Consider the following 57,671-nt stretch of genomic DNA (forward strand, 5'->3'; position numbering starts at 1 on the left):
GAACTTTCGGCAACCGGAAGTGGGATCTTTTCAGAGAACGCACCAGAAACGCTTCGAGTTGAAGTGGCAGGGGTGCCTCAAGGAGCTTCCATATACTATCCAGACGGCACCACGTTGGGCAGCTATGATCCAGTGGCACAGATTTGGACATTAGATGTCCCTACTCAGTCGTTAGATAAGCTCGTATTCAACTCTGGTGAATACAATAGTGATGCCGGTAATGTGTTGGGCATTAATGGTCCATTGCAAATTACGGTTCGCTCTGTGGATACAGACGCTGACAACACCGAATACTTAGGTACGCCAACCAGCTTCGATGTTGATTTAGTGATTGATCCTGTCAACGATCAACCAATTTTTGTGAACGTAACCAATCTTGAAACTGAAGAAGATTCAACGGGTGTAGCAATCGACAACTTTAGTATTTACGATGTTGACGCTATTTTTGACAACCCGGATGCGCCGTATGTTCTGACGTTGCAAGTCGATCAAACGTTACCGGGTGCCCAAGGTGTGTTTGAGTTCACAAGCTCGACTGGCGTAACGTTTGTATTGGAGGCTGATGGTTCGCTTGTGATGACGGGTAAAGAAGCCGACATTAATACTGCGTTGGCGAATGGAAGCGTTATTTTCAAACCCGATCCAGACCAGAATTACCTCAATCAAAATGGGTTAGTTACGATCAACGCTACGTTGGATGACGGCGGTAACAACGGTTTGATTGACCCTGCAGACCCGAATACAGCCCAAACTAACCAAACTACATTTACTATCAAAGTTACAGAGATCAATGATGCTCCGGTAGCCAACGACGTTGATTTAGGCTCGATTGCTGAACAAGGTCAACTTGTGATCGTTGAAGAAGATTTGATTGCAGCCAGTTCTGATCTAGAAAACCATAACCTCACGGTAACGGGCGTGACTCTTACTCAAGGACAAGGTCAGCTAACGCGCTTTGAAAATGCTGGTGGTGCTGATGACCCTGCGATTACAGGACCGTTCTGGATATTCACTGCAGCCAATGATTTTAATGGCGATGTGAAATTTGGGTATTCGATTATTGATGATGGCACCACCAACGGTGTGGATGACTTCCTAACTGATAACGCTGAAATTAGTCTTGTGGTGACTGAAGTTAACGACCAACCAACGGCATCGAATATTGATTTGGGCACCATGCTTGAAGAAGGTCAATTGATCATCAAAGAGGACGACTTAATTGCCGCGACGAGCGACCCGGAAAACGATTCGATTACCGTGACTAATCTGGTGCTCGATGAAGGCCAAGGCCAGTTACAGCGCTTTGAGAACGTGGGTGGTGCTGATGACGCTACGATTACAGGCCCTTACTGGATATTTACCGCTGCTGATGAATACAACGGTGATGTTAAGTTCATTTACACCGTTGAGGACGATGGCACAACCAACGGTGCTGATGATTTCTTAACAGATACCGGCGAAATCAGCGTTATGGTAACGGAAGTGAATGATCAGCCGGTCGCGACCGATATCGATTTAGGAAATATCCTTGAAGAAGGGCAGTTGCTCATCAAAGAGGGCGACTTAATTGCCGCGACGAGCGATCCGGAAAACGATTCGATTACCGTGACTAATCTGGAGCTCGATGAAGGCCAAGGCCAGTTACAGCGCTTTGAGAACGTGGGTGGTGCTGATGACGCTACGATTACAGGCCCTTACTGGATATTTACGGCTGCTGATGAATACAACGGTAACGTTAAGTTCACTTACACCGTTGAAGACGATGGTACAACGAACGGCACTAATGACTTCCTAACGGATACGGCTGAGATTACAGCGATTGTCGATGGAGTGAACGATACACCTGTGATTAACGGTGACAGTGTCACCTCTATGATTGATGAGGATGCAGGTCAGTTATTGAGTGGCATCAATGTCAGTGATCCTGATTATGTTGATTCATATGCCAATGACCTAATGACAGTCACGCTGACGGTCGATTACGGCACATTAAATGTATCACTTCCGGCAATGACGACGGTGATAGTCAGCGGTAATAACACCGATTCAGTCATCTTAGTTGGTACTCTGAGCGATCTGAATGCGCTGATTGATACACCAACCAGCCCAAGTGGGGTTTACCTTGATGCTAGCCTGTCTCCAACCAATAGCATTGGTTTAGAAGTTGTCGCTAAAGACAGTGGAAACCCTTCAGGTATCGCGATAGAGACGGCACCTGTGGTTTACAGCATCGCGGTTACGCCAGTTGCGAACGCACCAACCTTGTCTATCGATACTGCAACTAACTACGTGAGAAATATTACGGCGAGTCAGTCTGTCAGTGCGAGTGGTATTCCTTTGGTTGGGATTATCGCGGCCTTAACGGACATTACAGAAGAGCTCACATTGCATATCAGTGATGTACCTGCTGGCGCTCAAATTACCAGTTCTGCTGGTTCTGTAACGGATCTTGGCGGCGGTGTTTGGGTGGCAACGGCGGACGCAATTGAAAGCTTGCAAGCGGTCGGGCTTACTCAAACTCCAGGTAACTACACGCTTAAAGTTGAAGCGGTTTCTGAAGAGACTGACAACAACGATACGGCGACATCGGCTTCAATAAACCTTAACCTGAACATTGTGTCTGACGCGGCCGATATTAACCTAGCTTCTGAAACCGATGATGTTCAGTTGTTAGCGGGCACAAATGCGACTGACCTAATTGCGGGCTCTGGAAATGACCGACTGGAAGGTGGATCGGGTGATGACACTCTTATTGGTGGTGACGGTAACGACACACTTATTGGGGGAGGTGGTTCCGATATCCTTACGGGTGGCAATGGAATGGATTCGTTCGTATGGCTTAATATCGAAGATGGCGTTGAAGACACCATCACCGATTTCAGCCTATCTGAAGGAGACCAGATTGACTTGCGTGAAGTATTACCAGAGTTGAAGAACACATCTCCAGACATGACGGCGTTACTGCAACAGATCGACGCGAAAGTCGAAGGGGATGATATTGAACTTACGATTAAGTCTGATGATTTAGGCACCACGGAACAAGTGATTGTGGTTGAAGATCTTGCTCCTCAGCTAACCTTAGGTGGCACCATGCCTTCGGATATTTTGGATGCGTTAGTGCAGCAGAACGTTATTACTCATGGGTAGCTTATCAAAACGGGTGAGGTGCTTACTGAGTAAATATGAACTGAATGGTTTCATTGTAACGATGTTACCTAGCTTGTTTGGATATCTTGTTTTTATGTAACTGCACTAGCTAGTATAAGTGTTAATAGTGCGGATCATGATTCGATGAATTAGCTGGAAAAACGAAAACCTCAACAAAATATAATTGTTGAGGTTTTTTGATGAGTACTTTTTAAGCCAGAAGGCAAATGAGAAAGTAACGATTTAAACTAAAATCAACCCCGAAGTTAAGACTTGTATTTATGCAGCAGATCCCAAGGGATATGACATAAGTGATGATCTTCAGGAAAGTGACTCAGGTGATGCTGGTGGATATCATCACTGGCGACGTATTTGGTCAACGGCAAAACCTCTAGAGCGATTTGGCCTGCATCTTCACGTGATGCAATGTAGCGCTTGGCTTCCGCTAAGTGTTGAGCATCGGTGCTGTAAACACCGGTGCGATACTTTTCGCCCACATCGGCACCTTGTTTATTGACGCTGTAAGGGTCTATGATCTCGAACAGATGCTCCATCAGAACCGTGACTGATGTGATGCGTGGGTCAAATTCAATCTGCACACACTCCGCGTAACCATCGTAAGCGTTTTGGGTGCCATCACTTTGTGTTGTCTCGTTTTCTGTGGGCTGGGCGCTACCATTGGCACGACCGGCTTCTGTGCTGATCACGCCGGGTACATACTTGATGAACTCTTGCACGCCCCACAAGCATCCGCCTGCTAAATAAATTTGTTCCATACTTCTCTTTGAGCTCTCTGTGTTTGTTGCTAGCTTCTAATTGATAACTGTAGATTACTGATAGGCAGCCTAAACTGTTGTGGCTTCGAGCATTCAATAGCTTGGAGCATGCTTAAATACGTGATAGAACCGTATATAAAACAGGCTCATAAAAACAAGCGCTTAAGCATTGTACAACAGTGCCAATGAACAAACGCGCCACTGAATAAACGTAAGTTAAATGCGATGATGTGATTATATAAGTCATCGCGCCTTGTCACCAACCCGAATCTCAACATCAAGTGAGCGTTAGTCTAACCATGTTTGATCAAATTAAAGATTTCATTAATCCGAGCAAAAATCCCGATTTGACTCCGGCCCATGAATATCAGCGTAAGCATCTGCCGACATTATGGCTGTTGGGAAAAACGGGTGCTGGCAAATCATCGTTTATTCAAGCGGTCACGGGTGATTCTTCGGTTGAAGTGGGCAATGGCTTTGCACCATGTACCATGACGGCGATGTCTTATGATTTTCCTCAGGACAAACCGGTAATGCGGTTTCTTGATACTAGAGGGCTGGGTGAGGCAGATTACGATCCGAAAGAAGATCTGGAAGAGATAGGTCTGGCTGGTAACGCGCTGGTGGTTGTGATGAAAGCCGATGAGCCAGAACAGTCTGCTGTGTTTGCTGCTTTGAAACAGATTAAGAAGCAAAAGAAAATTAAGCACTTGTTACTTGTTCATACTGCAGTAATGTGTTCCAGTGAAACAGACCGCGCAAGACAAGTTCAATTTAATTCCAATCAAGTGGAAAGGGTTTGGGGGAAGGGCTTTGAATCGATATCGGTCGATTTCGAGACTGATGACTCGAGCAACAACAGTGGCTTAATCTACAATTATGAAGCCTTGATTGAACAGTTAACGAATATCCTGCCTGTTATCGGAATGATGGTGGTTGACAAAGAGCATTCCACGCAAGAAGAGGCCAACTTCGACCACGTAGAAAATGAGGTACTTTGGTACGCGGGAAGTGCTGCGACCAGTGATTTGATTCCGGGTGTTGGCTTAGTGTCCGTGCCTGCGATTCAAGCAAAAATGCTTCATAGTTTGGCGAACCAGTATGGGGTTGAGTGGAACAAGAGAGTATTCAGTGAGTTAATAGGTACGTTGGGAAGTAGCTTTGCTTTGCAATACGGAATGAAACTGGGCTCTCGACAATTGATAAAGCTGATTCCAGTTTATGGTCAGACGGTTGGAGCCGTTGCTGCTGCAGCTATGAGTTTTGGCACCAGTTATGGTTTAGGTCGAGCGGCTTGTTTTTACTTCTATCATAAAAACAAAGGCGAAGAAGTCTCTGAACAAGAGATGCAAAAGATCTACAAAGAATCCCTGAAGAAAGGTAAGGCAGCGTCGGGTTATGAAGAAAATTAGAAACCTATTTCGACTACTGGCCGTTTTATCGAGTGGACGCTGGGGTATTGCTCTGATTTCGGCCGTATTCCCAAGTATTATTATGATGGGCTTTGGTCTTTTCTTGGCGATTAAATACGGTTACTTACTGGAAATGTCGATTGTCATTGCTGTGAGTACTTTGTTTTTTACTATTCCTTTATATGTTTCTAGTCGTTCTTCACGTCAAGCATTGCATAGACAGTCTGTCATTCACAAGTCTCCCTCAAATACTGAGCAAAATAGCACGGGGGATTCTGAATCAGAGATAAAGCATGACAATATTGATATTAACGATGCGTTGGTTAAGGCTTCTCTTGATTGGTCTCAAAAGGAGTTGTCGATCTGGAATGAATCAAAACACTATGTACGCCAACAATTAATGATCGATGTCGAGTGGGGGAATCTCGACCAAACTGGTTTAGAGATACTTGAATTCGTCGCTGAAAAGTTTGATAAAAAATCACTCGATTTTTCAATTCCCGAAGGGCTAAAGCTTTTTGAAGAAGTCAGCCGGAGATACAAATTGGTGGTGCGGGAGCATATACCGGGTATCGAGTACCTGAAGGTCTCCTATATTAAAGCAGGATACGAAGCCTATGATCGATATGGCGAGCTAGGGCTGAAGATCGTCAAAGCGGCTATCTGGGGAAATCACCTTAAAAATCTGTACCTGAACCCTTTGAAAGTCGTTTCTGATTTAGGCCGAGAGCAAGCGACATCGTCAATGACCAAAGGTGTGGTCGATGATATGCAGTATGCTGCAAAACAAGCCTTGTTAGATGAGGTTGCAGCCGTGGCAATTGATCTTTATAGCGGACGCTTCAGCATTGAAGATGAAGCACTAAGAACATCGGAGGTTTCTGAACTGGACGAACAGCGTTTTGCTCCAGAATTAGAACCCGTAAGAATTGTGCTGGTGGGGCAAACAAGCTCGGGGAAATCCTCACTGATTAATGCACTCAAACAAGAGTTGGTCGCTGAAGTTGATGTTCTACCATCAACTGATGCTTCAACCGTCTACAACGCGTTTGTGGACGACAATGATGTTAGAGTTGTTGATCTTCAGGGGTTGGATGGTAACGCCAAAACCGAAGCCTTAATGCTTAAGGAGATGACTCAAGCAGATGTTGTGTTATGGGTGCTTAAGGCCAACCAGTCTGCACGTGAATTGGATAAGCAATTGAAAGATAAATTTGATGCTTTCTATGACGATCCTAAAAACATTTCTCGTAAAAAACCTATTGTAATATCGGTCGTGAATCAAGTGGATAGATTAAAGCCGGTTAATGACTGGCAGCCTCCTTATGATTTAGGTAATCCTACATCGACAAAAGCTAAAACCATCGCTCAAGCACTCGAATATAACCATATGTTGTTGCAAACCGATATCGTATTGCCACTCGCTATCGCGCCAGAAAAGGCGGAGTTTGGATTAGAGGCTCTGAAGCGAACGCTAATCGAAGGCATAGCCGATGCGAACAATGTTCAGAGAAATCGCCAGCGTTTAGAAGCAATCAAAAGAGGGAGATCGGTCAAAGGTCAACTGAATAAAGCGGTAAATGCCGGTAAGAAGGTGGCACCAAGCGCATTGAAAGCAGCGACACCAAAATTGGCTGAAATGGCAATCAAGCAAGCGGTTAAGAAAAAGTAACTAAGGACTGAATTTACAATGACGTTCTAGTGAGATGCTTGCGCTTTATTAATACGCGTTCTTGTTAGAGTTCACTAGCATCCGGAGTCTACTATAGGTTATTGAATGTATAAGGGAGTATATATTATTATTTAGCTCTCCGAACTAGTTTAATAGTATATAACCCGATGGCATTCACAGTTTATATAATGCGTTATCGTATTTTATTACTATTCTAAAGGTTGATCACATTTATACTTTTTTAATCTGTCTTTATAAAATAATCATACTATATTTAACGTTCGGTTCATCTTGATTTCAACGTAGGGATATATTGTGAACATGTACCTGAAATGGCAATCAACAACATGGCTAACCTTGTTAGCTTGGTATACTTTAGATCACCAGCTCTCGTTCCACCTTTCTTCAGAGTAGTATCCTCTAGGCGTCACGCGCCAGCAGAGCCCATGAGCTTTGCCCAATTCTATTAATTTCGTCTTTAAGACATGTCGTAACTCATGCGTTTAGTATTTTTTTTATGCATGGAGATCTTGTCTCTTAGTCATTATTAATTGAAAACTAATCAATACGCCATTGATTAAATAATCTATTTCTAGCTATTAATTTATATCGTAATTATCACGAGCGTGATCGTACGTGAAATAAAATTAATGGTGATTACTCGTGACATCTAAAAATAATGAATTTAGCTTTTTCACCTTAGGCTGAATTTGTGGAAAGGTACTATTATGGAAAATTTCAAACATCTACCAGAACCGTTTCGTATTCGCGTTGTAGAGCCAGTAAAAAGAACAACTCGCGCTTATCGTGAGCAAGCCATTGTCGAAGCGGGTATGAACCCATTTCTGCTCGACAGTGATGATGTGTTCATCGATTTACTGACCGACAGCGGGACCGGTTCAATCACTCAACGTATGCAAGCAGCGATGTTAATGGGTGATGAAGCCTACAGTGGTAGTCGCAGTTACTATGCACTGTCGAATGCGGTGAAAGATATCTTCGGCTATGAGCTGACCATTCCTACTCACCAAGGGCGTGGCGCAGAGCAGATTTACATTCCTGTTCTTATCAAGAAGCGTGAAATGGAAAAGGGACTCGATCGTAGCAAAATGGTCGCTTTGTCGAACTACTTCTTCGATACCACGCAAGGCCACACTCAAGTGAATTGCTGCGTGGCGAAGAACGTTTATACCAAGGAAGCGTTTGACACCTCAGTGAATGCCGACTTTAAAGGCAACTTCGACATCGTCAAATTGGAAGAGGCGATCTTAGAAGCGGGCGCAGCAAACGTTCCATACATTGTAAGCACCATTACCTGTAACTCTGCGGGTGGACAGCCAGTGTCTATCGCCAATCTAAAAGCCGTTTATGAAATCGCTCAAAAGTACGACATTCCTGTGATCATGGACTCTGCGCGCTACGCTGAAAATGCTTACTTTATTCAACAGCGCGAAGCGGGTTATCAAGATTGGACAATTGAACAGATCACACGTGAATCATACAAATATGCAGATGGTTTAGCCATGTCTGCCAAGAAAGATGCCATGGTACAAATGGGCGGCTTGTTGTGCTTTAAAGACGACTCTTTCATGGATGTGTACACAGAATGTCGAACCCTGTGCGTCGTGCAAGAAGGTTTCCCAACCTATGGTGGCTTAGAGGGCGGTGCAATGGAACGCCTTGCTGTTGGGCTATATGACGGCATGCGTCAAGATTGGCTGGAGTACCGCATTGGTCAGGTTCAATACCTCGTCGATGGTTTGGAAGCGATAGGCATCGTGTGTCAGCAAGCGGGCGGTCATGCTGCGTTTGTGGATGCGGGTAAACTGCTTCCTCATATTCCGGCTAATCAGTTCCCAGCTCATGCTTTGGCGTGCGAGTTGTACAAGGTGGCAGGCATAAGAGCGGTTGAAATAGGTTCATTATTGCAAGGACGTGATCCGGCTACTGGAGAGCAACACCCATGTCCAGCTGAGTTACTGCGTCTTACCATTCCTAGAGCGACATACACACAAACCCACATGGATTTCATCATTGAAGCGTTTGAAAAAGTGAAAGGGAATGGCGGGCAAGTAAAAGGCTTAGATTTTACCTATGAGCCAACAGTATTAAGACACTTTACTGCTCGTTTGAAAGAAGTTGAAATCAAAGAGAAGCAAACAGAAGCTAAGGATGAACCAACGCTCGAAGAAGAATTTTAAAATAAAATAATTTAACAGTTAAGAATAGAAAGGCTCTTTTGGGGGCCTTTCTTTGTTGTTTGCCTATTTACTGAGTAAGAAGCGTATATACCAAATGTATATTTACATAGGGCATATACGCTGAAGTGTTAGTTAATCACTCATTAGGGCATCGACAATGAAGCCCTCAACGTGAAAAATATTATTCTGTAGGTGAAATTATTACAGGTGCGAACGACGCGACCGCATTCCCCCCAGCACCAGGATGATCAACATAAGAAGTGTTTTGCATCAAAGTGTAGAATACGTCAACGAAGTCATCGTCATTCACGAGTACACCATCAGGAATCACATCGATAATCTTGCCTGTGATCTGAGGGATGATCGCATACCCTTGAACTTCAGGATCAGGAATCATTTTCAGTATCTCTTCTGCGGCTTCTACCAGCAGTTTGGCTAACGCTTTGTAGTCGGTGCCGTCATCGTGTTCCATCAAAATCATGTCTGCTGCTCCCCAGCGGTAGCGAGGCCAGAAGATCACGGTTTGATTTGGGTAATACGTCTGTTTGTCGTAGTCCAGATAAGGCATCTCAACGAGGTCAATCTGTGGTTCTACACGACTCGAATCGACCCCAGTGACGATAGCATAGATTTCAGCTTTGCCAGAGATCCACGGTTCTTGATCGACAGCCAAACGGATTTTCGTTAACTGTGTGGTGTTCAACGGCTCAGGTTCCGACATCGCCATCGAGCGTTTAGCTTTGCCCATAAACGTTTGTTTCTGGAACTTACTGTTTTTAATCCCTTTACTGTCTTCATTATCGCCAGTGTTTTTGGAGGCAGAATTGATTTGGGTTGCAGTACCTAGCTTGTTCATCTCGGCCCGCATCGCCATTAGGCCTGCTTTGAGCTCTTCAGCACCATTACTATCAACGACAAACACAGGAACGTCTGGCATTTGGTACACGTCTAATTGATGAACTTGTCCGTACACGTCATACGCTTCAATGTATTGCCAATTCGAATCATCGCCTGATGGTTCAAATGCAAACAGCGGGTTTTCGCCATTCTTCCAAGCTTCAATCATCGCTTCATCAGCCATGCGAATCTCTAACACAGAGTCGCTGAAATTATTGATCCCTTTCATCTTGCGATAGCCAAGATCCGCTTTCTGCATCTTGTTAGAGAATGCGGAGTAGGGCTGAGAAGAGTTCAGTTTGTCTATTGGTGTGGATAGACTCTTTTGTGAAATTTGAGCCTTTAAAGAAAGCTCAAGATCGGAATAACGCTCGCTGATTTGCAACGCCAAAGATTGCTTTTGTGCTGAGGAGTTCTCTGAAAGAGAGCGTGCGTCTGTTGTGTCGATATTGTTTGCATAGGACTGGAAGCCAACCACTGTCGTTGCAAGCACCATACTGATAGAAATAGATGGTCTCATAAATAATCCTTATTTTAATTTTTATCATTAATAGAGCATTTGCCCTATAAGGATTAACCTATCAGTAAGGTGAATGTGTTTAAAAGTTAGACAACTTATTTTTATTTCGTTGTGCAGCACAGGATCTCAATTTAAACAATTTATAAAATATTAAGTGAGTGCTGACTTGCTATATCCAAATTTATAAACCGACCATTAGTTAATTAACAAAATTATTAACTGTATAGCCTGGGCTTGTAGGTTTGTAGGGATTTAGAGCGCTTAGGTATGAGGGTATCTGTTGGCTTGTATAAGTCAGATAAGAAAAAGGGCGAGCGCTTGGCTAACCCTTTTATGTTTATAAGCGCACGGCAACGCTTATAAATACTGACTGTTGTTGGTCTTGGATTTAAGTACCAAGTCTCTAGATAAATCTAACTGCTTAATAAGCAATGAAGCCTACTCATGTGAGTAGGCTTTGTTATTGGTTGCGACCTTCAACGGTACGTTCTAACTCAATCTAAACGCAATGTTAGGCCTGAATAGTTCGAGTACCCACGCAATAACACATGATACGTTACATCAGGTTGTGCACTCACATTACACTGTTCTGTGTTTCCTGGACGGTAAGGGCGGCAGTCGTAACTTGAAGTCGTCGGCTTGCTTCCCGATTTAACGTAAAGATCCGCGTCGCCTGTACCACTAGACATTGAAACTGTTACGTTTGATGCTGACTCAACGGTGAAAGTGTAGAAGGTTTGAGAGTTTTGGCTCCCGCTTAGGTTCGCAATCGGAGTGCCTTTGGTTAAGATATTGCCAGTTGGAGGCGTCGTTCCACAACTTGCATTGACACCGACAGTACTAAAAGCGGCTTCAACATCTGAAACGTCGTAACCCATGTCTGCGGCGGCTTTTGCAACACCACAAGCCCCAGCGTCAAAGGTACTGTTTGCCGTCCAGTAAAGTTGGTTTGCAACCGTAAAGACCTCGAAGCCCTTACGCACATCCCAGCCAGATTTGTTCGCTAACAAGTAAAAGGCACGGTTATAAACCCCGCTAGATAAATGAACGTTTAAACCATCGTAGTATTGAGAAGCGTGATCTATAGATCGGCCATCTTTTGACGGTTGATCAAAGTAACGTAGTCCACCTTCTGATTTGAAGATATCGCTACCGACAACCCAGTCAACATTTCCACGCAGATAGTATTCAGCAGCTTCGCCTGCAATGTCTGAGAACGCTTCGTTAATACCTCCCGACATATTCTTATATACCAAGCCAGAGTTCTGTTCAGTAAAGCCGTGACTGACTTCGTGGGCACTCACGTTGATATCGACTAACGGATAGAAGGTATTTTTACCATCCCCAAATGTCATTGATGTACCGTTCCAAAAAGCATTTTCGTAATCAGAGCCGTAGTGCACTCTCATGGTAAGCTGGAAAGTTAAGGGAGATGTGTTCATCCAATCTTTGTACATATCAAATACAACATTACCGAAATAATGAGCGTCGTTAAGAGGCGAGTAGGCGCCGTTAACGTATTTATAGTCATTGTAATTGGTGCTGTCGCTACAGTTGTAACTGAATGCCGAGTTACCAGAGGTTCCGTTATTTAAGTTGACCGTTTTAACCGCGGAGTTTTCCAAAGTACAAGTCGTGCCCGTTTTGTCTATGGAAAATCCAGTAAAGTCGCTTCCATATTCATATCGAGCCGTTTTTATGTTGCCACCTGGACCTGTTCCCAGAGCTTTGGCATGGTTTAATCCGTCCCATTTTTGGAGGACTTCTCCAGTGATAGCGTCAATGAAGTAAAAAGGGCGCTCAGGGTGATCGGAAGCGACGAAGAAGTCGACCAAGTAAACCATCTGAGCGATTTGGTTCTCATCTAGTCTCACCATCAGTTTTGCATTTTTGTTTTCAACAGAAATGTTATCGACTACTAAGGTTTTATGAGCTGAAAGTGCAGCGGCAATAGCTTGCTTTTCATTCAGTTTGGGAGTGATGCTTGATAGGTCACCACTGATTCCTTGCGCCATTGAACCGAAGACTTTAGTAGGCTGGTTTTTAGAGAGTGTTGCCACGACCGAGGTATCAAAAACGGGTAAACCTAAGTGTGTTTGTTGGTAACGGACTTTTGTTTTTCCATTGGGCAACACTACCCGCTTTACTTCAGAAAAACCTAATTCTAGTGGGGCGACACTATTCGATTGAGCGAGGATACTTTGTTGTAGCAATGTATCATTATCCACTTTTACCATTTCTGCAGCATGCGCTGTAAAGCCGAAAGCGGTACCTAGAATAGCTGCTATTTTCCAGCTTAATTGACGTTTTTGGTTCATTTTTCGTTCCTGATATAAATATAAACTCCTTCTTCCCAACGACTTTATAGGAAGCCTATATGCAACACATTAATGCCATGTGTTGCGAATCAAGATTGGGAGAGCGTGTGGAATTATGGCAAGTTTTTCAGGAAAATTAAATTTTATAGTATGTAAACTATAATATACAAAAAACATTATTGATTGTTATGTTGATAATTCTTTAATTTTAAACTTTTATTATAAATACATGAAATTACGATAGTTCCTATAATTTATTCTGTTTTAATTTTATGTATTCGTCTTTCCTATTGAGGAGTGTGTTTTTTCGTTTTTTATTAAATTACAAAGTTAATAATAACGACATTTTCGTAGTGGTGATAGATGTTAATTCTATCAATGTTGAGGTTTGATAGCGGTTGTTAAACACAGCTCCCAGTTTTATGAATTAATTAGTGTTAGAAGAGAATGGTTATATATTTCCCGTCACTAAAAAGAAGTGCGAATTAGACCTGTGAAAGGAGAAACTATGAGCTCAGGAAGCATTAGAAATGTAGTCTTTGATATTGGTAACGTGATTGTCCGTTGGGCTCCTTTGGAAATAGTAAAGCTCACATTTGGTGAGGTTAAAGCTCCTGAGGTATTGGTTAAGGCTATTTTTCAGTCTGGAACTTGGCTCGATTTAAATAAAGGTTTAATTTCAGAATCTGATGCTAAAGCGCAGTATCAGCAGTTTCTTAATTTATCAGACTTGGAATGTGAGCGCTTATTTTACTACGTCAAACAAACACAAATCCTTATTTTCGGCTCTATTGATCTTCTGCAGCGTGTTAAGTTAGCAGGTTACAACGTTTATGCGTTAACAGATAATGTTCACGAAATTGTTTCCCATCTTAAGTCTACATACACGTTTTGGCCTTTATTTGACGGAGCGACAGTGTCTGCGGAGTTGGGGCTACTCAAACCCCAAGCAGAAATCTATCAATCGTTACTTATGCAGTATAGATTAGATGCTTCGGAAACCATATTTATAGACGACATGCCGCGTAATGTGATGGGCGCAAACGCTGTTGGTATTACTGGAGTTCAATTTGAAAATGCAGCTCAATGTGAGGAAGCTTTAAAAGCTTTAGGCCTGTCTTTCTGAATCATTGGATTTCTATATAATAAGAGACTTCACTATTTGCTATACAGTAGAATGACTATGATGGTTTTAGCTAGGTCGATACAGCTGAACTAAGGCTAATCAGACATAGTGTCTCGGTGTTGTTAAATACCACACAAATGTGGAAGGTCCTTAAGAGGGAGAATACATGTTACTCGTTAAATTCAAGGAGGAGATATGGGGTTACTAATTGGTCCAGTAGTGATTTTTTGGATCGTTTCATTCTTTTTTACTTGGCGTATGGGATATTACCTTTTGGTAGATAAACCATTTTTTCCTTATATATTCACCGTGATTATCATAGCTGTCTTCGGTGCGCTAACCTATGTTATGGGTGGTTTGTTTACCTTTAAAGATCGCAGCGAACTTTGGGCATTTGAAATCCCATGGTTTTTCCTCGTGAATAAATATGCTTTTGTATTATTTGTTTGCTCAGTAATGGCTTACCTATTTGGAAGCAATATTTTTACCGGAAATATCTCAAAAGCAGTGATTTTTATTATTGCTTTTTCGATCGCTTTGGGAAATCTAGTAGGGTGTTTGAGCTCTAACACCTTTATGCAAAAGTATAATATTTCAGAAACGTACTAAGCTATCCGTTTTCAGTTATTCGTTTTTGGAGAAGAAGCAAGTTTCAATTACGGATGTATCTGATTTACCCGTTTGGAGTTCTTATTATTCAACCAAGTAATTTTAAAGGGATTCGGAATGTATGGCATTGTCACTGTGTGGTTGCGGTCACCCTATGGTTGCAGTGACTCAGGTATTGCTTGCTCATACTTTAGCAGCGTTATGTTGACAAGTGGAGCATCGGTCTGATATCCATTTATAGTCTTAATCATAGTTCGACCTAAGGAGAGTTTGTGAATCAAGGTGTTGAATTGGATGTAGATATCGGTAAGAAACATATAGTGATTCAGCGCCGTTATGAGGCTTTAGGTGCATTCAATGATTTGTTAATAGCTGTTTGGTTTTTGATCGGTAGTTTTTTCTTTTTAAATGAGTCTCTTATTGAAAGTGGTACTTGGTTATTTATAGTGGGTAGTGCGCAGTTAATCATTAAGCCATTGATCAAGCTAATAAGTTTAGTTCATGTTAGTAGAGCGTCCAAACCATTGACACAATAGTTACGCCATTTGTTAGGATCATCGGAGGTTTCCGTGGACAAGCTAGTCAAAAATCGTTTTGAAGAATATCCGGAGAACGCTCGAATTCGACTAGAAGAGCTGCGCTCTCTCATTTTTGAGCTGTCCTGTGAATTAAAGTTAGGGGAAGTCGAAGAATCTCTTAAGTGGGGAGAGCCTAGTTACAGTGTTAAAGCGGGCAGCCCAATTCGAATTGATTGGAAATTGAAATCGCCGAATAACTGCTCTTTATTTTTCAACTGCCAAACTAAGCTCGTTGATACATTTCGAGAGTTACACGGAGATACACTGCAGTTTCAAGGTAATAGAGCAATTGTATTGCATTTATCTGAGCCCATGCCTGAGGTAGCAATCAAACAGTGCTTGGAGCTTGCTTTAACTTATCAAAAACGAAAGCATCTACCGCTTCTTGGAGCTTAATAAGGCACTAATAACTCTGAAGAAGGTGACTGTTTTCTTCGATAAATGAAGAGCTTGCTAAATAGATAACCGCATCGACATAGACAGTTTCACGTTGTCACGGAGTAAAGTGAAAGTGATGTGTAGGAAAAAGAAAGCCTAAGCGCTGATATGCGGCTTAGGCTGTGATAACTGGTTTAAGCTTCAAGAGCTAGGATTAGACTTCAAGAGTTAGTTTTGGACATACGGATAAAAGGTTACGCTGATAGCTCTTTTCGAACAATCTCTGCACCAGCACTTAACGCATTGAGCTTAGCCGATGCTATTTGACGAGGTAGGGGCGCCATACCACAGTTGGTACATGGGTAGAGTTTATCGGCGTCAATATACTTAAGTGTTTCTCTAAGAGTGCTGGCGACTTCTTCCGGTGTTTCAATCGAATCGGTTGCCACATCAATCGCACCTGGTTCACCTAATATACCGGGTATGCTGTCGATTTTGAGTGAAATGAATATACCCGCTAAGGCTTTAGCCGATTTAGATTTCGATTTTACTGTAGCTAAAACAAAGAAACTTATTGATAAGGATCACCCAGCCTTAGAAGCTTGTTTAGAGATCATTCAAGAATTACAGCCAGAGCATGGTTTCGAACTCAATGGACGAAATCCAACGAAGGGGAATAACTTTAAAGCTTCGGATATTTATGAACTATTAGCTAGCCAAGAAAAATCGAAAGAACCGATTGGAGTTATTCGTGAGTATTTCAAAGAAAACTCAATATGGGTATGGTCGCTAGGAGCAATTGAGCCTCACCTTTCTCTGGACGCAAAAGAAACTGGAGAGTGGTACAAGTTTAAGCAAAAACTCATAGATAGCCCCCTTGAAGATGTAGTCGCTGATCATGAGCATATCAGTGACTTTGTCGCGTGGTGTGTGAGCTAACAAACGACTATGGCACCAATAGTACACTGAGATTAAATGTTCACTCAGAAAATGCATCAGTTTCACGGAGGGAACATGTCAAGCGACCAACTATTAGAAAAGGCACTTTATAGCAGTGCCAGCATCCACCAACCTCATTCTTTAAAAGCTTATTTGGCTGCGAATTATCTGAATGGGTATTTCGCTAAATCAGACAATGTGTGGCTTAAAGCGAGTGAGCTGATAGACCAAACTGAGATAAAAGTTTTAGGCGAGTACTCTGCAACGGTGCAAGCGCCGAAGTTTACGGGTCTCCCACGCAAAGGCGAACGTTTGCTTTTTGGTTCTCGGAATTTAATTGCAACAGTAAATGACACACAAACGTAGAGGTAGCGCACAGAATCGAAAAAGGAGATATCGTGATCACGTAATCATTGATCTAGCCGATAGTGAGATAGTGATAAGAGGTCGATAATTCGTTGTCGAACTAAATTAGAACTCTAAATCTAATTTCTAAGTAGTTGTTATCTCAGGAAGAGTTTTTGTGTTATGCGCCCCTATATTAAATACATTATCCCTATTTTAATTCCTTTCATTATCCTCGTAATGCCGCTATCAGCGTTTCCATTTGAAGGCCTTACGATTATTCAACAACGCGTTATCGCGATCTTTTTATTAGCGGCATTGTGCTGGGTGTTCGAGCCTATCCCGATCTACGCGACGTCTGTTGTTATTATCGTTCTGCAATTGTTGATGTTGTCGGATAAAGGGCTGATCTTTTTGAGGTTTGAGCATGGGGAGGAACATTTTGGTGAGCTGTTAAAATACAGCGATATTATGGCGACATTCGCTAGCCCAATCATCATGCTGTTTTTAGGTGGTTTCTTCTTAGCGATGGCTGCCACTAAATATCGATTAGACGTAAACTTAGCCCGTGTATTATTGAAGCCATTTGGACAAGACCCAAAGTTTGTGATGCTCGGCTTAATGTTGATCACTGGTATCTTTTCGATGTTTATGTCTAACACGGCAACAACGGCAATGATGCTATCTATTTTAACACCGGTACTGGCTGTGTTTGGCCCGAAAGACCCCGGTCGTATAGCGTTTGCGCTTTGTATCCCTGTTGCCGCTAACATCGGTGGCATTGGTACCCCGATCGGCACCCCCCCGAACGCTATCGCACTTAAATATTTAGTTGGCGATAACCTAATTACGTTCGGCGAATGGATGGCATTTGGTGTGCCGTTTGTCGTTATTATGATGGCGTTAGCGTGGTTTTTAATCGGCTTTATGTACAAAGCTGACCAAAAGAAAATCGAGCTAAGCATCAAAGGTAAATTCCTTAAAACGCCCAAAGCCATTGCGGTATACGTCACTTTTGCGCTGACCATCATTCTTTGGTTAATGGGCTCGAGCCATGGCATGAACTCTTATACCGTCGCTCTGATTCCTGTCGCTGTGTTCTCTCTCTCCGGGATCATCAATAAAGAAGACCTGAAGAAAATTTCTTGGGACGTATTGTGGCTTGTATCAGGTGGTATTGCGCTTGGTTTAGCGCTCGATAAAACTGGCTTAGCAAAGCTCGTGGTACACAGTATTCCGTTTGATGCTTACTCACCCTATGTGGTGTTGTTCGGAGCGGCGTTCTTGTGCTTGGTAATGGCAAACTTTATGTCTCATACCGCAACGGCTAACTTGTTAATGCCAATTATGGCTGCATTAGGTTCGTCTATGGCGTCACTCACGCCACTAGGCGGTGAGTTAACGTTAATTCTGGTTGTGACTTTTGCCGCTTCATTAGGTATGTCGCTACCAATCAGTACGCCACCGAATGCGTTGGCTCATGCCACTGGTCATGTGCAAAGTAATCAAATGGCCAGAATCGGTATTATTTTGGGTGTGGTTGGTGTGCTATTGAGCTTTGTTATGGTATGGCTGCTACATTCAATTGGTCACATAGGATAACGATACGTGTATCAACAAAAGCTAGAAGCACTGATCGATCGCTATTTTAACCAGACAGAACGTCGGGTGACGTGCTGTGCCGGTAACACCATTATTGAACAATCAGCGTTAAACACTCGTTTATATTATGTGTTTAGTGGAGAACTGGAAGGGTTTTATACCGATGCGAATACACCGCAAGTACGAGTATTTAGCGCGGGTAGTGGGGCTTTTATAGGCGTTCATAGCTTCTTTTCTGGTAATTGGACAGCATCTTCAACGGTTGTTGCTAAAACCGATGTTGAGTTAGCGTGGATCGATAAAGACACGCCTGCAGAAGATGAACGCAAATTTGGTCCTCTTACCGCACAGTTTACACCTGTGATTGTCAATGAGTTGTCGCGTCGTCAACGCCGTGCAACACAAGAAGCGATAGCGAAAAAAAAAGCGCTAGAGAAGTTACATACTGCTGAGCAAATGACGACCTTGGGTCAATTGGCTGCAGGGATTGCTCATGAACTTAACAACGCTATTGGTGTAGTAAATAGTAAATCTGGTCGACTTGAAACGGTCATCATGGAGCTGCTTGAAGAAGTGCATCCAGAAGCCAGTCAATTTTTCGATTTTGGGTTAATGCATGGTCAGAAAACGTCGTCGTTAGAAGCACGAACACGGGGGCGACAATTTGAAAGAAAATATGGTTTAGACAAAAACATTGCACGCTCTCTTGCAAAGGCGATTCCAATTGACGCTTCATATGCAACAGACGTTATTTCAAAACATTGGCTGAAAAACCCAGAAGAAGCGATTCGTTTTTGGCAGATGGGCTGTGATTTACATGATTTACGTTTGGCATCTAGACACACCGTTGGCATCGTAAAATCGGTTAAACAACTTGGCAGAGTTGATATTGACACCGAAGAAGCGGTTGATATTAACGACTCCATTAACCATGCCTTATCCTTGTTACAAAGTGAGTTACGTAGAGTGTCTGTGCGATTGAGCCCTGCAGATTTGCCGACTTTTAAAGGCTCGAAAACAGAGCTTGTTCAGATTTGGGTCAACATTGTAAAGAATGCTTGTGATGCAATGTCGAATTCAGACGATGCTGCAATAGAGATTCAAACCAGATTAAGTAAGAAAAGAATATTAGTTACGATCGCGAATAACGGCCCTGAGATAGACGAGGCGACTCGTAGAAAGGTATTTCAGCCCAACTTCACCACTAAAAAAGGTGGTTTATCGTTTGGATTGGGCTTGGGTTTATCAATAGTTAAGCGGATTGTGGCGGGTTATGGCGGAAGTATTATTGTGAAAAGTGATGCTTCTAAAACGGTATTTAGAATCAAGTTACCAATAGAGGGTGAACATGGAGAAGCTTAATTTAATCTGTGTCGATGACCAGAGAGAAGTACTGAGCGCAGTGATACAAGATTTAGAGCCGCTGGCGAGTTGGCTGAATATTGAAGATTGTGAATCAGCGCAAGAAGTGCTTGATCTCATTGATGAACTTGACGCAGAAGGCGAACACATTACCGTCATCGTGTCTGATCATGTGATGCCAGGGAAAACGGGTGTGGAGTTACTCACTGAAGTGTTCCATGACAGTCGCTTTCCGAATACAAAGAAAATCCTTCTTACGGGGCAGGCCACTCATACTGATACCATCAATGCGATTAATGCAGCAGGCATCGACCGTTACTTTGAAAAGCCTTGGCAAGCAAGCACATTAGTTGAGTGCATTCGTACTCTTGTCACTGAGTACATATTTGATCAAGGGCTTGATTACACGGACTATCAGAATGAGCTTGACCAGCAGGTTGTGTTGAGACGCTTGCGTTAGTCTCTTATGTTAGCGACTTACGCTAGTCATTTATGTCAGTCGCTTGAAATTGTATGTGCCGAAGGACGCTTTCTGAAGGATTTTATCTTTGAAAGATCTAATATTTCGGTGCATATGTATGGTTGAAGAATCACGACCATAACCAGCTTCGTCTAACACGAGCCATTCGCAGTTTGTACTTGTTAGGCAATGAAGAGGTTGCGACCAACTTATGTGACTTCCTAGTCTCAGTGGCGAATGAAACCGGTTCTGTGTCTGATAAACCGGTGCAATATTTACCCTCCGAAAGGGGCCATGAACCAAGACGAATGGCAGCGTGTATTGGCTTGCCGTGCATAGTTCCACTTCTTTAGTTTGTGTTGTGCGCCAGTTTGTATTTTAGGTTCTGGTGGTGTGCTAGTATCCATTTTTTTGCACCGAGCTAGTATATGACTAACGACCATTTCCAAGGTAAATACGAAGTAGAGCTTAAGTATCGTCTCGATTCTAAATCAGAATTCTTGAAGACATTGAGTCTTATTCCCCATGAAGTGATGCTCCAAGGTAATCTTGAGTGCGATTGGTATTTCGATAGCCCAGACAGAAGCTTACAAGCTCAAAACAAGAGTTTATGTATTCGCACAATGGAACCGTCGGGCATTAAGCTATGGATTGTAAAAGGCCCAGAGTCTGACCGATGCGAAGCGACAAACATCACCGATGCGTCGAATGCCAAGAGTATGCTTGAGAACTTGGGTTACGAAGTGATTCTAAAAGCGCAGAAGACACGCAGTATCTACTTCGTGGGCGAATTTCATATTACTGTCGACTTACTAAAGGGTATCGGTGATTTTGCAGAGTTCGCTATCATGACGGACGACGAGTCTAAGTTATCGGTTTATAAAGATGAGTTGGAGTTATTAGCCAGTAAGTTTGGGCTGACTCAATCAGCACTGCAAACCCAATCTTATAAACAGATGTTCGAGGAAATGAACGCATAGCACAGCGCTTAAGCGTCAGGGAGAGTTATGGGCACCATTATCAAACAAGCCATCGAGTTACGTAAAGAGGCCAAGTATCAAGAATCACGAGAGTTGCTGGCGACACTACTCGATGATGAAAAGTATGCTGCGAAAGCGCACTTGCAGATAGCTTGGTCTTACGATAATCAAGGTAAAGAACAGCAGGCTATCGAGCATTATTTACTGTCTTTTTTGGGCGAACTTACTTCTACAGAACGCTTTGATGCGCTTTTCGGTTTGGCGAGTACTTATCGAAGCCTAGGCCTTTATGCAGAGGCTTTAAGCTATTTTGAACAGACGATGGCAGAGTATCCTGATTCCCTTGAAGTTCAGCCTTTCTACGCGATGTGTTTGTACAATTTAGGTCGCCATAAAGAGGCGACGTCTCTGCTACTTGAGTTATTGGTTTCTACGACCAATAGCGATGCGATTAAAGAGTACCAACGAGCGATCTCTTTATATGCTCAAGACTTGGATAAGACTTGGTAAACAGCCTGCGAGCAGTACGCCTCACTTAATACGAGAAAAGCCTAAGCATCATTCGATACTTAGGCTTCAGGGGATAGCTTTTGTTCTTTAGGAAAGCGTTACGCTGAAAGCTCTTTACGAACGATCTCTGCGCCAGCGCTGAGTGCATTCAGCTTAGCTGAGGCAATTTCGCGAGGTAGGGGAGCCATACCGCAGTTGGTGCAAGGGTAGAGCTTGTCTGCATCAACATACTTAAGTGTTTCTCTTAGCGTGCTAGCCACTTCTTCCGGTGTTTCAATAGTATCTGTAGCAACATCAATAGCGCCAACCATCACTTTCTTGCCGCGAACAAGCTCAAGCAGTTCAAGTGGTACATGAGAGTTGTGACACTCTAATGAGATGATGTCGATATTGGATTGCTGCAGCTTAGGGAAGACTTCTTCATATTGGCGCCACTCAGTGCCCAATGTCTTTTTCCAATCTGTGTTTGCTTTGATGCCGTAACCATAGCAAATGTGTACTGCGGTTTCGCATTTAAGCCCTTCAATGGCTCTTTCCAAACAAGCGATACCCCAATCATTTACTTCATCAAAGAACACGTTAAATGCGGGCTCATCGAACTGAATAATATCAACACCCGCAGCTTCAAGTTCTTTCGCTTCTTCGTTGAGGATCTTTGCAAACTCCCACGCCAGTTTTTCACGGCTTTGGTAATGTGCGTCGTAAAGTGTATCAATCATGGTCATAGGCCCCGGCAGAGCCCATTTGATCGGTTGGTCGGTTTGCTGACGTAAGAATTTCGCATCTTCAACAAACACGGATTTCTGACGAGAAACTGGGCCAACAACCGTCGGTACACTTGCATCGTAGCGGTCGCGGATTTTAACGGTCTCACGCTTCTCGAAATCGACACCATTTAGGTGTTCAATGAAGGTGGTCACAAAGTGTTGGCGGGTTTGTTCGCCATCACTCACGATATCGATGCCGGCTTGTTGTTGTTCATGCAGAGACACTCGTAGGGCATCCTGCTTGCCATCTGTTAATTCGTCGCCTTCCAGTTTCCATGGAGACCAAAGTGTTTCTGGTTGTGCTAGCCAAGACGGCTTAGGTAAGCTGCCTGCTGTTGAAGTTGGTAATAGTGTTTTCATAATTAATTCTGCCTATCCTTAGATTGCCCAAAGCGCGTAATTAATGGATTAAAGCGCCTAATAAATTGATTAAAGCGCGTAATTGGCAAACCAGTTCTCAAGAACCGATTGATATGGCTTAATGAAATGTTCTTCTGCGAATTTACCTTGCTCAATAGCTAACTTGCCGCGTTCTTCTCGGTCATACACGATCTGAGTCAGTGAGTGGTCCAAGTTTTTCAAGTTTGGTTGGTAACAGTTGCCTGCGACCGCGTTCGCGTTGTAAATCTCAGGTCGGTAGATTTTCTGGAAAGTACCCATGGTGCTGATGGTGCTGATAAGCTCTAGGTTAGAGTAATCGTTCAGAAGATCACCAAAGAAATAGAAAGCCAGAGGAGCAACAGTATTTGGCGGCATGAAATAACGAACCTGTAATCCCATCTTCTTGAAGTATTGCTCAGTTAAAGAAGATTCATTAGGTTGGTATTCAAAGCCTAATACAGGGTGTTGATTTTCAGTACGGTAATAGGTTTTATTATCTGAAACACTCAAACAAATAACAGGTGGCTTATTGAAATTCTGTTTGTAAGCTTCAGAGTTAACGAAATGTTTAAACAGCTTGCCGTGTAAATCCCCAAAATCTTCTGGAATACTGAATTTATCTTGGCCTTTATTATGATCCAAAAGTAATACGCTGAAGTCATAATCTCGAACATAAGAAGAAAAGTTGTTTCCGATAATGCCTTCAATACGCTCGTTGGTTTTGTGGTCCAGAATGTTTGTTTTCAGAACTTCAATTGAAGGGAATGCTTCGCCGTTGCTTTCAATGTCCATGTCAACAGAAATGATTTCAAGCTCCACAGAGTAGCGGTCGCCCTTTGGGTTGTCCCAGTGTGCTAAGGCATTGAAACTGTTGTCAATCATCTGCAGTGCGTTACGTAAGTTTGCTTGACGGCTGTCGCCTCTAGCTAAGTTCGCAAAGTTGGTTGTGATACGCGTGCTGTCTGCAGGCTGGTAGTTTTCGTCGAGGCTAATGCTTTTTATCGTAAAATTAAGTTCTTTATTCATGCTGGTCTAGTATCCCAATTCGTTGTCTGGTTCTCTCGGTCTTTAGTATTAAAACTGCTTTTATTTTTTGCTTGTGACCGGATTAAGAATCGAAGGCTATGCTTTCTGAAATTAATACTGAGTAGAATTAATGTCGTATAAAGTTAATCGCTTAAGGTTTTTATACGTGGATAGGTGTGGGATTAATAATGGTATTACTTCACATTCATCATGAGGAATATTCATGATCTATATGTTTGAATGTTTAAGTCGGTGTCAGTTATATTAATTAGCTTAATGGAAATATAACCACATTAATAGTGTGTTATTTAAGGTAAATTAATTTAATAAGAGATGGATGAAATGAGTGAATTGCTGTTGTTGATTTTCTACTGTGCGTTACTAGGCAGTGGTGTTGGTTTTCTTGCCGGGCTTTTGGGCATTGGTGGAGGGCTGATTATTGTTCCGGTGTTAAGCAGCATTTTACTTTACTTAGAAGTTCTGCCGTCCGACCAAGTTGTTGTTGCTGCGATTGCGACCTCGTTGGCCTCGATTCTATTTACTTCAACGTCTTCTGCACTCGCTCACCACAAGAATGGCAACGTGCCTTGGGATCTGGCACCTTGGATCATGCTGGGTGTTGCCCTTGGTGCTTTGGTTAGTGGTTTTATGGCGGCGTTATTGCCGGAAAAGGTCGTTCGTATCGTGTTTGCTGTGAGCGTGGTTCTTATCGCGATTAAGATGTTCTTAAGCAGTAAAAGCGGCACGCCTAACGAACGAAAACTACCGAATAAAGGGGTGTTAACCGTTCTAACAACCATTACTGGCGGCTTGTCTGCCATGATAGGGATTGGTGGCGGTGCGTTGTTAGTTCCACTATTAACGTTCTTTTCGGTCGATATGAAAAAGGCGATCGGCTGTGCGTCTGCGTGTGGCATTGTTATCGCGTTATTTGGTTCTATCGGTTATATCACTGCGGGCAGTAGCCATTTTGCTTTAACCGATGGATTTGCAGGTTTTGTTTATTTACCAGCGCTGCTGGGTATCGTGTGCACCTCTTGGTTCACGGCTCCGTTAGGCGCAAAAGCGACAAACCACTTGCCTGTCCCTACGATTAAAAAGATCTTCTCAGTACTGTTAGTTGTTATCGCTGCCAGCATGGTCGCTCGCTAAGTTTTGGTCGTTCGGCTGCCTATGTTGCAGGTATCAGTGGGCAGCTCCAATAATAACAATAGAAAGTAGCAGTCATCAGGCTGCTTTTTTTGTTTGCCAGTCTACATTTATACTATTAGGTCTATGAGTATGTTGACAAAATATTGTTGTTTAACCGGATTCACTGCTATAGCTAAATGTACTTGTTCAGATCAAGAGAATGCTAAAAGTGAGTGAGTTATGGATCCGTTAACGCAGGGCGTGCTAGGCGCTTCTTTGTCACAAGCGGCGAGTAAAAAACAACATTTGGTGGTCGCTGGGGTTCTAGGTTTGCTCTCTGGAATGGCGCCAGATTTAGATGCGTTTATTCGATCGGAGAGTGATCCTTTACTGGCATTGGAGTTCCATCGACAGTTTACCCATTCACTCCTGTTTATCCCTATTGGCAGCTTGATTTGTGCTCTGGTTTTGTATCCTTTGATTGCTAAAAGGCGCGATCTCTCGTTTAAACAGAGCTGGCTGTATTGCGCGTTAGGTTATGGCACACATGCTTTACTCGACTCTTGCACAACGTATGGCACTCAACTGTTTTGGCCGCTCACCAACGAACGTTACGCTTGGAATACCATTTCGATTATCGACCCTGTCTATACACTTCCTATCTTGATATTACTTGTGTTTGCAACATGGAAACGAATCCTTTTTCTGGCTCGTATTGCGTTTTTGTGGGCTTTGATTTATCCGACGCTAGGCATGATACAAAGGGATAGGGCAGAAGCCATAGGGTGGCAATTAGCACAAGAGCGACAACATACACCTATTCGGCTAGAGGCCAAACCGAGCTTTGCGAATATCTTAGTGTGGAAAGTGGTGTACGAAACAGAATCTCGATACTACGTAGATGCTGTTCGAGTCGGTTCCTCCGTTAAAACCTATCCTGGAGACTCAATAGCTAAACTGAATGTGAGTCAAGATTTCCCTTGGCTCGATCCTAATTCACAACAAGCTAAAGACATTGAACGTTTTCGCTGGTTCTCAAATGGTTATGTGGCGCAAGATCCAATGGATGATCTGCGTGTTATCGATGTTCGATATTCAATTGTACCGAACCAATTGATAGCACTTTGGAGTATCAAATTATCTCAGTCTGCCGATGCCGAGACACATATCAAGTACGAAACCCACAGAGACAACACACCCGAGTCGAGACAGGTTTTTTTAGATATGTTGAAAGGCGACTGAGATCTATGAAGTTTTGAATCGATGTTACGTTGCTGATTTCTAGCTGTCGTCAAAAAAGGCTGAGTCAGTAACCTGCTCAGCCTTCTTTCTATTCATTCACTTTAGGTAATGAGTTTTAGATGGTCTTTAAATTATCTGCTCACTATATCGAAAGGCCGCGCCCAATTGAGGTAATAGGGCCAGTTGGTCGACCTGTAGAAGAGCCTGTCTCTTGCTCTAAAGTTAGTTCGAACAATTGGTTTTCTGTTAGTGGCGGTAGTTCACTAATATTTAGATTAAGCGTTTCGCCTTCTCTGACTAATCCTAGTGAGACAGGTGCATCCCAATCGTCGGCTTTTGTCCAAAATTGTAATGCTTTGCCTTCTGGTATTTTCACTGCACCCAGGGGAACTAGTTGCATCTGATTGGCATGAGTGGTTTGTATTACCCAACTTGGGTTTTTGTTTTCTGGTTGTACTAATACCGCGATATAAGTGGGTGTACTTTGCATTGGTTCAAGGGTTTGTAATTTAAAACCTAGTACCATCGCTAGTACAAGACAAGCCATTGAGATAGCCCGCCATAAACCGAGACTTTGCCAGAAATGGCTTTGTGGTTCAGGTCTTGATTGCGTTGCCGGTTTAGAAAATTCTTCAAGTTCATCTAGGCTGCGCTCAATACGTGCAGATAAAGACTGAGAGGCGACTTTTGGCTCTAATCTATCAGTAATAGACAAAAAATGAGTTTGCCATTGATTAACCGCTTGTTGTAATTCGCTACTGTGAGCTAAACGTTTTTCAAAATTATATCGTTCTTCTTCTGTCAGTGTGCCAAGCACATATTGGCCGGCTAAATTATCATCGTTGATAGGAATTTGTTGCGTATCTTTTTTCATTGCAGACACCCCTTTAAAGCATTCAAGCTGCGCTTAATCCATGATTTTACGGTACCAAGGGGTTTGTTAAGCAATTGAGAAATTTCGTCTTGGGTGTAGCCATCAACATAAGCGTGCAATATACACAATTTGCGTTCCGGTTCTAAATATTCCAAACATGTTTGTAGAGACGTTTGTGCCAAAGGATCTTCTGAAAGTTCAGAAATACCATCTGGCTGCTCTGCTAAGTCCAATACTTGACTATCACATAGAGCGAGTAACAAATCTGGTTCTGATAAGATTTGGCGGTTGGAGTGTTTAAGTGCATTTAACGCTAAATTACGGGTTAACGTATATATCCAACCACGTGCGGACCCTAGCTCTTGATGGTAGGAGTTTGCATTTTTCCAAATTTTTATAAAGGCGTCATGCACAACGTCTTCGGATAAAGCACGGTTTTGCAAAATCCTCAGCACTACAGTGAGTAATCTTGATGCTTCCTGTTCATATAACTGTCTTAAGGCTTGGCGATCACCTTGAGCGCAGTGCATTAGAACACTTTCATAGTCGAACTCTGTCGATATTGACACACGATATACCTGTTTATAAAACGTCCAGTATACGTAACTGGACGTTTTAAGTCATTATTTAGTCAGTGTTTATTATCGTGTATGGTGGCGGTAATGCGCTCACTTTTGTTTCCAAAATAGATACTCACCAGAGTAGTTAACCACGACTTTATGACCAAGTTTATCCATAGTACAACCTATCATTGGAGCAGCGCCGCCCTTTAAATTAATACGCTGTATATAAGTGACATCTTTTAATGTACCAGAACGCATAGACTCATTTGCTTTGACTAACTGCATCGGAATACTGCCTTTATTTGAAGGTGAAACGGCTAGTTGTTTACCGGTAATAGATGAACCATCAAGAGATTCCCATGTTGCAGGAGGACCAAAATAAGAGACTAAATGGTTGCCTTTGTTATCACTTAAAATGGCTCGAGGACCAGCAAATGCCCATTTTGCATTCTTGTCATCTGAACTGTCTACTTTGCACTCCCATGTGATATTACCTTCTGCAACAGTAAACATGGCGACTTTGTTACCGTCCGGTACACGTACTTCACTTGGTAGGTTGTCTTGAGAAAAAGTACCAGCGTAGGATTGAGCAGCCATAGCCATTAGAGCTGATGTTGCTGTGATTTTTAATGTTTTCAATATGTATTGTTTTTTCACTGTCGTATCCCTTTTTATCAGTCGATTTTGAAGTTGAAAAACAGCTTTTTCCTGCTGTTACTAGGTACTACAATCGAACAAGGTATTTGGATGCAGAAAAGTAAAATAAATTGAAATTATTTTTATGAAAGGTATTTGAAAAAGGAAGATTTTTACGTAAGTAACTATATTATAATGACTTTATCCCACAACTTAAGTTTGATGAAAATTACAGATAATCGGCGGCAATTACCATTGGGACAAAGCTCTATATCAGTGAAGACTGAGCCTTCCTTCAAATAACAATAGGAAGGCTTAGTATCAAGTGATTATAGATAGCGCTCTTCTAGGTGCCTTTTAAAGTATGCAGCGTTAAGTGTTTCTCCTGTCGCACCTCTCACTAAATCATCCGTGGTCAGCAGGCTGCCTTTGCTCCAAATATTCGATTCAAGCCAAGTGAAGATAGGCGATAGGTCACCACTTTCAATTACTGAGTTCACATCAACCGTTTTCTTCATTGAAGCCATGAACTGAGCCGCGTACATCGCACCGAGTGTGTAAGATGGAAAATAACCGAATGCGCCGTCTGTCCAGTGAATGTCTTGCATACAGCCATTAGTGAAGTTGCCTTGAGTGCTTAAACCAAGGTAAGACTGCATCTTAGTATTCCAAAGTTCAGGAACATCAGTATGTTTGATTTTGCCGTTAATCAGGTCACGCTCAATCTCGTAACGTAAAATCACGTGCGCTGGGTAGGTCAGCTCATCGGCATCAACACGGATGAAGTCTTTCTTCACGCGAGTGTAGATCTTCTGGAAGTTGTCTTTCTCAAACTCTGAACCAGAGAATTGTTGACCTGTGAGGTTCGCTAAGTGTCCAATGAACGGATCGCTGCGGCCAACTTGCATCTCGAAGAACAAAGACTGAGATTCATGGATACCCATAGATCGAGCTTCACCGGCAGGTTGGCCTGCTAGGTGTTTAGGTAAACCTTGCTCATAACGTGCATGCCCCGTTTCGTGGACGATGCCCATTAGGCTTTGAACGAATTCAGCTTCATCGTAGCGAGTCGTGATACGCACGTCTGAAGGGACGCCGCCACAGAATGGGTGAACACTTTCATCTAATCGGCCGTGTTCGAAATCGAATTGAAGTAGCTTCATGACTTCTAGGCCAAGTGCTTTCTGTTTCTCTGTCGAATAGATACCAGATGGCGCGTTAAATTGCTCGCTTGACTGTTTTTCAATTACTTCGTCGATCAGGCTTGGTAGCCACGTTTTCACGTCTGAAAATAAGATATCCAGTGAAGCAGAGCTGGTGCCCGGTTCATAGATATCCAGCATCGCATCATACGGTGTTAGGTTAGCGGCATCTGCACGGATTTGTGCTTCTTCACGTGACAGCTCAACCACTTCACGCCAGTTCTTTTCAAAACCAACCCAGTCGTTATTACCACGTTGGCTACGCCACGCATGTTCACATTTTGAACCCGCTAGAGACTTAGCTTCAACCAGTTTTTCTGGAAGTAGGTTAGCTTGTTGCCACTGGCGTTTGATTTCACGAAGTGACGAGTGTTGCTCGTTGTTCAGCGCTTCGTTTTCGGCGTCTGCAATCCAATCACCAAGTTGCGGTTGAGTCATTAGGCCGTGAATATGAACAGATAGCTCGGCCATTGCTTCACTGCGAGCTTGGTTACCACCTGCGGGCATCATGGAAGCTTGGTCCCAACCACAAATAGCGGCTAGGTGTTGAAAGCGTGAACATTTTTTAGAGTGTTCGACTAGTTTTTTGAATGCGCTCATTTGACTACTCTTAATTTGGTTTTTTTAATGATCCTACTGGCAACGCCGGAGGTTAGGCTCATCTCAGTGTTTGTTACCTTATTGTGGTTTTTACTTTGCCTGCTTCTAGAAGCTGCGAACTATAGTAGAAAATATACAGCTAGTAGAAAATATAGCTTAAACGACCAAGGCAAGTGATGTCGGAAATTTACTATTTTTTAACAAGTCAAACTGTATCAGTGTGCACAAAATCAGTGAGTTGTATAGCTGATGGCAATTGTTGCTTGCGAATTGTTCAGATACACGGTATTGATGATAAATCGCTGAACAAGAATGACAATGATATGGATATTTTGAACTTTGAGGCATTTCTTATTGCCATCACTATTTTAACATTAACGCCGGGTTTAGATACGGCATTAGTGATTCGCAATACGAGCCGCTCGGGCTTAGCTGACGGCTGTATGACCAGCTTTGGTATTTGTAGCGGCCTTTATGTACACGCCTTTTTCTCTGCTGTGGGGATCTCCGCGATTCTTGCTCAATCAGCTGAACTCTTTCAAGCCGTTAAAATGGTGGGCGCGGTTTACCTGATTTGGCTTGGCTTAAGCAGTTTACGAGCTTTGATGAAAAATGGTGGTGAAGTGAAGGTGGGTGAGCAAGCTAAGCAAGCCTACAGTGCTAAGCGTTCTTTGCGTGAAGGCTTCTTGTCTAATGTTCTTAACCCTAAAACGGCGGTTTTCTATTTGGCTTTTCTGCCTCAGTTCGTAAACCCTGAAGGTTCGCCGTTATTACAATCTATGCTGATGGCTTCGGTCCACTTTATGATTGCGATGGTGTGGCAATGTGGCTTAGCTGGTGCACTTAACTCGGCTAAAAACTTGCTTAAGAATGCGAGCTTTATGAAGTGGATGGAAGGTGTGACAGGCATGGTGCTGGTGGGGCTGGGTGTTAAGCTTCTGATGGAAGAACCTGTGTAGATCCTCTTTTTTAATAGAGCATATGAAAGCCCACGACGTGTCGTGGGCTTTTGCGTTTTATTGTTTGTAGAACTTTGTAGCGCTCTTATTAAACAACATAGTTTTTCAAAACGTAGCTATTCAACGACGCTAATGTTCATCTCTGCACCTTCAAAACCTAGGTCGCTCAACTCATCAGCATTGAAGTTGGTGGTGACTTCGATATCGCCAATGCGCTCAGTGGTTTCGTTGACGGAATCAACACTTCTTTTGCTACGTAAATTGTTGGTAATCGGTGTTGCTTGGCCAATCTCAATGGTACCGGCAAATTGAGAGTCAGCGTAAAAGTCACCCGACACATAAGAGTGGAATGGGCGTAGGCTTCCGCCGGTTGCGTACTGCATGTTTGATAAGCCAGCTTCTTTGATTGCCCAGCCCCAATCCCACCATTTTGTCTCACCTGGAATGTATCGGTGATCCCACTGGTAGCGAATGTCTGCAGATTTATCGCTGCCTCGACCCATAGTAAAGGTGTGAGCTTTGTAAGGGCGGTTGTCTGGATGGGTGTGCCATGCGTTGCCACCCCAACGAAGGAAGCCATTAAACTCAACATCGTAACTAATGTCGGCGTTGAATCTATATGGGTAGGAGATGCTTGAACGATACAATTCAACTCGAATCGGAAGCTCTGAGTTTGCTGGAACCATAGGGCGCGCTTGAAGTGTCACTTGTTCACTAGTAGAACCACCATTGGATTTAGAGAAGCTTTGGTTGGCTTCAAACTTAATAGTGAGTTTAGTTTCGCCAACAAGAGGCCACTTAAACGTATTTTCTGTTTGAACGCTTTGCGAGAATCCATAGCTGTTCGTTTTCGACCAGTTTGTTGATTCATCTACTTTCAGATCGACAACCACTTGTTGGGCGATATTACTGTTGTTTCTTGCGGTAGCGTAAACGGTCTTCACTAATTCACGGTCTGATTCGACAACATCACCATGCCAAAAGTTGTCATCGTTAACGGTGTAGGCAAAGTTGTCGACGGTGATTTTGGTTTTTTCACCACAACGATAACCGCTACAAGATCCACTGTTGTTTCCTTGTATCACCCAGCTGTCGCCAGAGCGTTCTATCGTCATGTCTTCACCTACATACTGACTATTATTACCGCTAACCCATGCGTAACCTAGGTTGTGAGCTAAATAGCTTAATGGATGAACAAAATCGTTACGGTTGTTCACTAATTCATACTGAACATCGATCTCGCTGCCTTCCGGAACCGATTTTGCGGAATAGTTAGGGATTTCAGATTGGTCGTTGTTCGGATAACAGAACGTTGACCCGCTGTTTGATTGTTTAATTTCACCATGATAGCCAGGCCCCATGATCACCCAGTTTCCTTTTAAGCCTGTGATCTGCCAAGTGCCCATACGAGCGAGCAAAGCACTCTTCTGTTCTTCAGCTTCATAACGGTCCAAAGGGCGATAGCCAGAGCGACATACATCCTCACCAAGTTGGTCAAACACGATTTGGTCAGGGTAAACCTTTGCGTTTACGCTGGTTGATAGAACAGACAACACTGCGGTTGTTAAGAGACTTCTGTTTATACTGATCATGAACAATTCCCTCATTTATAAATTTTATATTTTGATAATGTTTTGTGTGCCGTGCAGTTAACAAGACAAGTTCACTTTTTCATGTTGATAAATAGATAGATACTGAAAAGGATTGAATTAATTTTCCACTTTAATTCAATGACTTGTAATGTTGATTTTGTTTTATTAATGAAACGCTATGCAACGTAAGGGAAATTATTTGATGGAGTTCAAGCTGTTTTTATGAAATGAGGCAATACTTTTTATACTCTAACGTCAATATTTCTTAATGTTAGTGAGCAACTGACATCGGGGATGCCATTTGAAGTGTTTAGGTCGACGAATAGAATATGTTCGTTATGGGATAAATAAATAAGATAACCAACCGTTTGTATGGGTAATATAGATGGTTATCATATTTAGATTATCTTTTAGCTAGTAGTTGTGTTCGACCTGTATTACATGTGCGAATGATGGCAAATAAATCGTTCGAACTTAAGACATCAACCTTGAGTGTTAATGGGTCATTGTTGATGAGTAGGTAGGGCGATAATAAGCTGTCATTCATTGTTTTACTTATTTTTTGTACGGAAACTAAGTCGATAGTGCCTGATATTGAAAAGAAAAGTGATTGAGAAAGACCTGCTTCTCCTTTAAACCGAAGAATAATAGGGTCGGGCATGTTGTCATCTTGAATGGATATAAGGTGTAGAACCTTGTTATCACTTATTTTGGTGAGTCCATCGGTACGTAGTACATTTCCATCGAGTATGAGATCCACCACGCTATGTTGATAATGGCGCTCCTCTTGTGGTGGAGAGGAAGGGATACTCCATATACCAATGAATAACGTTAACGAGGAAAACAGAGCTATAAATGGTATCATAATTGGCCTCTTTCTAGGAATAGCGCTATCTCTGCACTCGCTTGATCCAATTGCGTTGCGGTGTAAAAGATATTGACGGATTGACGCGTTGCTTTGTTGAGTATAGAGAGTTCTGAATAGCCGGGTTCATCGCTGATGTATGCCACACAATCACATTGATGTTTATAGAGAATCGCCTCTAGTTCTGGGCTTAGAATCATCTCTGGATCCCGGAGAACTTGTATCTGACCAACCCATTGTTCACTGAGTCGGTTAACGGGGGTGAGATCACTGAGGGCCTTATCATTGATCTTAGCAAAAGCCAATAGCGCCGACGCCATCAATAAACAAGCGGTTGTGAAGTAACACAGTCTGTTTTTGTATAAGCTGACTTGTTGCGCAGCAAGTAAACTCGATTTGGATTCAGGTTTATGGCCGCCTGTAATGGAGACAGCAATGCTACTATGGTCGAGTGGAATTTGGTCGATCACTGGATTGAAAAGAATAGTGGCTTCGCTTTGTGGTTGCGAGTCGATAAACACACACTCATCAATAAGGCGATAACCCACCTTTGGCACTGTCAATATTGGTGTTTCTTTGATACCGAGCTTAATGAATCCTTGGCGAAGTAAACTGATGCACTTCGCAAGTGACGTATCCCCAATGAATTCGCTTCCCCATGCGAAGCTAATAATATCCTGTTTACTTACAATCTCGGGCGAATTTTTAAGTAATAACTCTAAAACACGAGTCTCACGATATCCTATTTTAATAGAACGTTCGTCGTTATAAATACGGTTTTTAATAGGGTCGAATCTGATCATATAGCCAACGTTTTATTTTTATTATAATTCTCTCAACAGTGTAGATGACTATAAACGGCCTAATATATGAATTAAAGTCACATATTTTATTAGGGTGTGTTTTTGAGCGGTTAAAACAAAAGCGCAGTTTATTCGTTTTTGACAAAAATACTGACATTTAGTCACAATTTGTTAAACGTAAGCAATATCTAATTAAGTGTTTGTTTTATTAGTGAGTTTTATATTAGTGACTTTTTATTAATCTTTGTCTCATATTTAATTGGATCCGTACCCGAATAAATATCGTATTTATTTATGGATATTCGGTAGTCATAACTTAGTCAGTTTGATTTTCGAGTGAATATAAAAAAGCCCGCACTTGAAGTGAGTGCGGGCTTTGTGTTCAATCAATTTAGGTTATGCTTTAACTGCTTCGCTATCATTTGAAGAAGTTAGAGGCTTGAAGAAGAGCTTCGTTTCTTCGACAACAACGTGGCGTAGTAAAATAAGTCCGATTAGGTTCGGAATTGCCATTAGGCCATTCACGATATCTGCCATTATCCAGATCATGTCGAGCTTTAAGAATGCCCCAGAAGCCACCAACGCGATGAAGATTATCTTGTAAGGTAGAACGGCTTTAGTACCCAGCAAAAATACAACGCAGCGCTCACCGTAGTAGTTCCAACCTAAAATCGTAGTAAACGCAAAGAAGATTAAGCCAACAGAAACCAGCATTGGTCCTAGGGTGTCTGCGTTTAAACCTACAGCGAATGCATGAGTGGTCATTGCAGCACCAGAGAGGTCAGTCTGCCAAGCACCGGTTAAGATCAGTGCCAAACCTGTCATCGTACAGATGATGATGGTGTCGAAGAAGGTACCTGTCATAGAGACAAGGCCTTGTTTCACGCATGAATCTGTTTTTGCCGCAGCTGCAGCCATTGGTGCGCTACCTAAGCCAGATTCATTAGAGAACACACCACGAGCAATACCTGATTGGATGGCAAGCATGATGCTCGCACCAAAGAAACCGCCTGTAGCCGCTGTGTTAGTAAACGCAGAGGTAACAACGAGGGTTATGGCATTCAGTAGTTGGTCTGCATTGGACACCAGAACGCTCAAACACGCGACGATGTACATGATAGCCATGGTAGGAACGACTTTTCCTGCCACCTTAGCAATAGATTGAATGCCACCAAGGGTTACCACTGCCACCAATATCGTTAGAACAACGGCTGACATTTCTCGAGAAGCACCAAATGAAATTTCAGTTGCGTCTAAGATTGCGTTGACTTGTGGGAAGGTTCCAATACCGAAGCAGGCAACACCCAGAGCGAACACTGCGAACATCACCGCTAAGATTCTTGAGCCAACACCGTATTGAAGGTAGTACATTGGGCCGCCAACCATTTCACCATTACTATCGGTTCTGCGGTATTTAACGGCAAGTAGACATTCTGCATATTTGGTCGCCATGCCAAATACAGCGGCAAGCCACATCCAGAATAGGGCACCAGGGCCACCAATCTTGATTGCGGTCGCTACACCAACGATGTTACCTGTACCAATGGTCGCTGAAAGCGCGGTACACAAAGCAGCAAAACTTGATACATCACCCGTACCGGATTTGTCTTTGGTGAATACCATTTTTAGCGCGGTTGGGAGGTGTCTAAACTGGAGTAAGCCTAAGCGAAAAGTAAAGTAGATACCTGTACCCACCAGCAGAATAAGCAGTGGTGGTCCCCAAACGAATTGGTTGATGGTTTGTAGTGTAGCTTGTAGGTGGTTCATAGATTCCCCTTAATAAATTTAAAAATTTAAGGAGAAGAGGGAAGGCAGCGCAGATCACAGGGATCGGTAGCACTACTTAATACATACGGATTTCTAGATAGAATTCTTTTGTTAATTAAGGCTTGTTGCTTTCCACTCCTCTGTCCTTTTGCCTGAGAGTTTCACTTAGCGAATCACTTATAGATAAGTAACGGGCACTAAGCTTGCTCCTTCGGCGGCCGCTTTCTACTACAAAGTAGTACGGCTCTCTCCAGAGGTTCCTCCAACGACAGTCCTCACTTTTCTGGGGTTAACCAGCATAAAGCACCTGAAAGATTTACTTCTTCGGCGGGTCAATCTAACTAAATGTTAAAGTTTAGTTAAAAACCACTCTCCTGCAGTCTTCATTGGAACAATTACCTAAATAATCAGGTAATCTGTAGGCGTATCCTAGATCATATAAAATGTGATGTCAGCTACAAAATATCTGTTTGCACAAATGTTGTTCAACTAAATGATCAAACAACGTGACTCTGACGTAACTTGCTTATTTAAATGGTATAAAATAGAGAAACAAGGAGGAGTTATGACTCGACTAATAGCGATTGTTTTTTTATTGGCTTTGGCATTTGTACTGTTTCGTTATCGGACTAACGAAAAGGTGCAAAAAGGGGTAGTGATAGTTATCGTTAGCAGCTTCCTTTTGTATACTGCCAGCTTGATGATTTCAGAGTTAACTCGTTAGACCGTCTGAGAGCAGATAGGATGAACGTGTTAGTAAAGCTCAAGTGCTTCTGACTTGAGAGACAGGTTTAACTGAACCTACACAATCAGTATTGGTATTAGTACCAGTGACCGCGTAATGTTAAACATATTTTTGGGAGTACCCGCTAGTGAACCAGCAATCTGGACAAAGCGAACAAGATGAAGTGGTTGTTATTGAAGAACGCGATAAGCGCAGTCAGCTTTATATCGGCATTGCTGCGGTTATAGGTTTAGCGCTAGGTGGCTTAATCGGTTCTACAGTGACGGCTTCGAAGTGGGAGTCCACTTATCAGGTACTTGAAACTCGATACCAAGAACTGCGCGACAGTAAAACGGAATTGATGACGTCAGTGGAAGCGAAGGTGGCAAAAGTCGATACCGAGGTCGATGCAAAAGTAGAAGCTGCGCTAGTCAAACAGGCTGAAGAGCATCAAAAAGAACTCCAAGACTTAGCGAAACAATCTGCAGTTTTAGAGAAAGCGAACTACTCGCTAGAACAACAGTTAAACGAACAACAGCAAACGCTAGACAAAACTAAGCAGGACAACCAGAAGCTAAACCGTCAGGCCGATATGCAGTCGACTCTGTTTGAACGCTCTCGTGAATTGTTCCGTAAAGAATTACAAATTTCTCAAGAACTTGAAAAGCTTGAGAAAGAAAGAGATGAACTTGAACAGAAACTTGGCTCTTTGAAAAAGGCGTGTGACGTGTTTTTAGATGGCACGTCATGGGATTCAAAATCAAATGCTTGTGAGAAACAAGATAACGCTAACTCTCGATTGAGTGATATCAGACAAATGATTCAAGTTCACACTATGGATCTCAAACAAATCAAAACATTAACTGAAGAGATGGGTTTATAGCCCTTATCATCAATATTTAAGTCATGATGATTTGTGACTAATCTAGCTTACAATTAATCAGTATTAAAACGCCCACATCACCTTGGTTGGTGTGGGCGTTTTATGATTATGGGTTCTTTACATATGAATATTAAGTTCTTGCTGTTCGGCGTACCAAAATCTTACTCGATTTATGCCATAGTTTAAGCGCTAGCAACGAACCCCATAGAATAACTTGTCCCCATAACAGCGTCCACTGAGGTGCTACCTCTTGCCAAGACGCGCCCATCTGATTCAGCGCCAAGAAACCTTGAATTGCAGGGGTACTTGGGAATAGCTGTGATAGCAGTACTAACCACTGTGGCATCATTTCAACAGGCCAGATAAATCCAGACGAGAAAATAAGCGGCATCGAACTGATTAACACCACAACCGTGACTAGCTCTCTTCTTGGTACTAGTTCACCGATAAGAATTCCGATCAAACAACTTGCCAATAAGAAAGGCAGCAGCAGAGTTAGAATTTGAGTTATAGAGGCGAGCAAGTTAATCCCATACATCGAGAAACTGGCGCCGAAGTAGTACATGGACAGCAAATAATAAATGCCGACTAAGGTACAACAACGAGCAAGGATCAGTTTAACTGGTGGCGTTTTACTCCAATATCCAAATGTCGATTGAGCATTTTGTGTTGCGCCAACTAAACCAGAAGCCATGGCTAGGGTTTGTTGCAGAATCAACACAAATACAGCAGGAACAACATAATCGATGTATCCCATGCGACTATTGAAGGTTGGTTTTAGATTCAAGCTAAACGCGCTATAGCCTTTGGTTGCGGACTCTAACGGCACACCTTCGACTAACAAGTGGCTGACCTTAACTTGTGCCGCTAACGTGCCGCCAGCTTTAGCAAGGCCTTCAACAATGGTTCCGTACACCAAGAAGTAAGACGCATCGCCCGCATAAGAGAGCGTAGGGCTCTTTCCAAGAAGCAGATCTTTATAGAAACCTTCTGGGATGACGATGAACCCGCCAATCTCTTGGTTCAGCACGGCTTGTTTCGCATCTTCGATGGTGGAATCTCGACGAACCAAATCGATTTGAGAGGTTGCATCGACCATTCTCTCTAACTGGTAGCTGCTTTTGCTCTTATCCAAGTTCACCACCGACGCTTTCAATTGTTGAGGTACTTGATTAGCGTAAGGCAACGGATACAAGAAGGAATAGAAGACTACACCACCGAACACGGTGAGCAATACAACAGGGTTGCGCAATACCGCTAACAGTTCTTGTTTTAGTAGTTGAGTAAAGCTCATGGTTTTACTCCTTGTTGTTCTACTTCTTGTGCTTCTTCAGCGTTAACTGAGCGTGGTAACTGCGCTAGATGTTTCTTGATTAACAACATAACCACCAACGCAGGAACCGCATACCACAGCATGGAAGTGAGGCTGATTAACGATTGTGCTGCACTTGCGCCATAACTGGACTGAGCCGTTTGTACTTCGATGTAGTGACTTACAGGCAATAAGCTTCTCCAAATTTGAGCCGCCGTGTTCATGTCGGTGACTGGGAAAGTAATCCCCATGAAGGCAAAGCTTGGCGCTGTGAAGGCACCGGCGAAACTCATCGCCCTTGCTGGATCGAGTGTTAAAAAGAAGAACAAACAACCCATGATGATACAGCTGATAACCGTTAGTAGTTGAGCAACCGTTAAAGCCATGAAGCTGCCGTTAAATGGCCAGTCGAGTAGACGATAGAACCAAAAGCTAAACGCAATACCAAACGCTAAAAACAGAGCGACGTAAGGGGTTAACGTTGAAACTAACGACTTCGCAGGAGAGTGTGACAACCAAGCTTTTAGCCCACGAGCTCGCACGTTTGCGGTTAACACTAAGATCGTGCCGACTACTATCATGATTTGCCATAACGCAGGAATTACGGCTGATACTAAGAACTGCGCATAACTGCTGTTCTTATTAAACAATGGCGTGATCTGGCTTTGTACCGTAACCGCTTGCCCCAATGCTGATTTGACCGTGGTATCACCGTGTGAAAGCTGTTTAACCACTTCAAGCTGAGCGTTAAATGTGCCTTGAGCCTGCAGCAGAGCCGAGTTCACCAGTTTGCCGATCAAAATAAATTGGCTGTTGTAGAACACGGAAACTTGCGGGTTTAATCCTAAGTAAATATCTCGGTCAAAGTGTCTGGGTATGACAACATAGCCATAGATATCGCGTTTGATCATCGCCTTAGCTGCTTCGCTCACTGAGTTGTATTTCTGACTCACTTGCAGCGTTGGGGAGGCATCAACTAAGCGCGTGAACTGTTGCGAAATTTGGCTATGTTCAAGATCAACCACCGCAACGGGTAAGTCACGAGCGATGCCTTGTGAGAAAATCAGCCAAATGCTGGCAGCAAGAAGCAAAGGTATCCACGTTAGGCTCGACAACAACCACTTGTCTTTGCGGACTATCGTCCACTGCCTAAGTAATGTACTCGTCACTTTATGATGATCTGATGAGTGAGAGTTAGCAGACATACGTCACCTAAAGCTCAACCACAAGGCTCATGCCCATACGCAGTGTTTCGTCAGTGTCGACAGGGCGTGCTTCTACTTCAAATGTACGTAGGTCAAAGCCTTGCGCTGCATCGGTTGAACGCCAAGTCGCGAAATCACCCATGACGGCAATATGAGTCACTTTAAAGGTCAATGATTTATCTAGCGCAGGGAGATAAGCATCAAACTGAGTGCCTTTCTCAAAGTGTTGCAACATGTCTTCACGAACGTTGAACACAGCCCAGGCGTCTTGAGTGTCGATAACGGTGACAACGGGGAAACCTTGTGGCGCTAATTCACCACTGCTCAATAGTACCTGAGCCACTTCACCGCTAAACCAACTGTGGATCTGTGTGTCTTTCGCGTAAGCCTCAACTTCCGCTACCGCACCTGCCGCCATTAACGCTTTTTGAGCAGCTGCCACTTTGGTTTCGTCGCGAGCACCTTCTTGTGCCAGTTGGTACATCTGGAAGGCTGCACTTTCTGTGTATTTCGCGGCTTGCCATTGTGTTTTGGCTTCATCACGCTTCTGCTCGGCAACCACGCCATCGTTGTAAAGATTATTTACTCGTTGGTAGGTTTTGTTCATTAGGTCCGCGGCAGCTTTGGCTTTCAACCATTGGTCTTTCGCAGCTTGGATCTGTTGGCTACGCGCACCATTCTCGGCTTCTTTAGCCAATGCACCTGCCGCTTTCTGTCCCGCTTTTGCTTGTTCTAATTTTGCATCAATTTCTGGGCTAAGAAGGGAGAAGATCAATTCTCCTTTTTCCACTGAATCGCCCTTGCGTACAAAGACTTGGTCTATTCGGCCGGGCACTTTAGAAGATATGCTATATTGCTGCGCATCGATTTGGCCTTGTAGCTTTACGGGTTGGGGTTGATAAGCTTGGTAAAAACTGTATCCGACCCAGCTAATAATTCCGATACCAACTAAAGATAGAAGAAGGGGTTTAATAGGTTTCATGAATTATCCTTTTGACTGGCTATCGGTGTCTGTTTTTGAATCGAAATCAGACGAAAAAGAAGAAGTTGAGTAACTCGAGTAAGCGTTCATTTCGCTGGTTAGCGCCAAAAGCTTGTTGAGAGAAATGAGGTATTTGAATCGCGCAGCAGATTGCTGGGTTTTAATGCTCGCAAGATAGAGTTCAGCATCAACAACCTCTAACGAATTAGAGAGCCCTTGAGTGAAGGCTTTTTTACGTAGGGATAGGTTCTCTTGAGCCAATGAAAGGCTGGAATTAAGCCCTTGAACCTCTTCAATTGCTTGGTTTGCTTCGAGGTAAGTCTTTTGAACCAACACGGTTAAGTCTTGCTTAGCTTGTGACTTCAGGAATTGAACCTGAGAAACAGCGCTGTGCGCAGCGGCTACTTTGTCTGAGCGCCCTGAGGTATCCAGTAACGGAACGTTCACCCCAATGCCAACCAACCAATCAGGCTTCATTTCGCTGGCTAGAGAGTCATCCTCATACAAGCTGTAATCACCGTAAAGGTACACCTCAGGGTAGTATTTACCTTTCTCCGCTTTAATTAAGCTACTTGCTTGTTTCTCTTTCGCATCAAGGATCTTAAGGCCGGGGTAGGTCATGAGTGTTTGATCAATGAACACGTCCATATGAGGCAGGTTCTTGTTGATAAACAGTTGCTCTGAAGGTTCAACGCTTTGGCTTTGACCAAGAATTTGAGTAAGGGCGAGCTGAGCTATTTTAAGATCATTCTGAGCTTTCGTACGCTCGACAGTTGCTTTGTCTAAAGATGCATCCGCTTGTAGGCGTTCTACGCGTGCGATTTGTCCTTGTTGCTCCAGCTTGATCGCGAAATCACGGTGTTGAGTTAAGCCAGCTTCTACGGCTTGACGGGTTCTTACTACATCTTCTGCTAAGATCACTGAGAAGTAGTATTTACTTAAGTCCTCGTATCGCGCCTGCTTTTCCATCAACAGTTGGCTTTGCGCTTCTTCGCTTTTACCTTCGGCTGCATTTTGCGCCGCGGTAATCCGTCCACCCGTAAAAATAGGCCAAATAGCGCGAATCGAAGAGCTGAAAATGTCTTGCTCGGTGATCGTTGAGGTAACACCACCTAATATAGGCTGAAGAATCCCCCCGATAGCTCCCAAATTTGGCACGCCACTTAGGCTATCTGAAAATTGTTCGCCATTAATGGTCACATCACTATCAAGGTGAGTGTAGTTAGCACCTAAGGTCACAGAGGGCAGATTAAGGCTTCCAGTGGCATTTTGAAGATGCTGATAACGCTCAACGTTAGCTTGTTGAGCCGCAAGAGAGTTGTTGTTCTCTTGAAGTATTTGCCATGCTTCGGAAAACGTGAGTGGGGCAGCGTAGCTTGGCGAAGTCATCGTACCAAGGAGAATACTGGCGATCGCAAGGTATTGAAATTTTGGTTTGGTCATCTGTATTAAATACCAATTAGAGTATTAACTCTAATGTTAGCAGGGCGATAGTTATTTGTCTTGAATAGATTGTACCTGCGAATAGATTGTCTCACACCAACAGAAGTATCATAACTCGTTAATCAAGTGTAAAAAGATAGAGTGATGCAGATGTCAAAGATAAATAACACTTAAAAAGCACGCCGCAGCGTGCACTCTAAGTTCTGTAAATAATTGTCTTTACAGCATTTAATGGTCTATTTAAAGCTTGGACAATGGTGATCGGCTCGCCATACCAATTGCTTTGACCCTTGCATTGTTTGTAATAAATCTTTGCCTGACATTTGCGGAAATGCTAACAATACCTTGAGATCACGTGGGGATGTATCGTCTTTCTCATAGGCTCTTACATGAGTGAAAGTAGATTGTAAGTGCTTGAATAGCATAGTCTTAGTTAGACAAATTCCAAAATTATCGCGTTTCATTGCCTGGTTTCCTTTTCAACAATGTTTGTACGTTATGTTTTTTATCCCGTTGTCATTGGACATCACCACTGGCTTACATGCCCTTATTATTAGTGTTGTTTCGTCGTTAACTGAGTCTAGGTGATGTTTCACTAGCACCTCTGAGTTTCATTCCTGTCTACTGTTTAAGTAGAGGCAAACAAATAGGGTTGGAGACATCACTCATTTTTAAACTTTCTCAACAGTAAAATGACAAATTTCTTACTGTACGACACGTCTAGCGAGTCAATGATTGTTGCCTTTCTGTGAATCCAAATTGCGACCTAGATAGCTGTCTTAAAATGGTGACTTACAGTTTAACAACAACAAATCTCTTTATATGCAACTATTATAATTGTATTTATTTTAAACAACCTAAAAACACCTAAAAGCTTAGTGATCTAGCTCAATGTTTACTCGTTTATTTATTTTTTGAGTCAATCAGCCCTGAAATTGAACAGTAGCCTAAGTGACATAACGTAAGGGAATACCAATTAAGAACCAACCCAGTTATTTAGTTGAGTAACAGTCACAAATTCGTATAAGTACAAAGGCTATCGAATTAACTTGGTGTTAACATCAATGGCTAAGTATTAGGGACGTTCTATATGAAATGGAGTAGCATCAGCTTCAGAAAAAGGTTGCTGATTATCATGACGGTCACTGGCCTCGTTGAACTTTTGATACTGTCAGCTGCAGGTTTCTACTATATCAAACAATCTCAAGAGCAAGAGATGGGTTTGAAAGCATTAGGTGTTGCTGACTTTCTTTCTGAATCACCATTTGTCATTCGTATTATTCAAGATAATGGAACCTTTAATTCCAAAGGTGCTCCCCACGTAGTCTCAGAAGAAACCCAACTTAAATTTCGTAACCTTACCCAACTTATTGGTGCAGCGTTTATTGTTGTGGGCGATGAGCAAGGAATTCGTTTGATTCATCCGTATGACGATAGGTTGGGTAAGCCAATGCGTGGTGGCGACAACGAGCAGGCCTTGGTGTTGGGGGAGTCTTATGTGTCGACGGCTAAAGGTTCACTCGGGTTTTCGGTACGTGGTAAATCTGCGGTCAAAGACGCTCAAGGCAATGTCATCGGCGTGGTGTCTGTAGGTTATTTATTGGATTCATTGCAAGATCGAATCGAACCTTACTTAGCCTTTTTGATTGTGATGGCGTTGCTGGTGGTCGCCGTCAATGCGGTGATTTCAAGCTATGTGTCTCGTCGTTTTCAGCGCGCGATTTTGGGGTTTGAGCCAGAAGAAATTGGTCGATTATATGTCGAACTTGATGTGACGATGAGTACCGTAAAAGAAGGTATCCTGAGTATTGATAAACACGGCATTTTACGTTCAATCAACAAGAGTGCCTGCGACATTTTGTCGATAGACAGGGAGAAATCCCTTAATCAGCGCCTTGCCGATGTATTGGCTGGCAGTGATTTGGAGCAACTTTTATCAACGGGAGAAATTGACCACGATGTTGAGTTATACCTGAATAACAAACGAATCATTGCTAACCGTAGCCCAATTACTGTGGCTGGTGAAGTGGTCGGTGCGGTGTCCAGTTTCCGATTACGAGATGAGATTAATGATTTAACTGATCAGCTTTCTCAAACTAAAGAGTATGCGGATCTGCTGCGCTCGCAAACGCACGAACACCAAAATAAGTTAAACACCATCAGTGGCCTAATTCAGATGGGTGAGTTGGAGTCTGTTCAGCAGTTGATTGGACAAGAAACAGATCACTATCAAAGCCTTATCGAGTTCTTAAGAGAAACGGTCAAAGATCCACTGATCGCGGGCATGTTGCTAGGTAAAACAGAACGCGCACGCGAGATTGGTTTGGAGCTCAAAGTCGAAGAAGGTTCAAGGCTAGAAACACTGCCAAGTCGGTTAAACGCCGATGATGTCGTCACTATTATTGGCAATCTGATTGATAACGCATTTGATGCCACCATGATGGCCATTAAACAGGAAGGACAAATTGTCCCGGCACGCCGTGTTATCGAAGTGTCTATCAGTGATTTTGGCAATGAAATCATTGTTGAGGTTGAGGATAAAGGGTGTGGTTTACCAAAGCATCTAGCAACCGATGAACTAACAGAGAAAGGTGTATCAAGTAAAGCTAAGCAGAATCGTGGTGTGGGTTTGTACTTGATTAAACAGCTTGCCGATCGTTATCAAGGGCAATTGGAGATGATCGATAATCATGATTTTGGTACTCGAATGACAGTGTATTTACCGAAAGAAGAACAGTAAGAAATGGATATCAAAATTGTGCAGAATATTAGAACAGTGATGACTGGACATAACATGTTAAAAGGAAGGACATAATGGATGCAATCACGAGAGTCATGGTCATTGAAGATGATATTGCGATTGCAGAGCTTCACCATCGTTATTTAGATCTGATGGGAGGCTTTGATGTGGTCGGAATTGCGACTACACAGTCTGAAGCCTTAATGCAATTGGATATCTTAAAGCCGGATTTGGTTTTGTTGGATGTGTATCTTCCTGACGGGTGTGGGTTGGATATTCTGAATCATGTCCGTGGCGCCAATCAAGGGTGTGATGTTATCTTAATCACCGCAGCACGTGATGTCGACACATTGCAACAAGCGATGCGTGGCGGAGTGGTGGATTATCTACTTAAGCCGGTTATGTTTCCTCGCTTAGAAGCGGCATTGAAAAAGTACCAGTCACAGCAACAAGAATTTGAAAGTGTGTCTGACCTCAACCAAGGATTGGTGGACAAGATGTTGCAAGCGAACGCGAAAGATAATGCAGGGAAAATATCAACTCTACCCAAAGGAATCGATGGAGTAACGCTTAATAAGATCAGAGCGCTTTTTCAGCAAGTAAGCGCGACCAACATCACGGCGGACGAAGCGGGTGAACGTATTGGTGCAAGCCGAACCACAGCCAGACGCTACTTAGAGTTTTTGATCACGACGGGCGAGTTGGTTGCCGACTTAAACTATGGCACCGTCGGTCGTCCTGAGCGGGGCTATAATAGAGCGAGACGATAGGGCAAATCAGAAGGTAGTATTCTTTACTTAAAATCTCCCTTCTACTTAAAGCTCTCCTCCTGCTTAAAGATTCCCGTTTGCTTGAAGATAGCGCTTAATTTAAACGCAGAATGCGAAATCAGTTGAGTAAAGCGCTGTTTGCTTTTTTCGGATATCCCGCAGTTAACTCCACCGACCAGATACCATTCTTTATTAACTACAATGTTCGTGAACGAGGAATTATCGCCACCACGGGCTTTACGAACTCAATAATCGCTTATATTCCGGACAAAGTGAGCCAATATTTAATCGATTGCCTTCACAGTGGTTGATGTAAATCAAATAGTCATAGACAATACTGTCCCGAATAGAGGTGATAGCTTTCACCCTCGTTTACCAAACGCATTCTCAAGTGTAATAGGCACTTGCTATTGATGTAATAGTTAAGACCTATTATCTATTTTTGTATGTCGCTGATACCTTTGGCGAATACTAAAAACCTTGTTTTTATAGGAAAGATGATGGTAATACCTGAAAACAGCAGCATCGTTATTTTTGGTGCGTCGGGAGATCTAACTTATCGTAAGTTAATTCCTGCTTTATACCACCTGTATGCTAGCAATCAACTTCCTGAATCCTTTGCGATTCTTGGAGTGAGCCGTACTGAGTACAGCGACGAGTCTTACCGTGAGAAGCTGAAGAAGTCTCTTCAGGAAATGGAAAAAACTGAACCAGAGACGCTAAATGCATTCATTGAGCATCTGCATTACCAGGCGATCAACACTTCAGATGTAGACGACTACGCTCGTTTAGCACAACGTCTAGATACTCTTGAGCAAGACTACCAATTCGAAAACCATAACACACTGTTCTATTTGGCAACGCCGCCAAGTTTATATGGTGTGATCCCAGCAAACCTTGCTGCGCATGGCCTGAACGATGAGAAGAACGGCTGGCGTCGTCTTATCATTGAGAAGCCATTTGGTTACGACCTCGCATCTGCTCAGGCGTTGGATGAAGAGATCCATCATCACTTCCAAGAACACCAGATCTACCGTATCGACCATTACCTCGGTAAAGAAACGGTACAAAACCTTCTAGTGCTTCGTTTCTCAAATGCGATGTTTGAACCACTGTGGAATCGTAATTTCATTGATTACGTTGAAATCACGGGTGCTGAGTTCCTAGGCGTTGAAGAACGTGGCGGATACTACGACAGCTCTGGAGCTGTGCGCGACATGTTCCAAAACCACTTGCTACAAGTATTAGCAATGGTTGGCATGGAGCCACCTGCTCAAATCAACGCGGATTCTATTCGTGACGAAGTGGTTAAAGTCCTTCAGTGTCTAAAACCACTAGAAGAAGATGACCTGCGTAAAGACTTGGTCCTAGGTCAATACACAGCATCAGACGTTCGCGGCCAGCAATTGTTAGGTTATCGTGAAGAACCAGGTGTTGCGGATGACTCTCGTACTGAAACTTACATCGGCTTGAAAGCTCACATCAATAACTGGCGTTGGAATGGGGTTCCTTTCTACGTACGTACTGGTAAACGTTTACCTACACGTGTAACTGAAATCGTGATTCACTTTAAGAACACACCACATCCAGTATTTGGCCAAGATGCACCAGAGAACAAACTGATTATCCGTATCCAACCGGATGAAGGTATCCAGATGAGCTTTGGTTTGAAAGAACCTGGTGCAGGCTTTAAGGCAAAAGAAGTCAAGATGAACTTCTCTTACTCTGACTTGCCTGAAACTCAAATGCTAACGGCTTATGAGCGTCTGCTTCTTGATGCGTTAAACGGTGACGCAACTTTGTTTGCACGTACTGATGCGGTAGAAGCATGTTGGAAATACGTTCAACCAATCTTAGACTTCAAACAAGATCCTCAAGCACTGTTTGGCTATGCTTGTGGTACTTGGGGCCCACAGGAGGCGGATGAGCTTCTACAACGTGATGGCCGAGCATGGCGTTTCCCATGCAAAAACTTAACAGACACGGATTACTGCGAATTATGATCAATCACAAGATCTTTGCAACGCCAGAATTGGTCGTTGAAAACCTAGCAAACGAAATGAAAGCTTACAGTGAACAGGGCAGACCTGTTCATATTTCATTGTCGGGCGGCAGCACGCCAAAAATGCTCTTTAAGCTGTTAGCTCAAGCACCATACGCAGAAGGTATTCAATGGAATAACCTTCATTTTTGGTGGGGCGACGAACGTTGCGTGGCACCAGATGACGCTGAAAGTAACTTCGGTGAAGCGAATGCGTTACTGTTTTCGAACGTGAACCTTCCGGCAGAGAATATCCACCGCATCCGTGGTGAAGATGAGCCTAACGCTGAAGCCGAGCGCTTTGCTAAAGAAATGGCTGATGTGATTCCTGGTGAAAACGGCACGCCTATTTTCGATTGGATTCTGTTAGGTGTTGGTGCCGATGGCCACACAGCTTCGCTATTTCCGGGTGTAACTGATTACCAAGACGAGAGACTCTCTTTATTAGCTTCTCATCCTGAGTCCGGTCAAATCCGAGTTTCTAAAACGGCGAAAGTTTTAGAAGCAGCAAAACGAATCAGTTTCCTAGTACTGGGTGCAGGTAAAGTTGAGATCGTTAAAGAAATTCATACAACTCCTGCTTCAGAATTGCCTTATCCGGCAGCGAAAATCCAGTCTAAAGCTGGCGAAACAGAGTGGTTCCTAGATTCAAGTGCAGCAAGTGCTATCGCATAAGTGCGAATAGCCGCAAGGAGATAAAATAATGAAAGGTGATATCGGTGTAATTGGCCTAGCAGTAATGGGTCAGAACCTTATCCTAAACATGAACGACCACGGCTTCAAAGTTGTGGCTCATAACCGTACTGCTGCTAAAGTAGACGAGTTCCTAGAAGGCCCAGCTAAAGGTACTAATATTGTTGGTGCTTACTCTCTAGAAGAGCTAGTTGAGAAGCTAGAAGCGCCACGTAAAGTGATGCTTATGGTTCGTGCAGGTGACGTTGTAGATACGTTCATCGACAAGCTTGTACCACTTCTAGACAAAGGCGACATCATTATTGATGGCGGTAACACTAACTTCCCAGACACTAACCGTCGTGTTGCTGCTCTTCGTGAGAAAGGCATCCACTTCATCGGTACTGGTGTTTCTGGTGGTGAAGAAGGTGCTCGTTTCGGTCCTTCAATTATGCCAGGCGGTTCTCCTGAAGCTTGGGAAGCGGTTAAGCCTATCTTCCAAGGTATCTCTGCGAAAACTGACGCGGGTGAGCCTTGTTGTGATTGGGTTGGTAACGACGGTGCTGGTCACTTCGTTAAGATGGTTCACAATGGCATCGAATACGGTGACATGCAGCTTATCACTGAAGCATACCAGTTCATGAAAGATGGCCTAGGTATGAACCACGACGAAATGCAGGCTGTATTTGCTGACTGGAACAAAACTGAACTAGACAGCTACCTTGTAGAAATCACTGCTGATATCCTTGGCTACAAAGATGAAGACGGTGAAGCACTTGTTGAGAAAATCCTAGACACTGCTGGCCAAAAAGGCACAGGTAAATGGACAGGTATCAACGCACTAGACATGGGTATCCCACTGACTCTAATCACTGAGTCTGTATTCTCTCGTTGCCTGTCTGCACTTAAAGACCAACGTGTTGAAGCTGAGAAACTATTCGGCAAGACAGTTGCTCCAGTTGAAGGTGACAAGCAAGAGTGGATTGATGCAATTCGTCAGGCTCTACTGGCTTCTAAGATCATCTCTTACGCTCAAGGTTTCATGCTAATGCGTGAAGCGTCGAACGAAAACGGCTGGGATCTAAACTATGGTAACGTTGCACTGATGTGGCGTGGCGGTTGTATCATCCGTTCTGCATTCCTAGGCAACATTCGTGATGCTTACGAAGCGAACCCAGACATCGCTTTCCTAGGTTCAGATGCCTACTTCAAAGGTATCCTAGACAACTGCATGAGCGCTTGGCGTAAAGTAGCAGCTAAGTCTATGGAATCTGGCATCCCAATGCCATGTATGACTTCTGCACTAACGTTCCTAGATGGCTACACTACAGCTCGTCTTCCAGCGAACCTTCTACAAGCTCAACGTGACTACTTCGGTGCTCACACTTACGAGCGTACTGACCGTCCACGTGGTGAGTTCTTCCACACAAACTGGACTGGTACAGGCGGCGACACTGCTTCTACCACTTACGACGTATAATCGTTAGTTAGAATCAGTTAAGAACACGTTCGTTCTTTCAGCTGTAAACTAGAAAACAAAAGGATGCTAATCGGCATCCTTTTTTGTTGCTTGAGCATTTTTGTTACTTTGAATGGTGAGGTTTCGGAACCGAAGAAGACTCCCGAGATGCAGGGCAGTTGATGTTACCCCCGAATGTTAAATGACCAATTCGAAATTAATTTTAAAGATAAATAGGATCACGAGCATGCTTTATGCCATCATAAAGGCATAGATAAGGGCAACGGATCTAATGCCCAAGTGATTGAGCTAGAAATGGTCAGTGATGACGGTGTTCTAGAGTAAATTCAAGGCCTTTAGTTGCCTTGAAAAAGGTAATGTTATGACTGAAGAAGAAAGAATCGAATTGCAACAAAATAACCCATTGCACGGCTTAAAGCTTGAAACCATGATCACTGAATTAGTGGATCACTATGGTTGGGAAATTTTGGATGCAGCAATGCGCATGAACTGCTTTAACACTAAACCAACGGTAGCAAGCGCTGTTAAATATCTAAAGAAGACAGAATGGGCTCGTGAGAAGGTAGAAAACTTTTACCTGTATCGTTTTAAGCGTATGCCTAAAGCGTCTGATATCGAATATCAGATGCCACCACGTTCACGTACGTTCCGTCACGGTTTAGAACCTCGTGAACCAATGGAGTTGACGGTTGAGTCTATTCAAGCGTCACAAGCTAAAGCCGCGTCTGCTTTCAAAGAACGCCGAGGTGGCAACGGTCGTAACTTTCGCCGTTAATTAAACGTCGTTAAATAAAGCAGCCTAAATAGGTTAAGTAACCTAAGGCCAAAAAGCGATAAGCATAAAATACAAAGGAGCCTCAGAGCTCCTTTTTAATGCGTGTAGCTTTAGTAATACGTCTTAAGTTTCGCGGTTTTTTCTTTGATTCTTCCACAGATCGGCGATATAAATAATTGCACTGACGAGTAAGAATAGCGCTGACACAGAAAATAGAGCAGGCATTTTTAGGATCCACGCGAATGTGGCAGCAAGAAAAGCGACAAAGCAAATGAGTCGACTTGATGACATGATATGACCGAGTTTAATGTTCATAACGCCTCCTAATGAAGTCTCACTTTCGACAGAAGAATTATCCCACCTTTGGCAAAATAAAGGCTAAAAAACAGTCTAAATTGTTATCAAACTTGCTAATTAAAGGGCTCGTCTCACACATTTGGGCTTGGTTATTTTATAGTTCATAAAATAACCAGTGAGGCATTTGAGATTTCTTTGATACCTTTTCAACGCTTAACGATTTACGTTGTGTTTTGCTAACGGAAACTGCGATTACTGCACGAAGTCGTTCGAATGCAAGCTAGTTGGCATAGAACCTAATTAGTATAGAAAAAGTAAGCGGTGATGAAGAAACTCGCGATGATCACTGTGTTACGAACATACTGTTGTGGGATGCGGCGAGAGATTTTTGCTGAGTAATAGCCACCAACCAAGGTCCCCATCAAAACGGCCATGCCTGACGGCCAATCAATAGAGCCATTCACGATAAAAAACACGATTGCAGCAAGTGATGCAGAAGCGGATACAAGCAGTTTAATGCCATTCATGACGTTGATATTAGTATATCCCGCCAGTGCCAAGTAGCTCAATGTCACAATGCCCAAACCTGCATTAAAATAACCACCGTAGATACAGACAATCAAAAGCAATAAAGCGGAAAAGAATGCGCCTGCGCTGGTGGCGTGCTTATGTTCTGCTGTAGCTTGTTTAAGCCACTTATTGAGCGTGCCGCCAAACGTGAATAGCAGAGCGGCGAACAGCAATAACCAAGGAACGGATTGAGTAAACAATGCCTCTGGTGTGTGCAGCAACAAGAACGCACCAATACCGCCGCCAATTACACACAGCCCGACAACGAGTTTGAGTTGTTTGGTGCCAGATCGAATTTCATGGCGCAGTGCATAGGCGCCACTGATGTAGCCTGCGCATGAAGCAAAGGTGTTGGTTGCGTTGGCCGCAATAGGAGGGACGCCAGCAAATAGCAGAGCGGGAAAGGTGATAAAACTGCCTCCGCCAGCAATGGAGTTCAGTACACCACCAATCACGCCTGACAAGAATAGAATCAACCAATCCATAGTTTAGAATCCAATACGTTAACTAATCGGTTACCTTACTTGATTTTGTTATTAATATCAGGGATATGTGTTTTTCAGGAGCCGGATTGTGAGTTTGCTACCATCTTAGAGTTGTGGCTTTTTGAAATGACTGATAAGAAAAAAGGAGCCTGAGGCTCCTTTTATTTAGTTTAAGTAAGTGATGTTCTGAGCCTAAACTTCAACTGGTTTTGCTCTAAAGCTCTTGAACAGCTTCACAAGAATCGGACTAGAGAGAACCAATACCGCCAAGACAGTGAATGTCATGGTGATAGGACGTTCCCAAAGGAAGCTTAGCTCACCATCGCTGATCATCAGTGCGCGTCTTAAGTTTTCTTCCATCAAACCACCTAAGATAAAGCCAAGTAGTAATGGCGCCAGTGGGAAGTTAGCCAGCCTTAACGCTATCGCTGCCATCGCCACAATGAGCATCACAAACACATCCATCGTGTTGAAAGACACCAAGTAAACGCCTGTGATTGAGAAGAAGATAATCATTGGCAGCAGTACCGTTCTTGGTACAGCAAGCAGTTTAGAGATATATGGGATAAGCGGCAGGTTCAGAATAACCAATACAATGTTGCCAAAGTACATAGAGATAATCACCGACCAGAATACATCTGGGTGTTCAACGAATAGGCGAGGGCCCGGTTGGATGCCGTAAGCGATCAATGCACCTAGCATGATTGCAGTGGTACCAGATCCCGGAATACCTAGCGTCAGTAGCGGAACGAATGAGCCACTTGAAGCCGCGTTGTTTGCTGATTCAGGAGCCACAAGACCACGAATACTGCCTTTACCGAACTCTTTCTGTTTGTCTTTTGGTGCAAGGCTACGTTCCATACCGTAACTCAAGAAAGCGGCAATGGTTGCACCAGCGCCAGGTAGAACACCGGTAAAGAAGCCAAGGATCGAAGAACGAATAGAAACGGGCGCTACTTCTTTGAACTCTTCTTTGGTTACCTTCATGCTGCCAATATCGGCCATCTTTTGGCTTTCTTCGCCGCTGGTGTCTTTCTCTGGTTTCAAAATACCCATTAAAGTTTCACCAAGCGCGAACGTCGCCATAGCCAGCAATAGGAAGCTGAAGCCATCCATTAGATCCGTGAGGCCGAATGTGAAGCGCTCAACACCAACGCCTTTGTCGATACCTACGGTTGAAAGCATCAAGCCTAAGATGGTCATCATCCACGCCTTGATAACCTGACCTGGGCCTGCAAACGCCGCTACAGCCGATAAACCTAATAGCATCAATGCAAAGTAGTCTGAAGACTGGAAGCTCAATGACACGCTTGCTAGAGCCGGAGCTGCAATCAAAAGCATAATTGCTGAAAGTGTACCGCCAGTAAAAGAAGAGTAAGCAGCAAGAGCCAGTGCTTTACCAGCTTGGCCTTTTTGTGCCATTGGGTAGCCGTCGAATGCCGTTACTACCGTAGAAGAACAGCCTGGAGCATTGATTAGGATTGATGATGTTGAACCACCAAATACCGCACCGTAGTAAACACCGGCCATCAAAATAAGACCAGAAGATGGGTCTAGGCCGTAAGTGATAGGGATCATCAGAGCAATGGCTGAGATTGGACCTAACCCCGGAAGCATCCCGATGAAGGTACCTACGAAACAGCCCACGATTACCATCATGATGTTCATTGGCATCACAGCGGTAGAAAGTCCTTGTAAAATTCCGTCTAACATAATGTTATCCCTACCAAAGAGTGAAGATTAAACCAGGCTCTAGGTAGATATCTAAGCCTTGAGTTAAAAGAAGAAAGAACGCGATAACGAAAGGAAACGACGCGCCAAACAAGATAGATTTACGGCGCTCACCCAATAGGTAAAAGCCCGCTAATAAGAAGAAGCTTGTAGCTAAAACAAAGCCAAGATACGTCAGCCCAACACCGTACAGTGCCATTAACACCAAGAAGCCAATCAGCAGTTTCCAGTTCAGCGGCGTTGTTTCACATTTGACTTTCTTGTTTGGTTCTCCAGTGACAAGCAAAATCAACGATAACCCGATACCGATGAAAGTCAGCAGGGTAGGCAATGTTCTCGCGGTAAAGGGTTCATATTCATCACCGGGAAACAGCGGAATCAGGGTAGTTTGGTAGCCATAGCACAAGCACGCCAGCATAAAGATCAAAGCTCCGAGACGATCGCCTGAAAGCAAAGATTCCTTACTGAAAAATTTGGTTGGTAAGTCCGACATATCCAACTCCATTTGGGTGGTGTAGAAAAGTAAAAAAACCGTACATGAGCGAGTCAATGAAATGTCTGGGATCACTAACCGAAGGTAAGCGAACTACAGTGCTTGGGCTTAGCAAGCCGCTTGTGTTTACAACGAATCAGCAAGCGTTAGTAATACGTCTACAAATAAACAAAGGAGTTTGAAGTTAACTCATGTACGGCGAAACAAGGAAAGAGTAAGAGGGCATAAAATCCCTCTATCGTTGTTGGTTATTTCAAGAAACCAAGCTCACGCATTAGGTCGCCCATCTGTTTTTCTTGGTCTTCTAGGAAGGCGTAAAAATCTTTGTCCGCTTTGTAGTTGTCGATCCAACCGTTACGGTCGCGCACCACTTGCCACTCATCGGTTTTGTACATTTTGCCTAGAGCTTCATTCCATTCATTGATTTTCGCTTGACTAGTGCCCGGTGCCGCGAAGAAACCACGCCAGTTAGCGAATACTGTTTCGTTGCCGTACTCAGTCAGTGTTGGGATGTTAGGTGCTGCTTCAAGACGTTTTGGTGCTGTTACCGCCAGTACTTTCACCTGCCCAGACTTAGACATCTCGAGTACTTCACCAAGACCAGTTGAAAGCAGTTGTGTTTCACCAGAAAGCAGTGCAGCCATTGCTTTTCCGCCCGCATCGTAAGCAATGTAGCGAACCTTTTTCGCATCAAAACCTTCACCTTTGAACGCTGCGGCTACAACTAGGTGATCCATGCTGCCACGAGCTGAACCGCCAGCAATTTTCACTTTACGTGGGTTTGTTTCGAATTCCTTTACTACGTCTTCCCACGTGTTGTACTTAGAATCTGCAGACGCAACGATTGCGCCGTAATCGGCAATGGTTGCAGCAACAGGCGTTAGGTCACGGAAAGACTGTGGAAAAATACCCGTGAGAGAGCGCACAACGATAGGTGTTGAGTTCACCATTAGCGTGTCTTCTTGGCGTTGAGCCGTTTCAATTAGGTGTGCAATGGCTTTACCGCCGCCACCACCAGATAGGTTTTGGAAAGAGACATTTTCTACGATGTCTGATTTCACCAGTACATCACCGGTACCACGAGCTGTCATATCCCAACCGCCACCAGCGCCGCCAGGGATTAGGAAGTGTATTTTTTCTACGTCAGCAGCAAAAGTGTTGAAAGAAAAGGTTGCTGCGATAATAGAAGCCGCAAGAGTAGGTTTCAGTGCCTTGAACATGTTCACGTTCCTTATGTAGGGGCTCTCTTCAATGGAGAGAAACTTATGTTTATATCCAGCTACTAAACACACGAGCAGGGTATTGCTTAGTAGATGAAGCTAAAGTTAACGGGGTGTTAATGAGTTGTCTGTAATGCGGCGATATTGAGGATAAAGAACATTGGGTGAATAAAGTTCATAAAGTTCACGGATTGGTCACTCTCTATTATCCATAAAAGAGTCACGTATGTTGATGTAAACAAATATCTCGAGGTCACGTGCTAGATGATGAGATCTAGAATGACTGTGTTGTAGAGTGGGCGATGAATGAAAGGCGCAGGTAAATGCGAATTTTTTTCATCTGAGGGTTATATGTAAAGGCGTTATACCAGTAAGGCGTTTAAAAACTGAAAGAAGCATAGAAAGTAGATGAGATCATAGCAATTTTGTTCAATAACGGGTTTTGAAGTTTAGGTACTTTAGTGTTTTAGCAAAAGAATAAACGGAACTGTCATGGAACAATTATGGGTAGCTATGTTCACATTTGCGATGATTGGAGCTTTGTCACCTGGACCGGTAAATATCGTGGCAACTAGTACGTCGGCCAATTACGGCTTAAAGGTTGCGTTGAGGTATGTAGTCGGAGCGAGTATTGCTTATGCCACCATCGTTTTTTGTTCAGGAAGTTTATTGCGATTATTAGCAAGTGGGATTCCAAATATTGCATGGTTGATGAAAATTGTAGGGACCCTATTTTTACTCTACCTCGCAAAACAAATTGCTTTTGCGCCATATCAAAGCATTGACGCTATTTCGCAAGACAAAGCCCCTAATGCGTGGCAGGGCGCATTTTTGCAATGTATAAATCCCAAGGCTTGGTTAGTTGCGATGTCGGGTATTAGTTTATATGTTGTCGATCAGCCATCGTCTTCCATCGCGCTACTGCTCTTTACCTTGATATCTCTAGCTGCATGCTTAGTGGGGGTGGCGAGTTGGGCATTTTTAGGACAGGCGATAAGAAAGGCATTACAATCTGAGGTGAAGCAAACAATGTTCAACTGGGGTATGGCTGGACTACTCGTCGTTTCGATAGTAAGTATTTGGGCATAAGAAGGAGAATGATATGGCAAAGGATCGCACGGTCGCTTTTAAGCAAAGTACCTTGTTGCCGAACATTGAAATTAGAATAGCGGATAAATCGAGCGCATGCTATGACGCGCATTCTCACGATGAATTTTCGTTTGGTGTTATTCAGCAAGGCGCTGCTCACTACCGCAACCTAGGTTCCCAACACCAAATAGGGCGTGGTGATATTGTTACTATTAACCCCTCAGATATTCATTCTTGCAATCCTGTTACGGTAAGTTGGTCTTATAACATGCTATTTGTGGATACTCATTGGATGGGTAATATCCAACAGCAAATAACAGGGGATAGACAATACGATTATTGTGCGTTTTTGCACGATTACGAGAAAGGGGGCGAGGTTAGAAACAGCTTTCAAAAGCTTTACACTTCTCTTGTTAACGGTCACTCCTATCTTGAGGCCGAAACTCATTTTTATGATTTTATTGAAGAATGTCTCCAGCAGTCGAACACCAATACCTTGCGTACAACGTCCGTGTTACC

Annotated in this window: 50 protein-coding genes, 3 pseudogenes and 1 riboswitch (2 of these 54 only partly in view); of the genes and pseudogenes, 29 read left to right on the forward strand and 24 right to left on the reverse strand. The window is 43.3% G+C overall.

The window, feature by feature from the left end; all coding sequences use genetic code 11:
- On the forward strand, nucleotides 1–3,147 hold the end of the coding sequence (locus OCU50_RS05805; protein WP_065311168.1) for a retention module-containing protein. The gene continues 14,775 nt to the left of window position 1, outside the view; the window shows 3,147 of its 17,922 coding nt (coding positions 14,776–17,922); the start codon falls outside the window, past its left edge; the stop codon is at nucleotides 3,145–3,147.
- Nucleotides 3,148–3,413: 266 nt separating this feature from the next.
- On the opposite strand, the gene OCU50_RS05810 is transcribed toward OCU50_RS05805, so the two are convergent.
- Complete coding sequence (locus OCU50_RS05810) at nucleotides 3,414–3,923, reverse strand: peptide-methionine (S)-S-oxide reductase (protein WP_060467545.1); 510 nt, start codon at nucleotides 3,921–3,923, stop codon at nucleotides 3,414–3,416.
- Between the two features lie 299 nt (nucleotides 3,924–4,222).
- Here OCU50_RS05810 and OCU50_RS05815 point away from each other — a divergent pair, with 299 nt between their 5' ends.
- The 3 genes from OCU50_RS05815 to tnaA all read left to right on the forward strand — a co-directional run bounded on the left by OCU50_RS05815 (nucleotide 4,223) and on the right by tnaA (nucleotide 9,208).
- Nucleotides 4,223–5,335 (forward strand): YcjF family protein, encoded by a 1,113-nt coding sequence (locus OCU50_RS05815; protein WP_060467546.1) that lies wholly within the window; start codon nucleotides 4,223–4,225, stop codon nucleotides 5,333–5,335.
- Nucleotides 5,322–7,007, forward strand: a complete 1,686-nt coding sequence (locus tag OCU50_RS05820) for a GTPase family protein (RefSeq protein WP_060467547.1) — start codon at nucleotides 5,322–5,324, stop codon at nucleotides 7,005–7,007. Before OCU50_RS05815 ends, OCU50_RS05820 begins: the two co-directional genes overlap by 14 nt.
- Nucleotides 7,008–7,735: 728 nt before the next feature.
- A complete protein-coding gene (gene tnaA / locus OCU50_RS05825; RefSeq protein ID WP_060467548.1) occupies nucleotides 7,736–9,208 on the forward strand; it encodes a tryptophanase in 1,473 nt (490 codons plus the stop codon).
- A 181-nt stretch (nucleotides 9,209–9,389) separates the two neighbouring features.
- Here tnaA and OCU50_RS05830 read toward each other — a convergent pair whose 3' ends face one another.
- Both OCU50_RS05830 and OCU50_RS05835 read right to left on the reverse strand, forming a co-directional pair.
- Nucleotides 9,390–10,625 carry a DUF3103 domain-containing protein gene (locus tag OCU50_RS05830; RefSeq protein WP_060467549.1) on the reverse strand — a complete coding sequence of 412 codons (1,236 nt, stop codon included), beginning with the start codon at nucleotides 10,623–10,625 and terminating at the stop codon, nucleotides 9,390–9,392.
- Nucleotides 10,626–11,119: 494 nt separating this feature from the next.
- Nucleotides 11,120–12,943 carry a M4 family metallopeptidase gene (locus tag OCU50_RS05835; protein ID WP_060467550.1) on the reverse strand — a complete coding sequence of 608 codons (1,824 nt, stop codon included), beginning with the start codon at nucleotides 12,941–12,943 and terminating at the stop codon, nucleotides 11,120–11,122.
- Between the two features lie 508 nt (nucleotides 12,944–13,451).
- On the opposite strand from OCU50_RS05835, the gene OCU50_RS05840 reads away from it, so the two are divergent.
- From OCU50_RS05840 to OCU50_RS05855, 4 genes are all read left to right on the forward strand, one after another.
- On the forward strand, nucleotides 13,452–14,069 hold the full coding sequence (locus tag OCU50_RS05840; RefSeq protein WP_060467551.1) for an HAD family hydrolase: 618 nt from the start codon (nucleotides 13,452–13,454) through the stop codon (nucleotides 14,067–14,069).
- Nucleotides 14,070–14,264: 195 nt separating this feature from the next.
- The gene (locus OCU50_RS05845) at nucleotides 14,265–14,678 is read left to right on the forward strand and encodes a hypothetical protein (protein WP_060467552.1); all 414 of its coding nucleotides are present in this window, start codon (nucleotides 14,265–14,267) and stop codon (nucleotides 14,676–14,678) included.
- A 272-nt stretch (nucleotides 14,679–14,950) separates the two neighbouring features.
- A complete protein-coding gene (locus tag OCU50_RS05850) occupies nucleotides 14,951–15,214 on the forward strand; it encodes a YrhK family protein (protein ID WP_060467553.1) in 264 nt (87 codons plus the stop codon).
- A 33-nt stretch (nucleotides 15,215–15,247) separates the two neighbouring features.
- On the forward strand, nucleotides 15,248–15,652 hold the full coding sequence (locus tag OCU50_RS05855; RefSeq protein WP_060467554.1) for a DUF1801 domain-containing protein: 405 nt from the start codon (nucleotides 15,248–15,250) through the stop codon (nucleotides 15,650–15,652).
- 236 nt (nucleotides 15,653–15,888) lie between these two features.
- Here OCU50_RS05855 and OCU50_RS05860 read toward each other — a convergent pair.
- Nucleotides 15,889–16,095 (reverse strand): annotated as a pseudogene (locus OCU50_RS05860) (methionine synthase); the annotation flags it as partial.
- 34 nt (nucleotides 16,096–16,129) lie between these two features.
- Between OCU50_RS05860 and OCU50_RS05865 the strand changes: the two are divergent.
- From OCU50_RS05865 to OCU50_RS05900, 8 genes and pseudogenes are all read left to right on the forward strand, one after another.
- The gene (locus tag OCU50_RS05865; protein WP_201023943.1) at nucleotides 16,130–16,573 is read left to right on the forward strand and encodes a hypothetical protein; all 444 of its coding nucleotides are present in this window, start codon (nucleotides 16,130–16,132) and stop codon (nucleotides 16,571–16,573) included.
- A 75-nt stretch (nucleotides 16,574–16,648) separates the two neighbouring features.
- Nucleotides 16,649–16,861: pseudogene (locus tag OCU50_RS05870) on the forward strand (hypothetical protein); the annotation flags it as partial.
- A gap of 240 nt (nucleotides 16,862–17,101) precedes the next feature.
- Nucleotides 17,102–18,520, forward strand: a complete 1,419-nt coding sequence (locus OCU50_RS05875) for an SLC13 family permease (RefSeq protein WP_060467558.1) — start codon at nucleotides 17,102–17,104, stop codon at nucleotides 18,518–18,520.
- 6 nt (nucleotides 18,521–18,526) lie between these two features.
- Entirely contained in the window at nucleotides 18,527–19,882 is a 1,356-nt protein-coding gene (locus OCU50_RS05880) for an ATP-binding protein (protein WP_060467559.1), read from the forward strand.
- Nucleotides 19,869–20,342, forward strand: coding sequence for a response regulator (locus OCU50_RS05885; RefSeq protein WP_017070648.1), 474 nt, complete (start codon nucleotides 19,869–19,871; stop codon nucleotides 20,340–20,342). Before OCU50_RS05880 ends, OCU50_RS05885 begins: the two co-directional genes overlap by 14 nt.
- Nucleotides 20,343–20,455: 113 nt before the next feature.
- Nucleotides 20,456–20,695 (forward strand): annotated as a pseudogene (locus OCU50_RS05890) (hypothetical protein); the annotation flags it as partial.
- A 75-nt stretch (nucleotides 20,696–20,770) separates the two neighbouring features.
- A complete protein-coding gene (gene cyaB, locus OCU50_RS05895; protein ID WP_060467560.1) occupies nucleotides 20,771–21,322 on the forward strand; it encodes a class IV adenylate cyclase in 552 nt (183 codons plus the stop codon).
- Between the two features lie 27 nt (nucleotides 21,323–21,349).
- The gene (locus tag OCU50_RS05900; RefSeq protein ID WP_060467561.1) at nucleotides 21,350–21,832 is read left to right on the forward strand and encodes a tetratricopeptide repeat protein; all 483 of its coding nucleotides are present in this window, start codon (nucleotides 21,350–21,352) and stop codon (nucleotides 21,830–21,832) included.
- A 98-nt stretch (nucleotides 21,833–21,930) separates the two neighbouring features.
- Here OCU50_RS05900 and OCU50_RS05905 read toward each other — a convergent pair whose 3' ends face one another.
- Both OCU50_RS05905 and OCU50_RS05910 read right to left on the reverse strand, forming a co-directional pair.
- Complete coding sequence (locus OCU50_RS05905) at nucleotides 21,931–22,959, reverse strand: methionine synthase (RefSeq protein WP_060467562.1); 1,029 nt, start codon at nucleotides 22,957–22,959, stop codon at nucleotides 21,931–21,933.
- Nucleotides 22,960–23,028: 69 nt separating this feature from the next.
- Nucleotides 23,029–24,006, reverse strand: coding sequence for a DUF1852 domain-containing protein (locus tag OCU50_RS05910; RefSeq protein ID WP_060467563.1), 978 nt, complete (start codon nucleotides 24,004–24,006; stop codon nucleotides 23,029–23,031).
- A gap of 342 nt (nucleotides 24,007–24,348) precedes the next feature.
- On the opposite strand from OCU50_RS05910, the gene OCU50_RS05915 reads away from it, so the two are divergent.
- Nucleotides 24,349–25,158 (forward strand): sulfite exporter TauE/SafE family protein, encoded by an 810-nt coding sequence (locus OCU50_RS05915; protein ID WP_060467607.1) that lies wholly within the window; start codon nucleotides 24,349–24,351, stop codon nucleotides 25,156–25,158.
- 219 nt (nucleotides 25,159–25,377) lie between these two features.
- Nucleotides 25,378–26,379: a metal-dependent hydrolase gene (locus OCU50_RS05920; protein WP_060467564.1), complete on the forward strand. Its 1,002-nt coding sequence runs from the start codon at nucleotides 25,378–25,380 to the stop codon at nucleotides 26,377–26,379.
- Nucleotides 26,380–26,521: 142 nt separating this feature from the next.
- On the opposite strand, the gene OCU50_RS05925 is transcribed toward OCU50_RS05920, so the two are convergent.
- The 4 genes from OCU50_RS05925 to OCU50_RS05940 form a co-directional block, all read right to left on the reverse strand.
- Complete coding sequence (locus OCU50_RS05925; RefSeq protein WP_060467565.1) at nucleotides 26,522–27,253, reverse strand: anti-sigma factor; 732 nt, start codon at nucleotides 27,251–27,253, stop codon at nucleotides 26,522–26,524.
- Nucleotides 27,250–27,783, reverse strand: coding sequence for a sigma-70 family RNA polymerase sigma factor (locus OCU50_RS05930; RefSeq protein WP_060467566.1), 534 nt, complete (start codon nucleotides 27,781–27,783; stop codon nucleotides 27,250–27,252). Before OCU50_RS05930 ends, OCU50_RS05925 begins: the two co-directional genes overlap by 4 nt.
- Before the next feature lie 138 nt (nucleotides 27,784–27,921).
- Nucleotides 27,922–28,473, reverse strand: a complete 552-nt coding sequence (locus OCU50_RS05935) for a DUF3455 domain-containing protein (RefSeq protein WP_065311167.1) — start codon at nucleotides 28,471–28,473, stop codon at nucleotides 27,922–27,924.
- 308 nt (nucleotides 28,474–28,781) lie between these two features.
- Nucleotides 28,782–30,254 (reverse strand): carboxypeptidase M32, encoded by a 1,473-nt coding sequence (locus OCU50_RS05940; protein ID WP_060467567.1) that lies wholly within the window; start codon nucleotides 30,252–30,254, stop codon nucleotides 28,782–28,784.
- 323 nt (nucleotides 30,255–30,577) lie between these two features.
- Between OCU50_RS05940 and OCU50_RS05945 the strand changes: the two genes are divergently transcribed.
- Nucleotides 30,578–31,213 (forward strand): LysE family translocator, encoded by a 636-nt coding sequence (locus OCU50_RS05945; protein ID WP_060467609.1) that lies wholly within the window; start codon nucleotides 30,578–30,580, stop codon nucleotides 31,211–31,213.
- Between the two features lie 116 nt (nucleotides 31,214–31,329).
- Here the strand turns inward: OCU50_RS05945 and OCU50_RS05950 are convergent, their stop codons facing one another.
- From OCU50_RS05950 to OCU50_RS05965, 4 genes are all read right to left on the reverse strand, one after another.
- The gene (locus OCU50_RS05950) at nucleotides 31,330–32,805 is read right to left on the reverse strand and encodes an aerolysin family beta-barrel pore-forming toxin (RefSeq protein ID WP_060467568.1); all 1,476 of its coding nucleotides are present in this window, start codon (nucleotides 32,803–32,805) and stop codon (nucleotides 31,330–31,332) included.
- Nucleotides 32,806–33,208: 403 nt separating this feature from the next.
- Nucleotides 33,209–33,670 (reverse strand): hypothetical protein, encoded by a 462-nt coding sequence (locus OCU50_RS05955; protein ID WP_060467569.1) that lies wholly within the window; start codon nucleotides 33,668–33,670, stop codon nucleotides 33,209–33,211.
- The gene (locus tag OCU50_RS05960; RefSeq protein WP_060467570.1) at nucleotides 33,667–34,473 is read right to left on the reverse strand and encodes a winged helix-turn-helix domain-containing protein; all 807 of its coding nucleotides are present in this window, start codon (nucleotides 34,471–34,473) and stop codon (nucleotides 33,667–33,669) included. The genes OCU50_RS05955 and OCU50_RS05960 overlap by 4 nt, the downstream gene beginning before the upstream one ends.
- 396 nt (nucleotides 34,474–34,869) lie before the next feature.
- A complete protein-coding gene (locus tag OCU50_RS05965; protein ID WP_060467571.1) occupies nucleotides 34,870–36,240 on the reverse strand; it encodes an alanine/glycine:cation symporter family protein in 1,371 nt (456 codons plus the stop codon).
- A gap of 130 nt (nucleotides 36,241–36,370) precedes the next feature.
- A riboswitch (glycine riboswitch) is annotated at nucleotides 36,371–36,504 on the reverse strand.
- Between the two features lie 301 nt (nucleotides 36,505–36,805).
- Here OCU50_RS05965 and OCU50_RS05970 point away from each other — a divergent pair.
- Nucleotides 36,806–36,964 (forward strand): hypothetical protein, encoded by a 159-nt coding sequence (locus OCU50_RS05970; RefSeq protein WP_046222879.1) that lies wholly within the window; start codon nucleotides 36,806–36,808, stop codon nucleotides 36,962–36,964.
- Nucleotides 36,965–37,112: 148 nt separating this feature from the next.
- A complete protein-coding gene (locus OCU50_RS05975) occupies nucleotides 37,113–37,847 on the forward strand; it encodes a hypothetical protein (protein ID WP_060467572.1) in 735 nt (244 codons plus the stop codon).
- Nucleotides 37,848–37,977: 130 nt separating this feature from the next.
- Here OCU50_RS05975 and OCU50_RS05980 read toward each other — a convergent pair whose 3' ends face one another.
- The 5 genes from OCU50_RS05980 to OCU50_RS06000 all read right to left on the reverse strand — a co-directional run bounded on the left by OCU50_RS05980 (nucleotide 37,978) and on the right by OCU50_RS06000 (nucleotide 43,253).
- Nucleotides 37,978–39,141 (reverse strand): ABC transporter permease, encoded by a 1,164-nt coding sequence (locus OCU50_RS05980; RefSeq protein ID WP_060467573.1) that lies wholly within the window; start codon nucleotides 39,139–39,141, stop codon nucleotides 37,978–37,980.
- Nucleotides 39,138–40,364, reverse strand: coding sequence for an ABC transporter permease (locus OCU50_RS05985; protein WP_060467574.1), 1,227 nt, complete (start codon nucleotides 40,362–40,364; stop codon nucleotides 39,138–39,140). Before OCU50_RS05985 ends, OCU50_RS05980 begins: the two co-directional genes overlap by 4 nt.
- Nucleotides 40,365–40,371: 7 nt before the next feature.
- Nucleotides 40,372–41,346 carry an HlyD family secretion protein gene (locus OCU50_RS05990; protein ID WP_060467575.1) on the reverse strand — a complete coding sequence of 325 codons (975 nt, stop codon included), beginning with the start codon at nucleotides 41,344–41,346 and terminating at the stop codon, nucleotides 40,372–40,374.
- A gap of 3 nt (nucleotides 41,347–41,349) precedes the next feature.
- A complete protein-coding gene (locus tag OCU50_RS05995; protein WP_060467576.1) occupies nucleotides 41,350–42,789 on the reverse strand; it encodes a TolC family protein in 1,440 nt (479 codons plus the stop codon).
- Between the two features lie 236 nt (nucleotides 42,790–43,025).
- On the reverse strand, nucleotides 43,026–43,253 hold the full coding sequence (locus tag OCU50_RS06000; RefSeq protein WP_060467577.1) for a hypothetical protein: 228 nt from the start codon (nucleotides 43,251–43,253) through the stop codon (nucleotides 43,026–43,028).
- Nucleotides 43,254–43,879: 626 nt separating this feature from the next.
- Here OCU50_RS06000 and OCU50_RS06005 point away from each other — a divergent pair.
- From OCU50_RS06005 to OCU50_RS06030, 6 genes are all read left to right on the forward strand, one after another.
- Entirely contained in the window at nucleotides 43,880–45,529 is a 1,650-nt protein-coding gene (locus OCU50_RS06005; RefSeq protein ID WP_060467578.1) for an ATP-binding protein, read from the forward strand.
- Nucleotides 45,530–45,603: 74 nt separating this feature from the next.
- Nucleotides 45,604–46,299, forward strand: a complete 696-nt coding sequence (locus OCU50_RS06010; protein WP_060467579.1) for a response regulator — start codon at nucleotides 45,604–45,606, stop codon at nucleotides 46,297–46,299.
- A 500-nt stretch (nucleotides 46,300–46,799) separates the two neighbouring features.
- The gene (zwf, locus tag OCU50_RS06015) at nucleotides 46,800–48,302 is read left to right on the forward strand and encodes a glucose-6-phosphate dehydrogenase (RefSeq protein ID WP_060467580.1); all 1,503 of its coding nucleotides are present in this window, start codon (nucleotides 46,800–46,802) and stop codon (nucleotides 48,300–48,302) included.
- On the forward strand, nucleotides 48,299–49,015 hold the full coding sequence (gene pgl, locus OCU50_RS06020) for a 6-phosphogluconolactonase (RefSeq protein ID WP_060467581.1): 717 nt from the start codon (nucleotides 48,299–48,301) through the stop codon (nucleotides 49,013–49,015). The genes zwf and pgl overlap by 4 nt, the downstream gene beginning before the upstream one ends.
- 28 nt (nucleotides 49,016–49,043) lie before the next feature.
- Nucleotides 49,044–50,492, forward strand: coding sequence for a decarboxylating NADP(+)-dependent phosphogluconate dehydrogenase (gnd, locus tag OCU50_RS06025; protein ID WP_060467582.1), 1,449 nt, complete (start codon nucleotides 49,044–49,046; stop codon nucleotides 50,490–50,492).
- A 361-nt stretch (nucleotides 50,493–50,853) separates the two neighbouring features.
- On the forward strand, nucleotides 50,854–51,267 hold the full coding sequence (locus tag OCU50_RS06030) for a VF530 family protein (protein WP_017055242.1): 414 nt from the start codon (nucleotides 50,854–50,856) through the stop codon (nucleotides 51,265–51,267).
- A 123-nt stretch (nucleotides 51,268–51,390) separates the two neighbouring features.
- Here OCU50_RS06030 and OCU50_RS06035 read toward each other — a convergent pair whose 3' ends face one another.
- The 5 genes from OCU50_RS06035 to OCU50_RS06055 all read right to left on the reverse strand — a co-directional run bounded on the left by OCU50_RS06035 (nucleotide 51,391) and on the right by OCU50_RS06055 (nucleotide 56,063).
- Nucleotides 51,391–51,582, reverse strand: a complete 192-nt coding sequence (locus OCU50_RS06035) for a hypothetical protein (RefSeq protein ID WP_060467583.1) — start codon at nucleotides 51,580–51,582, stop codon at nucleotides 51,391–51,393.
- 278 nt (nucleotides 51,583–51,860) lie between these two features.
- Complete coding sequence (locus OCU50_RS06040) at nucleotides 51,861–52,619, reverse strand: sulfite exporter TauE/SafE family protein (protein ID WP_060467584.1); 759 nt, start codon at nucleotides 52,617–52,619, stop codon at nucleotides 51,861–51,863.
- A gap of 192 nt (nucleotides 52,620–52,811) precedes the next feature.
- Nucleotides 52,812–54,332: a tripartite tricarboxylate transporter permease gene (locus OCU50_RS06045; protein WP_060467585.1), complete on the reverse strand. Its 1,521-nt coding sequence runs from the start codon at nucleotides 54,330–54,332 to the stop codon at nucleotides 52,812–52,814.
- A gap of 10 nt (nucleotides 54,333–54,342) precedes the next feature.
- Nucleotides 54,343–54,843, reverse strand: coding sequence for a tripartite tricarboxylate transporter TctB family protein (locus OCU50_RS06050; RefSeq protein WP_060467586.1), 501 nt, complete (start codon nucleotides 54,841–54,843; stop codon nucleotides 54,343–54,345).
- 248 nt (nucleotides 54,844–55,091) lie between these two features.
- Nucleotides 55,092–56,063, reverse strand: coding sequence for a tripartite tricarboxylate transporter substrate binding protein (locus tag OCU50_RS06055; protein ID WP_060467587.1), 972 nt, complete (start codon nucleotides 56,061–56,063; stop codon nucleotides 55,092–55,094).
- 492 nt (nucleotides 56,064–56,555) lie between these two features.
- Between OCU50_RS06055 and OCU50_RS06060 the strand changes: the two genes are divergently transcribed.
- Nucleotides 56,556–57,152, forward strand: a complete 597-nt coding sequence (locus tag OCU50_RS06060; protein WP_060467588.1) for a LysE family translocator — start codon at nucleotides 56,556–56,558, stop codon at nucleotides 57,150–57,152.
- Nucleotides 57,153–57,165: 13 nt separating this feature from the next.
- Nucleotides 57,166–57,671: the 5' portion of an AraC family transcriptional regulator gene (locus OCU50_RS06065; protein WP_060467589.1), read on the forward strand. 310 nt of this gene lie beyond the right edge of the window; the window shows 506 of its 816 coding nt (coding positions 1–506); the start codon lies at nucleotides 57,166–57,168; its stop codon lies beyond the right edge, outside the window.

This window comes from Vibrio toranzoniae, assembly GCF_024347655.1.
Classification (GTDB): domain Bacteria; phylum Pseudomonadota; class Gammaproteobacteria; order Enterobacterales; family Vibrionaceae; genus Vibrio; species Vibrio toranzoniae.

Coding starts and splice junctions, on each gene's coding strand:
- OCU50_RS05910 (WP_060467563.1), bottom strand. CDS start 24,006: ATGAATAAAGAACTTAATTTTACGATAAAAAGCATTAGCCTCGACGAA.
- OCU50_RS05820 (WP_060467547.1), top strand. CDS start 5,322: ATGAAGAAAATTAGAAACCTATTTCGACTACTGGCCGTTTTATCGAGT.
- OCU50_RS05815 (WP_060467546.1), top strand. CDS start 4,223: ATGTTTGATCAAATTAAAGATTTCATTAATCCGAGCAAAAATCCCGAT.
- OCU50_RS05930 (WP_060467566.1), bottom strand. CDS start 27,783: ATGCACTGCGCTCAAGGTGATCGCCAAGCCTTAAGACAGTTATATGAA.
- OCU50_RS05905 (WP_060467562.1), bottom strand. CDS start 22,959: ATGAAAACACTATTACCAACTTCAACAGCAGGCAGCTTACCTAAGCCG.
- cyaB (WP_060467560.1), top strand. CDS start 20,771: ATGACTAACGACCATTTCCAAGGTAAATACGAAGTAGAGCTTAAGTAT.
- pgl (WP_060467581.1), top strand. CDS start 48,299: ATGATCAATCACAAGATCTTTGCAACGCCAGAATTGGTCGTTGAAAAC.
- OCU50_RS06005 (WP_060467578.1), top strand. CDS start 43,880: ATGAAATGGAGTAGCATCAGCTTCAGAAAAAGGTTGCTGATTATCATG.
- OCU50_RS05885 (WP_017070648.1), top strand. CDS start 19,869: ATGGAGAAGCTTAATTTAATCTGTGTCGATGACCAGAGAGAAGTACTG.
- OCU50_RS05830 (WP_060467549.1), bottom strand. CDS start 10,625: ATGAGACCATCTATTTCTATCAGTATGGTGCTTGCAACGACAGTGGTT.
- OCU50_RS05875 (WP_060467558.1), top strand. CDS start 17,102: ATGCGCCCCTATATTAAATACATTATCCCTATTTTAATTCCTTTCATT.
- OCU50_RS05840 (WP_060467551.1), top strand. CDS start 13,452: ATGAGCTCAGGAAGCATTAGAAATGTAGTCTTTGATATTGGTAACGTG.
- OCU50_RS05955 (WP_060467569.1), bottom strand. CDS start 33,670: ATGATACCATTTATAGCTCTGTTTTCCTCGTTAACGTTATTCATTGGT.
- zwf (WP_060467580.1), top strand. CDS start 46,800: ATGGTAATACCTGAAAACAGCAGCATCGTTATTTTTGGTGCGTCGGGA.
- gnd (WP_060467582.1), top strand. CDS start 49,044: ATGAAAGGTGATATCGGTGTAATTGGCCTAGCAGTAATGGGTCAGAAC.
- OCU50_RS06000 (WP_060467577.1), bottom strand. CDS start 43,253: ATGAAACGCGATAATTTTGGAATTTGTCTAACTAAGACTATGCTATTC.
- OCU50_RS05915 (WP_060467607.1), top strand. CDS start 24,349: ATGAGTGAATTGCTGTTGTTGATTTTCTACTGTGCGTTACTAGGCAGT.
- OCU50_RS05990 (WP_060467575.1), bottom strand. CDS start 41,346: ATGAAACCTATTAAACCCCTTCTTCTATCTTTAGTTGGTATCGGAATT.
- OCU50_RS06035 (WP_060467583.1), bottom strand. CDS start 51,582: ATGAACATTAAACTCGGTCATATCATGTCATCAAGTCGACTCATTTGC.
- OCU50_RS06010 (WP_060467579.1), top strand. CDS start 45,604: ATGGATGCAATCACGAGAGTCATGGTCATTGAAGATGATATTGCGATT.
- OCU50_RS05950 (WP_060467568.1), bottom strand. CDS start 32,805: ATGATCAGTATAAACAGAAGTCTCTTAACAACCGCAGTGTTGTCTGTT.
- OCU50_RS05980 (WP_060467573.1), bottom strand. CDS start 39,141: ATGAGCTTTACTCAACTACTAAAACAAGAACTGTTAGCGGTATTGCGC.
- OCU50_RS05940 (WP_060467567.1), bottom strand. CDS start 30,254: ATGAGCGCATTCAAAAAACTAGTCGAACACTCTAAAAAATGTTCACGC.
- OCU50_RS05835 (WP_060467550.1), bottom strand. CDS start 12,943: ATGAACCAAAAACGTCAATTAAGCTGGAAAATAGCAGCTATTCTAGGT.
- OCU50_RS05965 (WP_060467571.1), bottom strand. CDS start 36,240: ATGAACCACCTACAAGCTACACTACAAACCATCAACCAATTCGTTTGG.
- OCU50_RS05960 (WP_060467570.1), bottom strand. CDS start 34,473: ATGATCAGATTCGACCCTATTAAAAACCGTATTTATAACGACGAACGT.
- OCU50_RS05845 (WP_060467552.1), top strand. CDS start 14,265: ATGGGGTTACTAATTGGTCCAGTAGTGATTTTTTGGATCGTTTCATTC.
- OCU50_RS05945 (WP_060467609.1), top strand. CDS start 30,578: ATGGATATTTTGAACTTTGAGGCATTTCTTATTGCCATCACTATTTTA.
- OCU50_RS06040 (WP_060467584.1), bottom strand. CDS start 52,619: ATGGATTGGTTGATTCTATTCTTGTCAGGCGTGATTGGTGGTGTACTG.
- OCU50_RS06055 (WP_060467587.1), bottom strand. CDS start 56,063: ATGTTCAAGGCACTGAAACCTACTCTTGCGGCTTCTATTATCGCAGCA.
- OCU50_RS05810 (WP_060467545.1), bottom strand. CDS start 3,923: ATGGAACAAATTTATTTAGCAGGCGGATGCTTGTGGGGCGTGCAAGAG.
- OCU50_RS06030 (WP_017055242.1), top strand. CDS start 50,854: ATGACTGAAGAAGAAAGAATCGAATTGCAACAAAATAACCCATTGCAC.
- OCU50_RS05985 (WP_060467574.1), bottom strand. CDS start 40,364: ATGTCTGCTAACTCTCACTCATCAGATCATCATAAAGTGACGAGTACA.
- OCU50_RS05925 (WP_060467565.1), bottom strand. CDS start 27,253: ATGAAAAAAGATACGCAACAAATTCCTATCAACGATGATAATTTAGCC.
- tnaA (WP_060467548.1), top strand. CDS start 7,736: ATGGAAAATTTCAAACATCTACCAGAACCGTTTCGTATTCGCGTTGTA.
- OCU50_RS06060 (WP_060467588.1), top strand. CDS start 56,556: ATGGAACAATTATGGGTAGCTATGTTCACATTTGCGATGATTGGAGCT.
- OCU50_RS06045 (WP_060467585.1), bottom strand. CDS start 54,332: ATGTTAGACGGAATTTTACAAGGACTTTCTACCGCTGTGATGCCAATG.
- OCU50_RS05970 (WP_046222879.1), top strand. CDS start 36,806: ATGACTCGACTAATAGCGATTGTTTTTTTATTGGCTTTGGCATTTGTA.
- OCU50_RS05920 (WP_060467564.1), top strand. CDS start 25,378: ATGGATCCGTTAACGCAGGGCGTGCTAGGCGCTTCTTTGTCACAAGCG.
- OCU50_RS06050 (WP_060467586.1), bottom strand. CDS start 54,843: ATGTCGGACTTACCAACCAAATTTTTCAGTAAGGAATCTTTGCTTTCA.
- OCU50_RS05995 (WP_060467576.1), bottom strand. CDS start 42,789: ATGACCAAACCAAAATTTCAATACCTTGCGATCGCCAGTATTCTCCTT.
- OCU50_RS05900 (WP_060467561.1), top strand. CDS start 21,350: ATGGGCACCATTATCAAACAAGCCATCGAGTTACGTAAAGAGGCCAAG.